34 protein-coding genes and 2 pseudogenes are annotated in these 49,595 nt (G+C 65.3%); 6 read left to right on the forward strand and 30 right to left on the reverse strand.

Going from position 1 to position 49,595, the window contains the following annotated elements:
* Nucleotides 1–117: 117 nt before the first annotated feature.
* The 4 genes and pseudogenes from ASJ79_RS29475 to ASJ79_RS29490 form a co-directional block, all read left to right on the forward strand.
* Nucleotides 118–513: pseudogene (locus ASJ79_RS29475) on the forward strand (DNA-binding protein); the annotation flags it as partial.
* Nucleotides 514–544: 31 nt separating this feature from the next.
* Nucleotides 545–2,194, forward strand: coding sequence for a DNA repair helicase XPB (locus ASJ79_RS29480; RefSeq protein ID WP_067963189.1), 1,650 nt, complete (start codon nucleotides 545–547; stop codon nucleotides 2,192–2,194).
* A 564-nt stretch (nucleotides 2,195–2,758) separates the two neighbouring features.
* Complete coding sequence (locus ASJ79_RS29485) at nucleotides 2,759–5,143, forward strand: right-handed parallel beta-helix repeat-containing protein (protein WP_156448695.1); 2,385 nt, start codon at nucleotides 2,759–2,761, stop codon at nucleotides 5,141–5,143.
* Nucleotides 5,144–5,362: 219 nt separating this feature from the next.
* Nucleotides 5,363–6,613, forward strand: a complete 1,251-nt coding sequence (locus tag ASJ79_RS29490; RefSeq protein ID WP_231751093.1) for a lipase family protein — start codon at nucleotides 5,363–5,365, stop codon at nucleotides 6,611–6,613.
* 12 nt (nucleotides 6,614–6,625) lie between these two features.
* Here the strand turns inward: ASJ79_RS29490 and ASJ79_RS29495 are convergent, their stop codons facing one another.
* From ASJ79_RS29495 to ASJ79_RS29575, 18 genes are all read right to left on the reverse strand, one after another.
* Nucleotides 6,626–7,498 (reverse strand): FkbM family methyltransferase, encoded by an 873-nt coding sequence (locus ASJ79_RS29495; RefSeq protein WP_067963198.1) that lies wholly within the window; start codon nucleotides 7,496–7,498, stop codon nucleotides 6,626–6,628.
* Nucleotides 7,499–9,109 carry a hypothetical protein gene (locus tag ASJ79_RS29500; protein ID WP_067963202.1) on the reverse strand — a complete coding sequence of 537 codons (1,611 nt, stop codon included), beginning with the start codon at nucleotides 9,107–9,109 and terminating at the stop codon, nucleotides 7,499–7,501. It lies immediately after the preceding gene.
* 67 nt (nucleotides 9,110–9,176) lie between these two features.
* Nucleotides 9,177–9,818: a hypothetical protein gene (locus ASJ79_RS29505; RefSeq protein WP_231751089.1), complete on the reverse strand. Its 642-nt coding sequence runs from the start codon at nucleotides 9,816–9,818 to the stop codon at nucleotides 9,177–9,179.
* 108 nt (nucleotides 9,819–9,926) lie between these two features.
* A complete protein-coding gene (locus ASJ79_RS29510) occupies nucleotides 9,927–10,187 on the reverse strand; it encodes an acyl carrier protein (protein WP_067963209.1) in 261 nt (86 codons plus the stop codon).
* A 27-nt stretch (nucleotides 10,188–10,214) separates the two neighbouring features.
* Nucleotides 10,215–11,315: a hypothetical protein gene (locus ASJ79_RS29515; RefSeq protein ID WP_067963212.1), complete on the reverse strand. Its 1,101-nt coding sequence runs from the start codon at nucleotides 11,313–11,315 to the stop codon at nucleotides 10,215–10,217.
* A gap of 4 nt (nucleotides 11,316–11,319) precedes the next feature.
* The gene (locus ASJ79_RS29520; protein ID WP_067963215.1) at nucleotides 11,320–12,546 is read right to left on the reverse strand and encodes a pyridoxal-dependent decarboxylase, exosortase A system-associated; all 1,227 of its coding nucleotides are present in this window, start codon (nucleotides 12,544–12,546) and stop codon (nucleotides 11,320–11,322) included.
* Nucleotides 12,543–14,108: an acyl-CoA ligase (AMP-forming), exosortase A system-associated gene (locus ASJ79_RS29525; RefSeq protein ID WP_067963219.1), complete on the reverse strand. Its 1,566-nt coding sequence runs from the start codon at nucleotides 14,106–14,108 to the stop codon at nucleotides 12,543–12,545. The genes ASJ79_RS29520 and ASJ79_RS29525 overlap by 4 nt, the downstream gene beginning before the upstream one ends.
* 43 nt (nucleotides 14,109–14,151) lie before the next feature.
* Entirely contained in the window at nucleotides 14,152–15,045 is an 894-nt protein-coding gene (locus ASJ79_RS29530; protein WP_231751090.1) for a hypothetical protein, read from the reverse strand.
* 93 nt (nucleotides 15,046–15,138) lie between these two features.
* Nucleotides 15,139–16,182, reverse strand: a complete 1,044-nt coding sequence (locus ASJ79_RS29535) for a hypothetical protein (protein WP_156448696.1) — start codon at nucleotides 16,180–16,182, stop codon at nucleotides 15,139–15,141.
* The gene (locus ASJ79_RS29540) at nucleotides 16,166–17,422 is read right to left on the reverse strand and encodes a nucleotide sugar dehydrogenase (RefSeq protein WP_067963277.1); all 1,257 of its coding nucleotides are present in this window, start codon (nucleotides 17,420–17,422) and stop codon (nucleotides 16,166–16,168) included. Before ASJ79_RS29540 ends, ASJ79_RS29535 begins: the two co-directional genes overlap by 17 nt.
* Nucleotides 17,422–18,018, reverse strand: a complete 597-nt coding sequence (locus tag ASJ79_RS29545) for a polysaccharide deacetylase family protein (protein WP_231751091.1) — start codon at nucleotides 18,016–18,018, stop codon at nucleotides 17,422–17,424. Before ASJ79_RS29545 ends, ASJ79_RS29540 begins: the two co-directional genes overlap by 1 nt.
* Nucleotides 18,019–18,200: 182 nt before the next feature.
* Complete coding sequence (locus ASJ79_RS29550) at nucleotides 18,201–19,556, reverse strand: glycosyltransferase family 4 protein (protein ID WP_231751094.1); 1,356 nt, start codon at nucleotides 19,554–19,556, stop codon at nucleotides 18,201–18,203.
* The gene (locus ASJ79_RS33550; protein WP_197420434.1) at nucleotides 19,556–20,908 is read right to left on the reverse strand and encodes a lipopolysaccharide biosynthesis protein; all 1,353 of its coding nucleotides are present in this window, start codon (nucleotides 20,906–20,908) and stop codon (nucleotides 19,556–19,558) included. Before ASJ79_RS33550 ends, ASJ79_RS29550 begins: the two co-directional genes overlap by 1 nt.
* The gene (locus ASJ79_RS29560; RefSeq protein ID WP_067963230.1) at nucleotides 20,905–22,194 is read right to left on the reverse strand and encodes a hypothetical protein; all 1,290 of its coding nucleotides are present in this window, start codon (nucleotides 22,192–22,194) and stop codon (nucleotides 20,905–20,907) included. The genes ASJ79_RS33550 and ASJ79_RS29560 overlap by 4 nt, the downstream gene beginning before the upstream one ends.
* The gene (locus ASJ79_RS29565) at nucleotides 22,191–24,188 is read right to left on the reverse strand and encodes a hypothetical protein (protein ID WP_156448698.1); all 1,998 of its coding nucleotides are present in this window, start codon (nucleotides 24,186–24,188) and stop codon (nucleotides 22,191–22,193) included. Before ASJ79_RS29565 ends, ASJ79_RS29560 begins: the two co-directional genes overlap by 4 nt.
* Nucleotides 24,185–25,333 (reverse strand): glycosyltransferase family 4 protein, encoded by a 1,149-nt coding sequence (locus ASJ79_RS29570; RefSeq protein WP_067963235.1) that lies wholly within the window; start codon nucleotides 25,331–25,333, stop codon nucleotides 24,185–24,187. Before ASJ79_RS29570 ends, ASJ79_RS29565 begins: the two co-directional genes overlap by 4 nt.
* 160 nt (nucleotides 25,334–25,493) lie before the next feature.
* A complete protein-coding gene (locus tag ASJ79_RS32940; protein ID WP_156448699.1) occupies nucleotides 25,494–25,808 on the reverse strand; it encodes a hypothetical protein in 315 nt (104 codons plus the stop codon).
* A gap of 580 nt (nucleotides 25,809–26,388) precedes the next feature.
* Nucleotides 26,389–27,381, reverse strand: a complete 993-nt coding sequence (locus ASJ79_RS29575) for an LLM class F420-dependent oxidoreductase (protein ID WP_067963237.1) — start codon at nucleotides 27,379–27,381, stop codon at nucleotides 26,389–26,391.
* Nucleotides 27,382–27,448: 67 nt separating this feature from the next.
* Here ASJ79_RS29575 and ASJ79_RS29580 point away from each other — a divergent pair, with 67 nt between their 5' ends.
* Nucleotides 27,449–27,874 (forward strand): pyridoxamine 5'-phosphate oxidase family protein, encoded by a 426-nt coding sequence (locus tag ASJ79_RS29580; protein ID WP_067963239.1) that lies wholly within the window; start codon nucleotides 27,449–27,451, stop codon nucleotides 27,872–27,874.
* Between the two features lie 3 nt (nucleotides 27,875–27,877).
* On the opposite strand, the gene ASJ79_RS29585 is transcribed toward ASJ79_RS29580, so the two are convergent.
* The 7 genes and pseudogenes from ASJ79_RS29585 to ASJ79_RS29615 all read right to left on the reverse strand — a co-directional run bounded on the left by ASJ79_RS29585 (nucleotide 27,878) and on the right by ASJ79_RS29615 (nucleotide 44,163).
* Complete coding sequence (locus ASJ79_RS29585; protein WP_231751092.1) at nucleotides 27,878–29,368, reverse strand: class I adenylate-forming enzyme family protein; 1,491 nt, start codon at nucleotides 29,366–29,368, stop codon at nucleotides 27,878–27,880.
* A 65-nt stretch (nucleotides 29,369–29,433) separates the two neighbouring features.
* Nucleotides 29,434–37,455 (reverse strand): hypothetical protein, encoded by an 8,022-nt coding sequence (locus ASJ79_RS29590; RefSeq protein WP_156448700.1) that lies wholly within the window; start codon nucleotides 37,453–37,455, stop codon nucleotides 29,434–29,436.
* Nucleotides 37,456–38,218: 763 nt separating this feature from the next.
* Nucleotides 38,219–39,190, reverse strand: coding sequence for a helix-turn-helix domain-containing protein (locus ASJ79_RS29595; protein ID WP_067963248.1), 972 nt, complete (start codon nucleotides 39,188–39,190; stop codon nucleotides 38,219–38,221).
* A 430-nt stretch (nucleotides 39,191–39,620) separates the two neighbouring features.
* Nucleotides 39,621–40,970 (reverse strand): annotated as a pseudogene (locus ASJ79_RS29600) (MFS transporter); the annotation flags it as partial.
* Nucleotides 40,971–41,040: 70 nt separating this feature from the next.
* Nucleotides 41,041–42,183 carry an acetyl-CoA acetyltransferase gene (locus ASJ79_RS29605; RefSeq protein WP_067963251.1) on the reverse strand — a complete coding sequence of 381 codons (1,143 nt, stop codon included), beginning with the start codon at nucleotides 42,181–42,183 and terminating at the stop codon, nucleotides 41,041–41,043.
* Nucleotides 42,180–42,611, reverse strand: a complete 432-nt coding sequence (locus ASJ79_RS31780; RefSeq protein WP_197420435.1) for a Zn-ribbon domain-containing OB-fold protein — start codon at nucleotides 42,609–42,611, stop codon at nucleotides 42,180–42,182. The genes ASJ79_RS29605 and ASJ79_RS31780 overlap by 4 nt, the downstream gene beginning before the upstream one ends.
* Nucleotides 42,586–44,163, reverse strand: a complete 1,578-nt coding sequence (locus ASJ79_RS29615; RefSeq protein WP_197420436.1) for an AMP-binding protein — start codon at nucleotides 44,161–44,163, stop codon at nucleotides 42,586–42,588. The genes ASJ79_RS31780 and ASJ79_RS29615 overlap by 26 nt, the downstream gene beginning before the upstream one ends.
* Nucleotides 44,164–44,459: 296 nt before the next feature.
* Here ASJ79_RS29615 and ASJ79_RS29620 point away from each other — a divergent pair, with 296 nt between their 5' ends.
* Nucleotides 44,460–45,269 (forward strand): IclR family transcriptional regulator, encoded by an 810-nt coding sequence (locus ASJ79_RS29620; protein ID WP_082754142.1) that lies wholly within the window; start codon nucleotides 44,460–44,462, stop codon nucleotides 45,267–45,269.
* A 5-nt stretch (nucleotides 45,270–45,274) separates the two neighbouring features.
* On the opposite strand, the gene ASJ79_RS29625 is transcribed toward ASJ79_RS29620, so the two are convergent.
* From ASJ79_RS29625 to ASJ79_RS29645, 5 genes are all read right to left on the reverse strand, one after another.
* Nucleotides 45,275–46,216 (reverse strand): MBL fold metallo-hydrolase, encoded by a 942-nt coding sequence (locus ASJ79_RS29625; RefSeq protein ID WP_067963264.1) that lies wholly within the window; start codon nucleotides 46,214–46,216, stop codon nucleotides 45,275–45,277.
* Nucleotides 46,209–47,216: an amidohydrolase family protein gene (locus tag ASJ79_RS29630; RefSeq protein WP_067963266.1), complete on the reverse strand. Its 1,008-nt coding sequence runs from the start codon at nucleotides 47,214–47,216 to the stop codon at nucleotides 46,209–46,211. Before ASJ79_RS29630 ends, ASJ79_RS29625 begins: the two co-directional genes overlap by 8 nt.
* On the reverse strand, nucleotides 47,213–48,052 hold the full coding sequence (locus ASJ79_RS29635) for an ABC transporter permease (protein WP_082754144.1): 840 nt from the start codon (nucleotides 48,050–48,052) through the stop codon (nucleotides 47,213–47,215). Before ASJ79_RS29635 ends, ASJ79_RS29630 begins: the two co-directional genes overlap by 4 nt.
* The gene (locus ASJ79_RS29640) at nucleotides 48,049–48,873 is read right to left on the reverse strand and encodes an ABC transporter permease (RefSeq protein ID WP_067963272.1); all 825 of its coding nucleotides are present in this window, start codon (nucleotides 48,871–48,873) and stop codon (nucleotides 48,049–48,051) included. The genes ASJ79_RS29635 and ASJ79_RS29640 overlap by 4 nt, the downstream gene beginning before the upstream one ends.
* Nucleotides 48,870–49,595: ABC transporter ATP-binding protein (locus tag ASJ79_RS29645; protein WP_067963280.1), on the reverse strand; the 726-nt coding region annotated here is incomplete at its 5' end. The genes ASJ79_RS29640 and ASJ79_RS29645, both read right to left, overlap by 4 nt.

A 49,595-nucleotide genomic window follows, 5' to 3' on the forward strand; every position in this document is an offset into this window, starting at 1 on the left:
GTTGTAAACGACACCGGCGAGTCGGTTAGGCATTAGGCGGATGGGACGGGCTGTCACGCTGGCTACGAAGCTGTCACCGTCGTAGACGTCAGCGTCAACCTTCTTGGTGGCCATTACGCCCCCGAGGACGCGACCGGCGCGATCGTCGATCTGCGCAGCCGCGGGGCACGCGTGCCGGCACCGGGACGGCGCCGCGGGTACCGGCACAACCCGGTGCCGACGGATCAGACGCTCGCCGCGATAGTCGCCGTGCTGCGCAAGGTCGCGTCGGCACCGTCGTCGGGGTTGCGGCTGGACCCCGCCGTGGCGATCTCGGAGCTGCAGCAGGCCGCCCATCATCAGGAGTCGGTGGTCATCGGGTATGTCGACCCGGCCGGCGTCGCGACCCAGCGGGTGGTGGCCCCGATCAACGTCCGCGGTGGGCAGCTGACCGCCTACGACCCGGCGTCGGGTCGGGTGCGGGAGTTCGCCATCCACCGGGTGACATCGGTGGTGTCCGCAGAATCCGGATAATGGGTGGGATGACTTACCACCGAGGTGCCGCGTGACCGACGGCCCGCTGATCGTGCAGTCCGACAAGACGGTGCTGCTCGAAGTCGACCACGAACAAGCCGGCGCGGCACGCGCCGCCATCGCGCCGTTCGCCGAGCTCGAGCGCGCGCCCGAGCATGTCCATACCTACCGCATCACCCCGCTGGCGCTGTGGAACGCCCGCGCTGCGGGTCATGACGCCGAACAGGTCGTCGACGCGCTGGTGACGTACTCGCGCTACGCCGTGCCGCAGCCGCTGCTGGTCGACATCGTCGACACCATGGGCCGCTACGGCCGCCTGCAGCTGGTCAAACACCCGGCGCACGGCCTGACCCTGGTCAGCTTCGACCGCGCCGTCCTCGAGGAGGTGCTGCGGAACAAGAAGATCGCGCCGATGCTGGGCGCCCGCATCGACGACGACACCGTCATCGTGCACAACAGCGAGCGGGGCCGGGTCAAGCAGATGCTGCTCAAGATCGGCTGGCCCGCCGAGGACCTCGCCGGTTACGTCGACGGAGAGGCCCACCCGATCGACCTGGCGCAGGACGGTTGGCACCTGCGCGACTACCAGCAGATGGCCACCGACTCGTTCTGGGAAGGCGGCTCGGGCGTAGTGGTGCTGCCCTGCGGCGCCGGGAAGACGCTGGTGGGTGCCGCCGCGATGGCCAAGGCGGGCGCGACCACCCTGATCCTCGTGACCAACACCGTCGCGGGCCGGCAGTGGAAACGTGAGCTCATCGCCCGGACGACCCTGACCGAGGACGAGATCGGTGAGTACTCCGGCGAGCGCAAGGAGATACGGCCGGTCACCATCGCCACCTATCAGGTGATCACCCGCCGCACGAAGGGTGAGTACAAGCATCTGGAGCTGTTCGACAGCCGCGACTGGGGCCTGATCATCTACGACGAGGTGCACCTGCTGCCCGCGCCGGTGTTCCGGATGACCGCCGACCTGCAGTCGCGCAGGCGCCTCGGGCTGACCGCCACCCTGATCCGGGAGGACGGACGCGAAGGTGACGTGTTCTCGCTGATCGGCCCGAAGCGTTACGACGCACCGTGGAAGGACATCGAGGCGCAGGGGTGGATCGCACCGGCGGAGTGCATCGAGGTCCGCGTCACGATGACCGACAACGAACGCATGCTCTACGCCACCGCCGAACCCGATGAGCGGTACAAGTTGTGCGCGACGGCGCACACGAAGATCGCAGTGGTGAAGTCGATCCTGGAGCGGCATCCGGACGAGCCGACCCTGGTGATCGGTGCGTATCTCGACCAGTTGGACGAGCTGGGCGCCGAGTTGGACGCGCCGGTGATCCAGGGATCGACGAAGAACGCCGAGCGTGAGGCGCTCTTCGACGCCTTCCGCCGCGGTGAGATCCGCACGCTGGTGGTGTCCAAGGTGGCGAACTTCTCCATCGATCTGCCCGAAGCCAGTGTGGCCGTGCAGGTTTCGGGGACTTTCGGCTCCCGGCAGGAAGAGGCGCAGCGGCTGGGAAGGTTGCTGCGCCCGAAGGCCGACGGGGGCGGCGCGGTCTTCTACTCGGTGGTCTCGCGGGACAGCCTCGACGCCGAGTACGCCGCACACCGCCAGCGCTTCCTCGCCGAGCAGGGGTACGGCTACGTCATCAAGGACGCCGACGACCTGCGCGGGCCCGCGATCTGATCTGGACCCACGCCGCTCGCGGCAAGCGAACCCCCGCCTTGGGGGGCGCCTCGGTGGCCGACCCTCGGCCTTGCTGAGACGTAACTCACACATCCATATGACGATCCAGATAAATTTGCCGATAACTGATCAAGCGCACCTCGGCCGGGTGGCGACAATAGTCTGAACCGTCCGGCCCTCGCGCTCGACCCACCAGCTGCTCGACAGGTTTATCCTGACAGATCCCGTATGTGGCAATGACTGACCCGTGCTTTCCGTGCACCGGTACAGCGCAATTCCACATATAAGCATGGTTATGGCAACTGAACACGCTTTTGCCAGAATTGCAAAGATGGGCAGCGAGTCCGAAATTGCTGCAGAAAATTGTTCCGATGCCCCAACATGTTCATGCCGGGCAGGCGCCCGGTCGGTTTTCAACATCGGGGGTCGTCCATGGACCGCGTCGGTCGCGATACGCACACTACGGGGGACGACCCCTCACCGCAGGAGGCGCAACGGCCGAGCCGGCGGTCGGGACGTAAGCGCCGCAGGGTCGAACCGTACGCGTGGCTGACCGCGGGCGCGGTGAGCGTGGGCATTGCTGCGGCGATCTCCGGGTCCGGAATGGCCTATGCCGACGACACGGCGAGTTCCACCGGTCCCGCCAGCAGTGCGTCGGCGGAGAGTGAGTCATCCCCGTCCGCCGAGGCCTCCGACGACACCGGTGACGACGGTGACGCTGCGGAAGCCGACAGTGACGCCGGCGACGAGTCCCCCGACGTCGACAGCGACCCCGACGCCGTCGAAGACGAGGTGGCCGAAGAGGTTTCAGACGAGGTTCCGTCCGAGGAAGAGGGCGACGACGCGGTCCCCGAGGAGGCCGCTGACCGCGATACCGACGGCGCAGGGGCCGAGGCTTCCGAGGACACCGCCCCGGTCGGCCCCGAGGAGCCGGGCGTCAAGAACCGGGGCGCCACCCGGTCGGAGACTGCCACCGCGATTGACCAGCTACCCGCCGAGGAATCCGTGTCTACCGAAGAGACGGATTTCGGGCCGGCGGACGTCGCGGTGAAGGTCAGCGAGCCCGCAAGTGACCCGCTCGACACGTCACCACCGGCATCCGCTCCCGCCCTTGCCATTTCGTCGTCGGCTGCCGTCGAGCCCGACAGCGTTACGGTGGCTGAGGCATCGAGAACCGTGGCACCGATGCAGACAGCGACGGTCTCTGCGGCGGAGAGCCCGGCAGCCCCGACGACGTTGGCGGAACTGCTGAGAGCGCTGTTCCTCAACTTCCAGCGCACGTACTTCAACAAGATGCCGACCGCCAAACCCGTGCAGAAGCCGGGCCAGTCCAGCCAGGGCGTGGTCACCGGCACCGTCGGCGCGAGCGATCCCGACGGTGATCCGCTGGAGGTGGAACTGTCCGCCGGTCCGAAGCGTGGCAGCGTGCAGGTGGGCATCGACGGCAACTACACCTACACACCGTCGGCGGAGTTGGCCGCCGGCGGCGGGACCGACACGTTCACCGTCGTGGTGCGGGAGACCAACGCCGACGAGCACACCCACGGCTTCCAGGGCATGTGGGACAAGATCTTCGGGGGCACGGGCACCGCGAGCGGCACCATCGTGAAGACGGTCACCGTGACCATCGCCAAGGTGGCCGCCGACGATCCCGCCGGTGGCACCGGCGACGCCGGGAGTGGGTCGCAGGATCAACCGGCCCAGAGTCCGGGCGGTTACGACGCCGGGTTGAAAGACCCGTTCCAGCACGCGGACCAAGCCACCGGAAAGACCTTGAACGTCCGGGATTACGGTGCGACGTCGAGCAAGTCGTCCGACAACGACGCCACGGCGATCCAGAAGGCGATCAACGCGGCCCAAGCCGGCGACGTCGTGTACATCCCCGACGGGACGTACCACGTCAAGTCGACGATCACGTTGAAGACCGGGGTGTCGCTGATCGGCCAGTCGCGGGAATCGACCGTGCTGACGAGCGCGTTCTCGACCTGGTCGTATCTGTTCTCGAATCCGCATGCGGTCATCTACGCCGCCCCCGGGGTGAACAATCTGACCGTCTCGAGCTTCACGATCACCCAGGCCTCGGGGAAGATCTACGACGCCGGCGTCCGTCTGGGTTCGGAAAGTGGACAGGTCTCGCGGATCGCGGTGAAAGATCTGTTCGTCGAGCGGCACCGGCGTTTCGGCATCTTTCTTCAGAACGCAAACAACATTCTGGTGGACGGCAACATCATCAAGAATGCGTCAGCGCTCGATGGCGGCGGCTCCGGCTACGGCGTGAACATCGACGGAAGCGGCTCCCACAACAACTGGATTCGTCACAACACCATCGGTCCGGTCATCCGGCACGGCATCCTGATCCAGGAGAGCGCCCACCACAACCTCGTCGAGCACAACACGATCACGGGTGCGGTGTCCGGCGCGATCGATCTCCACGGTGAGGACGAGTACAGCAACGAGATCCGGTACAACACGGTCGCCGATTGTGTCCGTGACGGAACGTCGATCAGCGCGAACGGCGCCGGTATCGAGATCGGCGAATACAGCGGTGTCATCGGTACCGACAAGATGCACGACAACTCCGGCCCCAACAACTGGATCCACCACAACGTCGTCTACAACTGCACCTGCGGTCTGCGGATCGTCAACAACAGCAACAACACCTGGATCGAGGACAACCTCTTCTACGACAACCTGGAAGCCGGCATCAAAGCCGACCTCGCGCCGCTCGAAGACCTCTACATCCGCCGCAACACCATCTACGGTAACGGCAGCGGCATCGTGCTCCACGACGTTGTGCGGGCGGTCCTCGAGGACAACACGGTGACGGACAACGACAAGTACGGCCTGTGGACCAACGGCGGCGTGACCGACTACCTCATTGCCGGCAACATCGTCACCGGCAACGGGACGGACATCGTGCTCGGCAGCCAGAACGGCACGGTGGTCTAGCACGCACCGGGTGATGTCGGGCCGGGGAGCGCGCCGCGGTACGCCGAACCGGCGGCTGTAGAGCGACCCCTTCGCTAGGGTCGAAGGCATGGGGCTTCCACAGCCACGCCGCACCGGGCTCTACGCGTCGGCAGTACTCTGATGCGCTGGCATCCTCCCAGGCCTGGACGCGCTTCCTATACCGCAATCCGTCAGTTCGCCACGTCGAGTTGGCGATTGGTGCTCGTCATCGTTCTGGCACTCCCCTTGCTGGCGCTGGTGAACGACGAGCCCCCGCTACCATCGGCCGCCATATCGGACCCCATCGTCATGCCGTTGCCGGAGATCGACGGGAACGCCTGGCGGACTCGCGGGCAGCTGGTGAGCCAGGAGCCGTACAAACCCCCTTTCGACGACCACGATGCCGTCCTGGGCAACGCCTGGCGGGCCGTCTACAGATCCCTCTCCGGTGTGGACGGCGCAGTCCGCGACGTGTCGGGGGCGTTTTTCCTACCACGGGGGACTCCACCGCCTGACGGTTGGCCGGTCATCTCCGCCGCCCACGGCACGACCGGCATCGGAAACGACTGCGGCCCTTCCCGGCAGCCTGATCTCCAGGGCTATGCACCGCTTGTGCAGTCGCTACTGTCCGACGGGTACGCCGTCGCCCTCACGGACTACGAGGGCCTCGGCGCGCAGGGGGCACACCCGTACCTGGAGCCGCGCACGGCGGCGTTCAACACCATCGATGCGGTCCGTGCGCTGCGGCGCCTCACACCGCTGGTGTCCACACGGTGGGTTGCGCTCGGATACTCGCAGGGCGGGCAAGCGGTATGGGCCGCCAACGAATTGGACGACTTCTACGGGCACGACCTGCAGCTGATGGGAAGCGTTGCCCTGGCGCCGTCGGCGAACGCGACACCGGCGGCGGACCTGGCGTGGAACGGTTCGCTCACAGAACAGCAGCGCGCGCTGCTTCCGCTGTTCGTCATCAGTCTGGCCCGTTACAACCCCGGGCTCGACACTCGAGCGTTCCTGCACGGCTCCGACGAGGCGCACCGCAAGCGGCTCAGCCACTGCAAGCCCGCCGACCGCGAGGCGCACCGCACTTCGCTGCCGGTGCCGGTGCCGTGGGCATCTGTTGTCGGCAGAGTCCGCGAGTCGAATGAACTGAGGCCGACGACGCAGGCTGACGTCGCCGAGTTGCGAGAGGCACTGCGCAAGATCGCGCTGCCTCAGCGGCCGCTGACAAAGCCGATGCTCGTCATCGCGGGCGGACGGGATTCCCTCGTGTTACCGGTTTGGGTGAAAACCGCGGTCTCCCAGAGTTGCGCGCTGGGTGGGCGCATCCAGTTCACGGAGATCGCAAGCGCCGACCACCAGACCATCCTCTGGAAGGCCGCGCCGAGGGTGGAACACTGGATCGCCGATCGTTTCGCCGGCATCGAGGCCAAGTCGACGTGCGCCCAACGGGCACCGTCAGACAAGTGACCGTGACAGCGTTCAGGCGACCGGCAGACCCTGCAACAGCGTGACGTCGGGAACGGCGAAGAAGTTGTGCACGTACTCTGCCGGCATACCGAACGGGTTGAACTCGTCCTCCTTCAGCAGCGACAGCTGATCCTGTTGCAGATCGAAATCACCGATAGGTCTGAGGCATCGTCGATCGAGATAGAAGAGTTGGTAACCCAGGCCCTGGATGGTGTCGAAGACCTCGCCGATGGGAAACGATATGTGCCGCTGTTCGATCTCGACCAACAGCGGCGGTCGATGTCGGTCGATCATCGACCGGGCACCGTTGAGCACGTTGAGTTCGTGGCCCTCGACGTCCACCTTCATGAAGTCCACCGCGCCGTCATCCGGAATCTCGTCGTCCAACACGACGGTCGGCACCGCCATCTTCTGAACTTCGACTCTCGCCAACCCGTCGAAGCCGTGGGTGAGACTCGATTGTGCTGTCACCAAACGGTGATGGGACTTCGGAACGAGCAGGTCGGCTTCACCGGCGACGTCGGACACCGCCGCAAGGCGGAACCGTACCGCGGGATTCACGTCGGCCAGCTTCTGAAGAACTTTCACGTTCGCCGGGTGAGGTTCGTAGCTGTACACGGTGCCGGCCGTACCCACCAGTCGCGCGAAGTGATAGGTGAACATCCCCCAGCTCGCGCCCACATCGATCGCCGTCCCGCCGGCCCGCAGAAAGCGGCTGCACAGCATCGGGATGACGTCACCCCTGCGCCGTTCGCGGCGCCAGAGGAGCGCGATGAGTGTATCCATTGCCGACGGGCCGAGATACTCGCCGATGCTGCGGGGCGTGATGTATCCGGCGAGCCAGTCGACCGCACCGGTCCGCAACACATTGTCCTTCAGGGACATCTACGCCTCCTTCGCAGTCTCGGGCAAGTCACTGGGCTCCAGCTCCTGACCGCCGATCTCGCTGAGCCAGTCCCGGACTGCCGCTTGGTAGCGCGTGGCGATGACACCGGCCGCCCAGATGAACGGCACCGGACCCAGGCGCGTATGACTGTGAATGCCGACCGGTTTGGCCGACAGCCGGGGCACAGAATGGAGGCGGCCGAACCTGTGCAGTACGCGGGACGCGAACGACAACGCCGAATGCTTCAACGCGTCACGGAGATAGCCGAGACGGGTTGCGAGAGGCAGGTGGAGATCACGCGCATATCGGCGTACGGCGTCCCGGGTGACCGATGTCCATGCCGATTCCCCGTCAGCGTGTAACAGCGCAGCTGTCGCGAGCTTCGTCTGACCGAAACTGTGCCGCGGCACCCCTTCCTCCTCCGCGATGCGGCGAGGCACCGGGCGGTCGTAATCGGTGCCGACAGACCAGTGTTTCATCTCTTCACTGTTACCGATCGTGAAGATCTCGGGTTGCCGGCGCGCACCGATGAACGGAGCTGGAATGTGGATGAAATCGACGCGCAGCCGGAACTCGTTCAACGAAGCACCGCTCATGTCCTTCCGGCACAGGTGCGAGTCCGGAGCGCTGTGGACATCCCAGACCCGGCCGCCGTAATGGCCGCTGAGAAAGACACGGTGCGCGATATCGCGCTGTAGCGCCAGCATGTTCACATCCTCACCACTCATCCCGGTGGCAAGGAACTCGGCTTCCGGAAATGGCCTGCTCTTCCGGTATTCCTCCCGGTCGAATTCTCTGACGCGGTACCCGAGGGTCTCGCCGATCACCGTGCCCGAGTCATCTACCCGAAGAGGACCTCCGTTGGGACGCGCATGGCTGAAAGTCACCGCTTCTCGACAACCCGGTGATCTGGCCAGGGCCGCAACGGCCACCGAGTCATACCCCGACGAGATGGAGGCGATCGGTGTGTATCTTCTGAGGCGGCCCGGTGATGCCGCGTTCTCGATCGTCTGACGCAGAACTCGACGCAGCGTATCGACGTAACCGGTGAACGTTTCGAACGGCGGCCCTGCGGGTTTCTCGTGGAAGGTGACACAGCCGTTCTGGTGGAAGCGGACGTTGTGGCAGTAGACCAGATGCGCCACCCCGCCGCGCACTCCGCCCGCCGGGCAGGAGAAGCGCACCGGGATCGTGGTGTCGAATGCTCTTATCCCGTGGTGAATGACATTCGTGAAGTCGTCTGCGTAGGTGCGGTGGTGGAGATCCAGCTCGGCGCCTGCGGCTACCAGCATAAAGACCAGCGAATTCGATATCAGTGTCACATCGTCACGCTGAAGGAACTGTATCCGTTCCAGCGTGTGACTCGGCGGGACGATGATCAATTCATCGCCGTCGATACGGCCACCGGAACCGAAAACGTCTGTCCTCGACACGAAGTCGAAAGCAGCGGCATCGCCGGCCCACGCCCCCTCGAAGAACCCGTCATCACGCACTTCCACGCCCACACCGCACAACAGCTCTACATCGCCGCCGCGGCGCGCGTACACGCACCACGCCAAGGGCGGCAGGCGCGCATCGCGGGTCACCCGGATCCGGTGGTGCGGCATCATGTTTGACAACTCGGTTCTCCATCGATGGGGTTCAGAACGACCTGGTGCAGCACCGCCAGCGGACGCCTCAGCTCGACTCGCCGTTCAACGGGAGGAATCGGACGCGGCGGCGAAACAGGAACCAGTCTTCTTCCCGCCTGAGATAGGGCATCCATCCACCTTTCTCGCCCATGCGAAGCGATGAAGAATTGCGGGTCAGGATGAATCCGAGCCCGTAGCGGATGCCGCGGTCGACCATCTTCTGCACCATGACGGTGCCGGCGTCGGGTGCCAGTCCGAGGCCTCGGTGTTTCGCCGAGGTGAAGAGCCCCTCCAGCATGACCTCATCGGGTTTGAGCTGGGGCAGCCAGTCTCCCCACAGTGTTTCGATGCGGGCGTTGTCCTCCGCCGTCAGTAGGTACGCCATGAAGCCCACCGCCCCGTCCTGGTCGATGGCTACCCACGGCCTCGGAAGGTCGGATTCCAGGAGCCAGCGCTGGTCGGCGCGAAGCTGCGCGACTTGCGGTGACAGGCCTGGCTCGTCGGCGATCAGCGAGAGATCGTCATCGGGCTGAAGTTGTCGTACTACGAACGGAATCTTCGCCGGTGGCGGAGTGAACGGCTCAGTCAAATCCCTTCGCAGGCAGATGGATTCATGATGCGACCGCAGCCGCTTGCGCACGTTCTGGTAGAGCCAGCGCCGCCCACGATCGGAGCGGAGCAGTTCCACACCCTCGTCAACACGCATCACACCACTCCTCCCGATAGCTCCGTGAACACGACACCGCCCCCTCGCCACAGTTCTCCGGCGGACCTCCGGTCGCCGCCGTCGGAAGTCTCATCGCCTGTTCTTCTCGACGAAGTCGGCCAGGGTGCCGATGGTGTCGAAGACCTCTCCGGTGAAGTCCTCGTCATCGATCTCGAAGTCGAATTCACGCTCCAGGTTGACCGAAAGCGTCACGACAGTCATCGAATCGAGTTCGGGCATGCTTCCGAACAATTCGGTGGACGCATCGAGCATGTCGGCGCGGTCCTGGATGTCGAGCGTTTTCACGATGACGATCTTCAATCGATCGAGGGTGTCCTGGCTGTAGTTCATTCACGTACTCCTTTGCCCGAACGGCTGTTACAGCCGCTCATCTGAAATGGATGGTTCTGAGAGCCCGTCGGAGGTCTCCACCCCCTCGGCGGCGAGCACCAACTCCGCACCAGTCGTCGGCAGTACCTCACCGTCCGGCTGCCTTTCTTCACGCGCGGCAGCCGACACCGGGGCGCGCCGTGCCATGAACTGCGTCTCGAAGCTCTCGCTCAGCATCTCTATCGCGCGTTCGACATCTGCTTTGTCGAGGTGGTTGGGGGGACCGCACGGGGTGTTGTTCACGTCCACGATGTAGATGCGGCCGTCGTCGACGTCTCGCAACACATCCAGCTCGCCGTAGTCCAGACCCAGGCGTTGGACGAATTCCTGGATCTTGCGCATCTCCTCGGCGGAGAAGGCTGAGTCGGCGGAGTCGATCTCCACGCTGGTGTTCGTATTGCTGAACCGCGACCGCAAGCTCCGGTACTTCCGGTAGACGAAAGGAACGTCCGTGCCGACGACCGGTACCCGGATGTCCACGGCTTGGTGGTCCAGCACATTGTTGATCAACCGCTGGTACACCGCTCCTCGCCTGATGGTGGCTACAGGGCAGTCGACCGTCCGGCCGTCGTGCATTGCGTTAGCGTTCGACTTCACCACGCACGGCCCCCGGTGTGCGATGGGATCGACGAAGGTGCCGTAGTCGAACACTTCCTGGAAGACGGTTTCGACTCTGACCTTGCTGATGTCGTCGCAGCGGATGTTCACGACGGGACGGTCGACGGCGAAGCCGGCCAGCAGCTCGTTGTGCGCTCGGTTGGTGACGTCCTCGTAGGCGACGACGAGGTCCGGAACCTGTGCCGGTGAGTCGGTTATCGAGTAGCCGAGCGTCTTGCAGATCTTGTACAGGACCTCGGAATGGCCGGGCTTCTCGGGGTGGAAGAGAATCGTCCGCCGCGGTGTCCCGTCGTGGTTGCGCCTCGCGTTGTATCTGCGGGTGTATTTGATCCTCGTCAGGGTTCCGAGGACATAGTCGTGGTAGATCATGCCGGCGAACCGATAAGCACGGGTCTGTTGCAGCGCTTCCTTCAACAGGGTGCTGCGTGCCGGGCCCGGTGGCCGGTAAGGGCTGCGCTCTCCGATGTCCATGGCGCTAGACCAACACTTCGATAGGTTGCGGATGGCCAAGGAACGCAGTCGGACTGGCGGTCAGACCGTAGGCGCCGGCCTGGAACAGGACAATGGAATCTCCGACGTCGGCGTCGGGCAGGGTGACGTCGTCGCCGAGGAGGTCGAGCGGGGTGCACAGACAGCCGACCACGGTCACAGCCGACTCGGCGGGTTCATGCAGGCGGTTCCCGACGGCGATCGGGTAGTTACGCCGAATCACCTGCCCGAAGTTGCCGGATGCCGACAGCTGATGGTGCATTCCGCCGTCCACCACGAGGTACGTACGTCCCCGGGACACCTTTCGGTCGACGACTCGGGTCACGTACACGCCACACTCGCCGACGATGTAGCGACCCAGCTCTACGACGACCTCCGCCTCGGGAAGATTCGGCGTGATCTCGTCACCGACCAGCTCCGCGAGGTTGGCCCCGAGCGGCGCGATATCCAGCGGCACATCTTTGTCGAAGTACGGGATACCGAACCCGCCACCGAGATTGACGTACCTCACCGGAGCCGGCGCTTTCTCGGCAAGCCCCAGAATCAGCTCGACGGTCTGCCGCTGTGCTTCGCACAGGATCTGGGCGTTGAGGTTCTGGGCACCTGCGAACACATGGAAGCCGAGAAAGTCCAGATCCGCGGTCGCAAGATCGGCGAGCAGGTCAGGCGCTTGTTCGGCATCCACTCCGAACTGCTGCGGCCCACCACCCATCCGCATCCCCGAGCCCTTCACCCGGAAATCGGGGTTGACCCGAAGCGCGACCCGGGGGCGGATACCCAGCGTGTCACCGGCGCGGATCACTCGTCGCGCCTCGGTCTCCGATTCCATCTCGACGGTGACCCCCGCCGCAACGGCCTGCACGATCTCGGCCTCGGTCTTGCCCGGACCGGCGAAGAACACGCGCGACGCCGGCATCGTGGTGTCGAGCGCCGTCTGCATCTCAAGGGCCGAGGCCACGTCGAGGGCGTCGACCAGTCCGGCGAGATGTTGGACGACCGCCGGCATCGGATTGGCCTTCACCGCATAACTGAGCTTCAGCGCCGGCGGTAGTGCCGCACGCAGCGTTTCGACCCGTTCGGTCAGGAGCCGGCGGTCATAGGCGAAATACGGGGTGGAACCGACCCGGGCGGTGAGGCGGTCCAGCGGCATTCCACCGACGGCGAGCTGGCCGTCGATGCTGCCGAACGCCGCGATCATGGGGCGTAGATTCACGTGCCAAACTCCTCGCGTATCAAGGTCCGGTCGAACTTGCCGTTGGGCGAGCGCGGCAGTGTCTCGAGGACCACCACGGAGCTCGGCACCATGAACTGGGGCAGCCGCGACCTCATCGCGGCGAGCAGGGCGTCGGTGTCGAAATCCGTGACGGCGGGCGCGACCACCAGACGGATGCGCTGACCGAGGGCCTCGTCTTCCACGCCGAACGCCACCGCGTCGCGCACCAGCGCGGTCGCATATGCGACTTCCTCGACCTCCGTGGGACTGATCCGGTAGCCGGATGTCTTGATCATCTCGTCCCGACGGCCGATGAAGTAGATGAAGCCGTCGTCGTCGGTGACAGCCCTGTCGCCGGACCACACCGCGGGTTCGATCGTCCCGCCGTCCTCGGCGCGCCCAGGGACCGGCCGGAAACGTTCCGCGGTGCGCTCGGGGTCGTTCCAGTACCCGAGCGCGATGTGCGGCCCGCCTCGATGCACCAGCTCGCCCTCCTCCCCCGGGTCACACGGTGAGCCGTCGGGGCGGACGATGAGGATCTCGGCGGTGGGAACCGCCTTGCCGATGGAATCAGGTCGGCGGTCGACCTCGCTGGGATCGAGATAAGTGGACCGGAACGCTTCTGTCATGCCGTACATCAGGAACGGTGTGGCCGCCGGGAACACCTCGCGCAGCTTCTCCAGGATCGTCTTGGGCATTCGACCCCCCGTCGTGGCGAAGTACCGCAGGGACGCCTTGGCGTCGTCGGGCCACTTCGCCTCGGCGATCTGGATCCACAGCGGCGCGACGCAGGTGATACCGGTGACACGGTGCCTGGCGCACAGCCGCGGGACGTCGCCGGGAAGCAGATAGTTCATCAGGATCGCGTGGGCCCCCACCGCGAAGGTCAGTGTCAGCTGACAGAATCCCGCATCGAAGCTCAACGGCAGCGCAACCAGGATCACGTCATCGGCGGTATTGCCGAGATACGGCTGTTGGCTGGTCGCGATCGCGTTGGCATGGCTGAGCATCACGCCCTTGGGTTTTCCGGTGCTCCCGGATGTGTAGATGATGACTGCGACATCACTGTCGGGAATATCGGGAAGCGGTGTGTGACACTCTGATTCGAGTAGCCTGACCCAAGGGTGCACCTGAGGACTGCCTGCCTCGACACCGGGGTCCGTGGACGTTCCGACGACCACGACCGCCCGGACCGACGGACAAGAGGCGAGTTCGTCGCGCATCAGGGTGAGCCGCTCGGCAGAGGTCACCAGCACGCGGACACCGCAGTCCCGCAGTACGTGACCGACCTGGTTGGGACGGAGCAGCGGGTTGAGCGGGACGACGACACCACCCGCGGCCGTGGCACCATAGATCGCCACGACGGTCTCGATTCGCTTGTCGAGGAACACTGCCACGCGCTGCCCACCGGATACGCCGATCTTTTGGAGCCCGTGTGCCGCGGACCGAACCTGTTCCCAGAGCTCGTGATAGGTCAACGTCTGGTTTTTGAACGTCAGCGCCGGCGACTGTGAGTGTGTCTCTGCGCGTTCCTCGATGAGGTGGTGGAGGTTGGTGCTCATGCCCGGATCTCCGCTTCGAGGCGAGCCGGCAGGATCGCGCCGGTCAGCCGAGACATGTCAGCTCGCTGTAGAGATAGTCGATCTGGTCCGGTTCCAGTTCCCTGCTCAAAAACATCTTCGGCCGGCCCGGCACGGTCACCGATCCCGACGGTCGGTGACCCACCACCCTCAATTCGGCCAGTGTCGCCGGTATCCCGGAACGCAGCAGCAGATACCGGGACAGATGCCGGCTCCACTGTCGGTACAGATCGTGATCGCTGACGTACAAGATCGAGGCGAACACCGGCAAGCCCTTGTGGCGATCCCGCCGGAAGATGACGTAGCAGCTCCTGCCTGCCGCTGTCAGGACGACGTGGTGAGCAGGTGTGGCGGCGTGGTCGCGATAGATCCGAAGGTTGCCGCCGGAGAGCAATGGCGCGATCTCGCCGGGCGTGTCGACGATCCGTACGCCACGACGCCACGGCGGCCACGGAAGATTGGGTGTCAACACCGTCTCGGTATCCAGGGCGGTGAAGCCGAGCCGCGTGTTGAGCTTGACCACGTGGGGGTTCGGCGTCAGGTCGGTGAATGTGTACTCCCGTTGGCGCAGCAGCTTCCTGAGCATCCGTAAACCTGCCGCGCGGTGTTGTTCTGCGACACACCACACTCCGAGGTTGCAGATGTGGCGCGGAATCCCGTCGATCATCCGCTCTGAGTACAACGCGAGATATGCCCCGATGACCCGCCCGTTCTGGCGCATCAAATAGCCATGGTTGGGTTGTTCGACATTCCAGGGCGGCGACATCGCCCGGTACCATTCCGCAGCAGCCCTCGCCCTGCGCAAGCCGAGCTGGACGAACTCCGTGTGAAGGAACTCCGCGACCGCCCACACGTCGGCGTCGGTGATCGGCTTGACCTCGATGGCACCGCCGGCCGCGGCGGCCACCTGCCCGGTCACTTTCGAGGCACCGGACGAGGATCCAGAACTAGACATCGTCTATCGTGCCTTCCGTCCGTGGCTCCGTGCAGGTGTTCGTGAGGGAGTCGATACTCATGCCACCCACCATCGACGAATCACTTCTTCTGCTGCCTTGTCTTTCGGCGAGAAATCGAGCGGTTCCGGTTCGGTGAACGGCGGGGTTATCCACACCCACCAGTAGATTCCGGCCCACCACGGCTGGTCGGAGAATGTGGCGAGCACAGCCTCATAGGCCGCGGCCTGTTCGGCCTGGCTCGGCACATCGCTGATACGCCAGCTGGAGGGGTCGGTGGCCGTTCCCTGCTGGCTTGTGAAGCCGGCCTCGGTGAACAAGATCTTGCGGTCATGCGTCGCCGCCATCGCGGCCAACCGGTCCAGATAGGTCTCGGCCGCGCGCCGCAGGGCCGCCACGTCAGCGGTGGGTGTCGGGCTCAGCGGTGCGTAGGCGTCGATTCCTATGAGGTCCAGCGCATCCCAGAACGGAACGCGTTCCCAGTCGGGGCCCGCCGCATAGGTCAGCGGGCCGTCGTACCGGTCCCGCACGGCTTGGATCACCCGCAACCAGCCCTCCCGGTTGTGGGTGATCGACGACAGTTCGGTGGCGATCGCGAACTGCTCGACGCCGAGCCGCTGCGCCATCGCGGCGTAATGGGTGATGAATTCCGTATAGGCGCCGAACCAGGTTTCGTGGTCGGCAGGGGCGATGTGGTTACTGCCGACACCTTCCAGATTGAGCGCGGGCTTCAGAAGCACCTTCAACCCCATCTGGTGGGCCAGCTGGATAGCTCGTTCCTGGCCCGCGTCGCTCACCGACTTCGACGTCCGGAGAATCCGACTCGAGGTCCTGCCGTCCTGATACCACGCGGGGTTGAATTGAACCCAGTTCGCGCCCAGCGCCTTGATCTCCCGCAGGGACTGCTCGACGTCCGGTCCGTCGTATCCGGTCACCAGAAACGTCGGCAACGCGAACCCCCGTTGCTGTCCGATGTCCTGCGCATCGGCGGTCCCGGGCCAGCGGCCGGGCAAGACGGTGAGCGCGACGGCCGTCGCCAGGCACACCGCCACCGCCATCACACATTTCATGGCCCGCTTGCCACCGTCAGACGTACTCGACATGAGGACCCTCGACGCGGTGGCGGCAGTCCAGAACGAACTTCGCGTTCGGGACGATATGGTCGAAATCGAATGCATCGTGGTCGGTCAGCAGGACGACGGCGTCAGCGGACGCGACCACCTCCGAGGTCGGCTCGACGCGGCGCACCAACCCGTCGATGGCTGTCGACTCGACCACGTGAGGATCGGCACCGAGAACCTCGGCCCCCATCGCGGCCAGGAGTTGCGCCACCCGTACCGACGGTGATTCCCGGGCATCGCCGGTGTTCTTCTTGTACGACAGCCCCAGCAGCAGGATGCGGGAACCGTTGACCGAGCGCCGTTGCGCGTTGAGCCCCAGCGTTATTCGCCTGACCACATGGTCGGGCATGTGTTCGTTGATGTCGTTGGCCAACTCGACGAACCGGAAGTTGTGGCCGAGGGTGCGCTCGACGCACCATGACAGGTAGGACGGATCGATGGGCAGGCAGTGACCACCGACCCCCGGCCCCGGTGTGAAGCGCATGAATCCGAACGGCTTGGTCGACGCGGCATCGATCGCATCCCACACGTCGATGCCGAGTTCGTGTGCGAAGATGGCGATCTCGTTGACGAGCGCGATGTTCACGTGCCGGAAGGTGTTCTCCAACAACTTCGCCAGCTCGGCTTCACGCGGTGACGCCACCGGTATCGTCGTGTCGACGATGGTGTCGTAGAAGGCCTTGACGGACGCCAGCGATGCCTCGTCGAGGCCCGAAACGATCTTCGGAGTGTTGATCAGGGTCCAGGTGGTGTTACCGGGATCGATCCGTTCAGGGCTGTACCCGAGGTGAAAGTCGGTGCCGGCGAGCAGCCCTGAATTGTTCTCCAGGATCGGTGCCACCAGTTCCTGGGTCGTTCCAGGATAGGTCGTCGACTCCACGATGACGGTCGCCCCCGGCCGGAGGTAGCGGGCCAGGGTCTCCGCGGACTTCTCGATATAGCGCAGATCCGGTACGCCCTCGCGCAGCGGCGTGGGTACCGCGATGATCGCGACGTCGAACGCGGCGCACGTCCGCGCCTCCGATGACGGGTGGAAGGTGCCCGCCTCCAGGATCGCGGTCAGCTCCTCGTCGGTGATGTCCTCGATGTAGGACTCACCGACGAGCAGTCGCTTGATCCGGGACTCGTCGATGTCGTACGCGACGACGTGGTGTCCGACCTGGGCGGCGCGGACGGACAACGGCAAGCCCACGTAGCCCTGGCCGACCACCACCACCCGCATCATCGGCCTCCTCGATATCGCCGTACTCCGAACCGGTTGCCGACGGTGAGGACTGAGACCGTCCGTTTGGCGTCGAGCCGCCACAACGTGTCACGGTCGTGCACGTAGGTCCGCGGAATGGCGTATCGGCCGATACACGGGGTCGGTCCGACGGCGCAGGCATAGTCGTAGCCCGCGGCGCGCGTGGCCTGAACGATACGCGGGTCGAGGTATCCGTACGGATAGCAGAAACCGCGAACCTGCTTGCCGAGAAGGTCTTCCAAGATCGCCCGGCTTCGTGTGGTCTCGTCGGCCAGCTCCGGATCCGCCGCCTGCACCAGCGAGATGTGCTTGAGACCGTGAGAGCCGATCTCCATGCCGTCCCGATCCAGGTCGCGCACCTGGTCGGCCGTCAGCAACGGCTTGTTCGGGCCCGGGCGGCTCCATTCGTTCTGGCCGCCGAGTCTGCCGGCGAGCACGAACAGCGTCGCAGTGAAATGGTGTCGCCGGAGTATCGGCAACGCGTACGGAACGAAATCCCCATATCCGTCGTCGAACGTCAACCCGACGAGACCGCGCGCCTTCCCCTGCGCGACCGCGCCCAGTAACTCCGTCATGGAGACACCTCGGAGCCCCCGGTGTCGTAGCCAACGCATCTGTTTCTCGAAGCGCTGTGGCGTCATGGTGACCTCGTACGGATCCTCCTCGTACGGTGTCACGGAGTGATACATCAGAATCAGCGGAAATCTCGCGAATTCCGAACTCGTAGCGGAGCTTTCAGCTGTGGGTGCGGTGGTGCTCACATCCTCCCCTTTCCAGGCTCGGTTTGCGCGCTGTCGCGGTTGCGCGACAACGTTCGGTGCCTTCGCGGTCCGGCCGCAGCCTCATTCATGGCCTGCAGGTACACCTCATCGAGCCGCGGAGCGACTCGAGACAAGGTGAAGCCCGCCGCCTTCGCCGGCCCGGCGGCGCCCATCCGTGACCGCAAGGCCTCGTCGTCGAGCAGGCGACGTATCGCGCGGGCCAGGTCCGCGGGATCGCCCGGTCGCACGTGCAGACCCTCGACGCCGTCGGTGACGATGTCGAGCAAACCCCCCAGGGCGGAGACCACGCACGGAGTGCCGCCGGCCAGACATTCCACGGCCACCCGGCCGAATCCTTCGGGCACCACGCTGGGCACCACGCCGACGGTGGCGTGTCGCCACGCGGCCACCACCGCCCGCTGGGGCACGTTGGTCGCGACGACCACACCAGGCCGGTTCCGCACGGCGAAGTCGGCGCGAGGCAGACCTGCCAGGACCAGTGGCGTGTCGATTCCCGATGCGCGCAGACGGGTGTACGCGTCGAGCAGGATGTCGACACCCTTGTGCGTCCCGAGCGCCCCGGCATAGAAGAGATACGGGCCGTCGGCGGGCACGAAGTCCGGGCGGTGCGCCGTCCGTCCGTCGCCGGCGAGGCTGAGCAGGTCGTCGTCGATGAACGTGGGGATCACCGTCATGGCAACGCTGTCGGCCGGACGGGGGGCCGATCCGCGAGCCGCCAACGCGGACGATGTCGCCGTCCAGAGGGTGACCTCGCGATGCCGTCTCGATCCCAACTGGTGCAGCCCGGCTGCCAACGGAATCCCCTTGAGCCCGTACTGCGAGTGGGCGCAGCTGATGCACTTGCCGAGGCCGGGTGCCGAGCACAGGCTCTGCCCGCGGTACCGCATCACTTTGGTCGCGCAGACCTGGCTGTGGTCGTGGGCGCTCGCGACGACGGGGACACCGGCGCGCCGGGCGGCACCCAACACGCTGTAGAGGATCCATCCGCGGACGTGAATGACGTCCGGGCGGAAGCTACGCACCAGACCGGCGAACGCCCGCGCGAACAACGGATCCGGCACCGGCGGGAAGAAGCGGTGCGTCGGCGAGGCGTACGCACCCGGCACGTGCGCCATCGCCATCGGTAGACGGTGCACCTCGACGCCGTCCATCTCCTCGCGATCCGGTGCGTTCGGGTGATGCGCCGTGGCCATGGCGACCACCCGGCCGCGGCGCACCTGAGCGCGAACCAGCGCGGCGATCGAAAGTTCCAGGCCTCCGACGTTGGGCAGGAAGCTGTCCATCGCGTGCAGGATGCGTAATCCGTCCATCCGGGAGTCCGCACAGCGCATCACCGACGCACCCCCTCTGCCGTGTCCCGACGGGCCTCCCCGCCGATTCCGGCCGGGACACGGGCCCCACCGCCTGTGCGGCCACGCACGCCGATCCGGGGCCGGTAGGGACCTACCGCCGCGAAAGCCAGCGCCACGGTCAGCTGCGCGGTGAGCACCGCCACGCCGGCACCGAAGATCCCGAAATGCGGCATCAGCAGCCACGAACCGCCGATGCTCATCGTGGCGCCGGCCACGGCCAGGAAGGCGACGAGCCGAAGGCGGTGCTGTATGCGCATCACCGTCATCGCCACGTTGATGACGGCATCGGGAAATGTGGCCAACAGCAACAGGATCAGCAACAGTCTGTAGTCGGCATAGCCCGGCCCGAAGATGCTGAGGATCTCCGTGGCGAACAGGCACGTGATCACCACGGGGACCAGAAGAAGCGCAGCGATCAGTCGTGATGCGCGGCGCGCTTGCGCGCCGAGCTTGGCCGGGTCGTCGGCGCATTCAGCCAGTAGCGCGTTCGACACCGCGGCGGCCACGGAGAAGAAGACGGTGGCGACCATGGCCGTCACGGCCATGTATCCGACTTGTTCGGGAGGAAACAGCGTGGCCGCGAGGATCGGTAGGACGAACGCGGGGGCCCGCACCGCAAGTGTCGCGACGTGATCCCATCCGACCGAGTTCCGTACTCGCAGGAATGCGGCAGCGTGGACCCGGAACCGCAGTTCAGGTGCCGCACGCGAAAGCGAGCGCAACGCGATCGCCAGCGAAAGCGCCACGGACGCGATCCAGATAACGAGGATGGTGTGGGTGGCGGAGGCGTCCACGCCGACAGCCACGGCCCCCACGGTGAGCATCACCGCGATCGCGGCGAGTCGGGACACGCTGCCCACAGCGGTGGCCAGCAAGGACAGTTCGGCTCGGCGGATGCCCAACAATGACGCGTTGACGACGAACATCGAGGATGTGCCCACGGCACCGAGGGCCACCATCGCGATAAGCCAACCGGTGCCGATGGTGGTGCGCAGGTGGTCCGGCAGGAGTAGCGACGCCACAGTTCCGGCAGAGCCTGAGACGAGCGCGGTGACGAGGAAAGCAGCGCTGCAGAGGCCGCTCTGTTCTTCTGGTGTTGCGCCCGGCAGCATCCGGGTGAGCAGGGGGATGAAGCCGGCAGCGGCCAGGATCGCGACGAGCGTCATCGCCGCGATCACCGTGTTCGCCATGCCGATCGCGCCCGGTGACACGCTCCGTGCGCAGAGCACCCAGAAGACGTAGCCGAGCAACGACGACATGTAGGTCAGCGCAAGCAGCGACATGCTGTTGCCCAGCAGGCCACGGACTTTGAGCGGACGGGTTGTCGTCATCGGCTGCACCACCCGTCGGGAAAGACGGCCTGGGCGCGGACCCGCGAGGTCAGATCCCGAATCGTGAGCTTGGCGGGTCCGCCGGTACGGGCCGTGTCATCGGACGGCCGAGCACATACCGCCGACCGGTCCCGGTCTTGAAGCGTGATGAGCAACGACACTCGGCCGTCCGGCCCCCCGCCGTCGAGCCGAGCGTCGACAGGCACCTCCCGTCCCGCCATGTCGAAACCCGCGAAAGTCGCCCGCTGGATGAGCTGACCGCCGTCCCCTCCCATCGGGGTCAGCGCGAACGCCGCATCGACGCCGGGCGGTGCGGGGATCTGTTCGATGCCGTAAGCAGACGGCATCCGTTGCGCAGGTGACCAGCGCGCGGCGGTGGCCAGCAGTCCCGTCACCGTCCCCACCAAGACCAGCAGGACGACCACGAGCGTGGGCAGGTTCTGCTTGGTCAGCAGTCCGGGAAGCTTGGGACGGCTGAGCGTTCCGAGCATCACCAGGACAGCGCACACGAGCACGATCGCCCAGCCGAGACGCCGAATGTGCGAGTAGTTCATGCCGGCCGACCACAGGGACATCCACGTCCACATCGCCAGTTGCGCACAGCCGCCCCCGATCAGCGCGGCCAGTAGCACACGCTGCCAGAACCGGCTGGGCCGAGACGACAGGCCCAGTACCAGGCCGGCGCACACCGCAGCCGTGGCCGCCACAGTGGCAATCAGAACGCCGGCGGGTGTGACCCGCGCGCCTTCACCCATGAAATGAATGGTCGGACCGACGAGCACGTACCACGCGAGCGTCGTGGCGATTCGGGAACCGAGCCACCCAGCCGGCCCCGCCCCGGTGCGCATCAACAGCGCCGACAACCAGAGGCCGGGGACCAACCAGACCCCGACGACCCCGCACACCAACACGAGCCACTCGACCGCGCGGGTGGGCGGGGCGAACAGCGAGCCCGAGTCCGGCTGAAGCCGGTGCGCTGCCACCAGGCAGCCGACGCCGAGCAATGATCCCGCCAGCACCTGAACGCGCGCCCAGCGCGTCCGCGGCGTCACCGGCACCGCCCGGGCCGCGACGTTCCTCAGCTGCCCGTACCAGGGCTGACGGTGAAGTCCACGTCGGGTGGCGCTTGAATACCCACGCCCCGAATCCCCGCCGCATCGAACTGCACTCCAAACGTCGGGGCTCGGTGACGCGTTGTGCGACAACGTGTCAGAGTCGACCGGACGATCGCCGACCTCGTGTTCGGCGGTGTCGGACGTGGCCTGGTCGCCCTTGATCACCGTCATCCCACCCACCCCTCACAGCTACCCGCCGCGGTACGGCGCAACGTGTAGCGGTCGACTCTGTAGACCGTCAGCGGTCCTGCCGCGTACACACCGCTCAACCACGGCAAGCAGTCGAATCGGTCGAGAGCGGCCTGCGGCACCAGTTCGGTCCCGCCGCGCCCAGGCTCCTCCCTGGTGAACCATGTGCCCAGGCGCGGCCGGGTGAGCGCCATTCGGGAGTCCACCACGAAATAGGCGACCTTCGAATCCCAAATCTGTTTGAGCACTTCCGGACGCACCGGTTCTGCATTCAGATAGATCTCCCAGATAGGAAACTTCATGCTGGGCCGCAGCGCAGACATCCGGCCCAGTGACCCGAGCTGGGACGACACGTAACGATCCGCCAATACCGGTGTGTCGACCGGCGCATGCGCCTCAAGCCACTCGGCCACGCTCCGGCCCTCATACGACATCGACCTTGCGTCGTCACCGACGTTCGCACTGCCGGGGAAGCGGTGAGAAACGTTGACACCCAACGCTGCGCTGCCAAAGGCCATGACGGTGAACACGAGACACCCCACAGCGGTCCTGACCGGTGGTTTACGCAGCACACTGGAGACCGACGGCCACTTCGCGGCGACAAGACCAGGCGTGCGCGGGCCCAGCGACCAGGCCATCCCGCAGATGACCGCCAGGCCGACGAAGCTGTAGCCCCATGACCGGTGCGCCCCTTCGGCGCCACCGCTGGTCAGCACCAGCGGCATGCTGGCGAAGAACATCGCGCCGAGCGCCGCGAACCCCCAGAGCGCGGAGCCCACACGACGACGGTTGCGCCAGAGCACGGTGACCGCCCAGAGGAAGAGAGCGAGCGCAACGAACGGAAACAGGTAGCCGCACACGATTTCGAAGATGGGGTTCGCCGAATTCTTGAACAGTGAACGTTGTCCCGAAGTCGAGCCGATACCGTCGAGTATTCGCGACAGCTGGGAGAATCCCTCGCTCAGCGCGGGCCCGAGATAATTGATGAGCCAGCCGTACTTCTCCGACCACCAGAGATGGATGGAGGACAGCAAACAGAACCAGATCAGCGCGAGGGGCCAGACCCGCTCTTGATGGTTGTGCAGATCGCCGGATGCGGCCCGGGGGAACCAGGGCACGAGACGAGCGGTGATGAGCAACGCCAGAATCAGACAAAGCATGACCGTGCTCAGATGATGGACCGTCGGCAGCGCAACCAAGCAGAACATCGCCATGGCGATCGCCCGCACCGCAGGGTTCGTCGTGGCGCGCCCGGCGGCGACCGCCGCCGTTAAACACCACAGCACCAACGGAAGTCCGAGGCTTTCGTACGACACTGCGACGTTGAAGTACATCCAGGACGGGTTGAGCGTGTAGACCACCGCGCCCACGGCCGCCCCGGGCGCGGGGACGCCGACGTTGCGGACCAGCTGGTAGACCGCAAGTACCGACAGCACGTGAGCAAGTGAGATCACGACCAGTCCGGAGGTCCAGAGCGGCAGCCCCGACAGATGAGCGACAGCGCTGATCACCTGGTGTAGGCCGAAGAATTCCTTCGTGATCGGCAGCAGGTTCAGATCGTGACCGACATCCCCGGCGAGATACGTCTCCATCGCCTGCCGCAGATGCACGAACTCGTCGGAACCAGAGGGCGTCGGGTGCAACAGCCGCGGAACCATGCCGAAGAGACCGATCCCGGCCACTGCGAACGCTCGTGTCACGCCGCCGACCGAGCGCGCACAGGCAAGGCCGACGAGGGGCAGCATCCCGCTCAGGAAGCCGGCCCAGTACACCGCGAACTGCATGTTGTCGGGCTCTGGAAGGCCGGCCGCATGGTGATGCGACAGCACGATCAGTCCGGCACCGATCGGCGGCATGGTCAGAGCGAGAATCAGCCGACGGTGGCGTCCGCCTGTGAGGGGTTCCGACCGGTCGGAACTCCTCGCGCGCGACGCCGCATCTGTGGGCGAATCACCGGTGTCGAGAACGGAAGTCACACTCGACTCCCAACCCTGCGCGCAGCAGACAACGTCTCCAGAAGTTGCCCGACCACCTGACCGGCGCTCGGCAGCTTGCACTGTGGCCCGCGATCACGGCTCGATGCGGCCATGAAAAGCAATGCGTCGATCGCATCGGCGTAACGACGAGCCGTCGCCGTGTCCGTGCTGTCAGTCGTACACAGTCGGGCCGCCACCCCGGGCCCGGCACGCTCGACGACCTCCCGGTGAGCAGCGATGTCACTGACCACCACCGGCAGTCCCGCCACGAGTGCTTCGGCCAGCCCGATCCCGTAGGCCTCCTGCCGGCTGGCGGTGGCGTAGAGCGCTGCTGTGGCCCACCACCGTCCGAGTGCGTCGTCATCCACCGCGCCGGTGAACGTCACCGCATCTTCCGCGTCGAGTTCGACGGTCAGCCGGCGCAGAGCAGGCAGGGCGGAACCGTCCCCCACGACAACCAGCCGCGCCGGCCTTCCTCGGTGGTGCAGCTCCGCGACCGCCCGGACCAGCAGGTCTGTGCGCTTGTACGGTTCCTGACGCGCCACGGTCAACACCACGTTGCCGACATGCGGGTACGGGTCGTGTCCGCGAGATGGATCAGCCACCGCGGGCGGTATCACCGAAACCGTCTCGCGCTGCACCTGGCTCGGGAAGTCGCGCAGCACCAACGAGGCCTCCGCCTCGGTGTCGACCACGATCCGTCGACTCACCGCCATGAGGCGCCGGCCGGCCGGTCGCCATGCGCGGTGCAACGCATGCCGCAGCGGGGTATGGCCCACCCCGTGGTAGTGCGGCGTGAAAACTACTGGGGCGGTGGCATGTTCGGCGGCCAACCAGGCCAACGGCATGTGATAGTTGTGCACCCACTCCACGTCGAAGCGGCCCGTCTCGCCCGCGGCCCGAGCCGCTGCCGGCGCCGGCAGGTCGAAGATGTCGCCAACCGGCAGGTGGTGGCGCTCGACGGTATATCCGTCTCGCACCTCCTGTCGGGGCAGCGCGGCCGCCCGCGGCGCCTGCGTGATGACGGTGACCTCCGCGCCTTCTGCTGCCAGCGCGGCGGCGGCGGATGCCACATAGGTCTCCATCCCACCGCGGAAGGGTGCGAAGCGCGGGACCACGATGCCGATGCGCAGGACCGTCGTCATCGCGCCGTGCTCCGTCGCTCAGCACCTTCCCGCGAGGGCGAGGACGCGCAGAGGCCTAGGTATTCCTCGCGGTCCGCACCAAAGCATGCACGGCACAAGATCCGACCCCCCGGTTCAACTCTCAGAGTGACGGGCCCGCCTCCCCCAGCGTGCCCGTCATTCACGCAATGACCTCGACGCGTTCGCCCGAGTGGACCTGACTGCCTGCCGTCAGGACGTCGCCCTTACCGACGCTTTCCCGGGGCACCACCTCGATGTCCGGGAGGCGACGACGGGCCGCGTTCGAGGTCGTGTCCGCTGAGTTGCCGCCGACCGGGACCACCTGGCTGACAGTCAGCGCAGGCGCAGGATGTACGCGGCGACAAACCCGTGGATCAAGAGAACGGGCCGTCTCGAGGCCATGCAGATTTCGGTTTGTCAAGGCCGTCGCCGCTGTCGCCCCATAGCGGCCGTTACTCGAATGCAGCCCCTTCATGCTCGCCCCCCTGCACATTGGCCCGGCATTTCAGTGAAGGCCAATCAATTAGCTGTTTCGGAAAGTATTCGTCCGATTGCCTTGTAACGGACCTGACGCTAGCACCATGGTATGTGGCCTGCAACACTGCTTACAGCGCTTTTTAGCCGACAGGCCCGGGACTGGTTGCGAAGGCAATAAACGCGACGGTGAATATTAGCTGTGAGTTTGCTAGCGATCTTTGTCGGAAACCCATTCGGTCTCGATCCACCGACGTCCGTAACCCAGTCGTGACCTGCACCTTCGCCGGCGCTTGGCATGATTTGGATCACAGTGGGTGGTCGCGCACCCGTTGCCTGCCGAGGCCGGACAGCTCCACTTCGCCGCTCACGAATTCGCGAATTGTGCTGCGGTATCGCTCGGCGAACGACATTGCTCTGGCGGTCCGGCCGTGCTGCGATCACGGACGGCTTGGGCGTACTCGTCGTCCCGCGCGGCGAGACGCTTGCCATCGTCGGGACCCTGCCTTCGCGTGCGTGGGTGTCCGGCGTTCGTCCCGGCCTCAGAGCTGCACGCTCGTCAGCGAGCTATCCGATGGTTCTCAGGTCAGCGCCGGAATGACCTCGCGCTCGAACAGCTCGATCCCGGAGCGGTCGTAGGCGGCCTCGGGGAAATAGCAGATCACGTACTCGCACCCCAGGTTCCTGAGGTGTCGGAGCGCGTCGACGAGCTGCTCAGGGGTTCCGCTGCCCGCTTGCGGGGTGTTCATCGACTTCAGCATGGCATCGGCGGCCGGCTCCCCCGTCAGCCCGCCGATACGCGAGCGCACCCTGCCCAGCCGTTCCTTGACGTCGGCCTCGGATTCACCGACGACGACGTTGATGTTCGACGATCGGACGATCTGGTCGAAATGGGTTCCGAGGTCGCGGCAGTGCTCGGCGAGCACCTGCGACTTGTGGGCGAAGCCTTCGGGCTCAGAGGTGAAGTTGGTGTACTGCGCGTATTTCGCCGCGATGCGCAACGTGACCTTTTCGCCACCGCCGGCGATCCACAACGGAATCCCGTCCTGTTGCAGCGGCCGGGGGGCGACGATCGCGCCGTCTGTCTGGTAGTGCTTCCCCTCGAAGGACACGACTCCGTCGCGCCAGGCGTCTCGCATGATCTGGACGCCCTCGTCGAGGCGTGCCAATCGCACACCGGCGGACGGGAAGCCGTACCCGTATGCGCGCCACTCGTGTTCATACCAGCCGCCTCCGATTCCCATTTGGACCCGTCCGCCCGAGATGATGTCGGTGGTGGCGGCGACCTTGGCGAGGTAGGCGGGGTTGCGGTAACTCATCGCGGTGCACATCTGCCCGAGCTTGATCCGCGACGTGGTGGCGGCGTACGCGGACATGAGCGTCCACGCTTCGTGGGTGGCCTCGGAGGTGGGCACCGGGACCGTGTGGAAGTGGTCGTAGACCCACAGCGAGTCCCAGGCTTCGCCCGCGTCGACGTACGCGGCGAGGTCGCGCATCACCTGCCACTGATCGCGCGGTTCGATTCCGACCAAGTCGAGTCGCCAGCCCTGGGGGACGAAGATTCCGAAGCGCATGAACCCGACTCTATGCCGATTCGCGGACGCCACCCGGTTGTCACCGCCGATCAGTAGCGTGCGATTTATGGCACTCTCCAAGAACGAACGCGAACAGTTCCTCGCCGAGCCGCACGTCGCGGCGCTTTCGGTTTCGGCCGGCGACGGGCGGGGGCCGCTGACCGTACCGATCTGGTACCAGTACACGCCGGGCGGCGAGCTCTGGTTCACCACCGGTGCGGGCTCGCGCAAGCACCGGTTGATCCAGTCGAGCGGCCATCTCTCCCTGATGGTGGACCGCGTGGAGCCCACCGTGCGCTACGTCGCCGTCGACGGCCCGGTCCTTCGCATCGAGCCCGGTACCGACGCACAACTGGTCGAGATGACCAAGCGCTACCTCGCACCCGAGAAGGTGGACGGCTACCTCGAATTCGCGCGGCGGGAACACGGGGAGAGCGTGGCCGTGTTCGTCGAGCCGAGGCATTGGCTTTCCGCCGACCTCGGCAGCGTCTGACCGTCAGCGGCGCGCGTCCCCGGTATAGAGCGCGGCGACGGCGGGCAGGCTCACCTTCAGTGCCGGATTGCGCGGCAGCTCGTCGACCATGGCGAAGGCGACAGGCACGTTGTAGACGGGAAGCGCCTGCCGCACCAGCGCTTTGAGTTCGTCCTCGGCCGGAGCAGCGGCGCCGGCAGTGACCTCGATGGCCGCGAAAGGCACCTGCCCGAGACGGGCGTCGGGAACGCCCACCACGCAGGCGTCGCGCACCCCGGGATGGGTGATCAGGACGCGCCTGACCGCTTCGGGCAGCACCTTGAAACCGCCTCGATTGATGGCACCATCGGCCCTACCGTGCAGGAAGACGAAGCCGTCCTCGTCGATGCTGGCGATGTCGGTCGTCCTGATCCAGTCCGGGCCAATCGGGCCGACCTTGGCCTCCAGGAGACCATGCTGTCCGGCGGCCAGTTCGGTTCCGCTCTCCGGGTCGACGACGCGCAGGTCGGTGTCGGGCAGCGCCCGCCCCACACTGTTGCGCTTCTTGTCGCCGTACTTCTCCAACGCATCAGGGGTCCACGCACACAGCGAGCCTGCGAATTCGGTTGCGCCATAGGCCAGACGGATCGGGATCGCGTATTTCTGTTCGAACTCGTCGCGGGTTTCGGGATCCAGCGGCCCGGAAGCACTGATCAGGAACTCCAGCGACGCGAGATCTTCTCTGGGCACGTCAGCGTCGAGAAGCATGCGGATGACGGCGGGCTGCACCCCGGAGCGGGCCACCCGATGCCTCCGTACGGCGTCCACCCAGCCGTCGACGGTGAACCGTTCCAGCATCGCGATGCGACGGCCGTTGTACAGGCCGGCGATCAACTGACACACCCCGATTCCGCCGAACTGCCAGTATGCGAACTCCGGCGGTGCATCCGCAGACGATTTCTCACCGGCGGTGACGCTGAAGACGGTGCGCTCCAGCACGTTGAACCTGAGCGCCTGACGCTTGGGCGGCCCGGTGGTACCGCTGGTCAGGATCTGCAAGGCCACACCGGGCTCGGCCGGCGCGTGCGGGCGTGAGGTATCGCAACGTTCGAGGCCGGCCACGCAGCCCACCGTCGGTGCGTCAAGTGAGATCGCCAGCCCCGCGGCCCCGGTTCGTGCGGCGGCCGCCACCACCGGTTCCGTCCAGTCCTCCGGGTCGGCCACCACCGCCGAAACGTTCAGCTTCTCGACATCGCCAGCGATCGCGTCCGGAGACTGGAAGGAGTAGATCATCGCCACGGTGCGCCCGGCAGCCAGGAACCCCGCGATCGCCGCGGCGTGCTGCAACCGGTTGCGGACGATCAACCCGACCGGAGCATCGTCGGCGACACCGGCTTCACCCAGAGTGGCCGCGATCCGCGCACCGTAGGCCGCGACCTCATCGCCGGTGAACCACCTCCCGTCGAACTCGATGCACGGTCTGTCGCCGTAGCCGTGCAGCGCCGCCGCGAAGCTTTCGGTAAAGCTGTCGGTCACGGCATCATTGTGGGTCACCGACGCCCGGAGTCAACAGATCCCGCGCCTTCGACGGCGAAGCAGTGCTATGCGAGCAGGAACAACGCCGTGCTCTCTTCGGTGTTGCTCCACAGCCCGTGCACGTCCTGCACCTGCATTCTGATCGTGCGGGAGGTGGGAAGCAGCGAGAACTCCTTGCTGATCCTGATCGAGCGAATCACCGCTTGGTACTCAGCGACGGTGGCCTGGCCCACAAGGGTCAGCGTGTCTCCCGAGAAGGAAGCCTGGATATGGGCTGGCGCATCCCAGACAAGCGTGTCCCCGGCCCGCTTGTCGACAATCTTCACGTATGCCTGCTGCAGGTATTCCGAGTCGTCGCTGATGACGGCCAGTGGGCTGAGCAGGGGAAGACCGAGTAACACCAGACCCCCACCCAAGGGAGCGGTGAGCACCGGATTGTTGTTCTCGCGCACCGTCACCAGGGCTGTCGCCGGCAGGCTCGTGCCGCCTTGGGTGTCGGTGACCGTGAAGGTGATCGTCTTGACGGCGGTCGGGGCCGACGCGTTTGTCGAGAACGTCACGGACTGCAACACCTGCTGGTACTGCAGCGTGCTCGCCGTCCCCGACAGCGTCAGAATGCCGGTGGCGCTGTCGTAGCTGCCGCTGATGTTGCCCACCGGGGTGAACCCGAGAACGTCTCCCGCGGAGAAGTTGCCGGTGACCTGCACGACCGCGCCCGACATCGTCGACGAGTCCAGGTCAATCACCGTCAACAGCGGGTTGACCTTCGCCGCACTGTTTCCCGCGGTGTAGATCGGGCCCAGGAGCGTCGTCACCAGTGGCGACAGGTTGAAGGGTGCGGTCAGCACCGTCACCACGACATTGCCGGGAAGCAGACTCGCGGTTCCTTCGGCGTCGGTGACGTGGAAGGACACCGTCTTCAGCGACGCGAGCGCGCCGGCGCCTGTCGCCAGTTGCACCGACCGCAACGCCTCTTCGTACATGCCGATGCTCGCCGTGCCGGTCAGTGTCAGTGTTCCAGTCGAGCTGTCGTACACACCGGTGATGCCCTCAGGCGCCGTGAAAGTCAGGACGTCTCCGGATGCGAACCCGCCGGCGATCTTGACTGTCGCACCCTGCAGGGCCGTCGAGTCGAGGTCGAGAACACTGACGAACGGATCCACCGTGACGGCACCGGCCCCTGCCGTGTAGGACACGTTGGCCAGCGACGTGGTCACCAGTGGCGCAATCCTCAACGGCGACTTGACGATCGTCACCGCGACCAAGCCGGGGGTGCTGACATTGCCCTGGCCGTCGGTGACGACGAAGGAGATGCTCTTGATCGACGCCAGCGCTTCGCTGGTCGTCGAGAACGTGACGGACCGCAGCAATTGCTGATATGCGGCCACGGTTGCGGAACCCTCGAATGTCAGGACGCCGTCGGTGTAGGTGCCGCTGATGCCGTCCTGCGGCGTCCAGCCGAGGCTCTCCCCCGCAGTTGCGCCGCCGACGATCGACACCACCGCACCCGTCATGGTCGCCGAATCCGCATCCAGCAGAAGCAGACCCGAGTCGACCTGAACGCTCGAGTTCCCCGCTGTGTAGGCGACGTTCGCCAGCGAGGTCACGACCACCGGCTTGGCCAGGATCGGCACCGACAGCACGGTGACGGCTACCGTTCCCGGAATGCTCGAGCGTCCCTGGTCATCAGTGATCTGCAGCGAGATCATCCTGATGGTGGCCAGTGCGGACGACTCGCTCGCGAACTTCACCGACCGTAGGAGCTGTTGATAGGCGCTCACCGAGGCCGTGCCATCGAAGGACAGCACGCCGCTGCCGTAGGTCGCGGTGACACCTTCGGGCAGATCCCCGAACGTCAGGAGGTCGCCCGACGCGGGATTGACGATCGTCACCGTGGCACCCGTCATCATCTCCGAATCGGCGTCGAGCACGATCAGGCCGGCATCAACCGACACACCGGAGGATCCGGCGGTGTAGGCCACACTGACGACCGACGTCAGCACCACCGGGGTGGCCGCGGTCGGCAGGCCCAATACGGTAACCGCCGTCCCTGCGACAAGGCTTGTCTCGTGCTGGTCGTCGGTCACCGTGAACGCCACCGTCTTGATGCCCGGTGCCGTCGAGGTCAGCGTCACCGACTGCAGCAGCTGCTGGTACACCGCAACCGACGCGGTCCCGGTGAAGGTCAACACGCCGTCGGTGTACTCGGCGGAGATCCCTTCGGGCACAGTGCCCCAACCCAGGACGTCGCCGGATTCCGGATCGTTCACGGTCACGGTGGCCGAATCCAGTTCATCTGAATCCAGATCGGTGATCACCACGATCGGGCTCACCACGATCGCAGAACCCGTTGTGCCGGTCGCGATTGGGGAAACCACCACCAGAGGCGGCAGTGCGGTCGGCAGACCCAGCACCGTGACCACCGTGGCCGCCGGCACCGTGGCGGCATTGCCTTCGGCGTCGACGATCGAGAACGACACCGACTTCAACCCCGCACCGGCCGAGGTCAACGTCACCGACTGCAGCAGCTGCCGGTACGCATCCACCGACGCGGTGCCGGTGAACGTCAACACCCCATCGGTGTAGTGGGCGTCCACACCCTCAGGCAGGTCACCCCAACCCAACACATCACCAGTGGCGGGATCGTTCACCGTCACTGTCGCCGAACCCAACTCATCTGAATCCAGATCGGCGATCGCCACAATCGGACTGATCACAATCGCCGAACCCGCCGTCCCAGCAGCCACCGGCGTCGCAACAAGCACCGGCGCGATCGACGACCCCGGCACACCCAACACCGTCACCACCGTGCCCGCCGGCACCACACTGGCATTCCCATCGGCATCGACGATCGCGAACGACACCGACTTCAAACCCGCACCGGTCGAGGTCAACGTCACCGACTGCAACAACTCCCGGTAGTCCTCAACAGAGGCATTACCGGTGAACGTCAACACGCCCTCGGCGTACTCAGCGGAGATCCCTTCGGGCACAGTGCCCCACCCCAACACGTCACCAGCGGTGGGATCGCCCACAGTCACTGTCGCCGAACCCAGCTCATCGGAATCCAGATCGGCGATCACCACAATCGGACTGATCACAATCGGCGAACCCGCCGTCCCAGCAGCCACCGGCGTCGCGACAAGCACCGGCGCGATCGACGACCCAGGCACACCCAACACCGTCACCACCGTGCCCGCCGGCACCGTATTCGTATTGCCCTCAATATCAGTCACCGCAAAACCGACCGACTTGATGCCACCACCGGTCGAGGTCAACGTCACCGACTGCAACAACTCCCGATAGACCTCAACAGAGGCATTACCGGTGAACGTCAACACACCGTTCGAGTAACTGGCCTCCACACCGCCCGGTACATCTCCCCACTCCAACACATCACCAGACGAAGGATTAGAAACTGTGACTGTCGCCGAACCCAGCTCATCGGAATCCAGATCGGCGATCACCACAATCGGACTGATCACAATCGGCGAACCCGCCGTCCCAGCGGCCACCGGCGTCGCGACAAGCACCGGCGCGATCGATGACCCCGGCACACCCAACACCGTCACCACCGTGCCCGCCGGCACCGAGTTCGTATTGCCCTCAATATCAGTCACCGCAAAACTGACCGATTTGATGCCACCACCGGTCGAGGTCAACGTCACCGACTGCAACAACTCCCGGTACGCATCCACCGACGCCGCCCCGGTGAACGTCAACACACCGCCGGCGTAGCTGGCCTCCACACCCTCAGGCAGGTCACCCCAACCCAACACGTCACCAGCAGCGGGATCGCCCACAGTCACTGTGGCCGAGCCCAGTTCATCGGAGTCAAGATCTGCGATCACCACAATCGGACTGATCACGATCGCCGAACCCGCCGTCCCGGCAGCCACCGGGGTCGCGACAAGCACCGGCGCAATCGACGACCCCGGCACACCCAACACCGTCACCACCGTGCCCGCCGGCACCGTATTCGTATTGCCCTCAATATCAGTGACCGCAAAACTCACCGACTTGATGCCACCACCGGTCGAGGTCAACGTCACCGACTGCAACAACTCCCGGTACGCATCCACCGACGCCGCCCCGGTGAACGTCAACACGCCCTCGGCGTACTCAGCGGAGATCCCTTCGGGCACAGTGCCCCAACCCAACACATCACCAGCGGCCGGATCCGCCACAGTCACGATGGCCGAACCCAACTCATCCGAATCCAGATCCGCGATCACCACAATCGGACTGATCACAATCGGCGAACCCGCCGTCCCAGCAGCCACCGGCGTCGCGACAAGCACCGGCGCAATCGACGACCCCGGCACACCCAACACCGTCACCACCGTGCCCGCCGGCACCGTATTCGTATTGCCCTCAATATCAGTGACCGCAAAACTCACCGACTTGATGCCACCACCGGTCGAGGTCAACGTCACCGACTGCAACAACTCCCGGTACGCCTCCACCGACGCCGCCCCGGTGAACGTCAACACGCCATCCGCATAGCTGGCCTCCACATCCTCCGGCAGGTCACCCCAACCCAACACGTCACCAGCAGCGGGATCGCCCACAGTCACAGTGGCCGAAGCCAACTCATCGGAATCCAGATCGGCGATCACCACAATCGGGCTCACCACGATCGGCGAACCCGCCGTCCCAGCGGCCACCGGCGTCGCGACAAGCACCGGCGCAATCGACGACCCCGGCACACCCAACACCGTCACCACCGTGCCCGCCGGCACCGAGTTCGTATTGCCCTCAGCATCGACAACGCCGAAGGTCACAGACTTGAGCCCAGCCATGTTCGACGTCAACGTCACCGAGGCGAGCAGTTGCTGGTAGGCAGCCACCGATGCAGTCCCGGAGAATGTCAGAACGCCGTTGGCATAACTGGCTTCGACACCCGCAGGCAACGACCCGTAACCGAGTACGTCGCCGTCGGCCGGGTCTTGCAGAACGACCGTGGCGGAGTCCAACTGGTCGGAATCCAGATCCGTGAGCACCACGATCGGGCTGATCGTGATCGGCGAACCCGCTGTCCCGGCAGCTACCGGAGACACCACCACCACCGGCGGGACCGAGATCCCGGGCACACCCAGCACCGTCACCACCGTGCCCGCCGGCACCACACTGGTGTTGCCGTCGACATCGGTGACCGCAAAACTCACCGACTTCAACCCGGCCGTCGTCGAGGTCAACGTCACCGACTGCAGCAGCTGCCGGTAAACCTCCACCGAGGCGCGACCGGTGAGGGTCAACACACCGTCGATGTAGCTACCCTCCAGACCAGCGGGCAGAGAACCGAACTCGAGACTGTCCCCAGCAGCTGGGTTGTTGAGTGTGACCGTGGCGGAATCCAACTGGTCGGAATCCAAATCCGTGAGCACCACGATCGGGCTGATCGTGATCGGCGAACCCGCTGTCCCGGCAGCTACCGGAGACACCACCACCACCGGCGGGACCGAGATCCCGGGCACACCCAGCACCGTCACCACCGTGCCCGCAGGCACCACACTGGTGTTGCCGTCGACATCGGTGACCGCAAAACTCACCGACTTCAACCCCGCACCAGCCGAAGTCAAGGTCACGGACGCCAACAACTGACGGTAATCCTCAACAGAGGCGCGACCGGTGAAGGTCAACACCCCGTCGACGTAACTCGCCTCCACTCCCACGGGCAACGACCCGTAATCCAACGCATCACCGTCAGCAGGGTCGTTCAGAACCACTTTGGCCGAATCCAACTCGTCGGAATCCAGATCCGTGAGCACCACGATCGGGCTGATCGTGATCGCGGACCCGACAGTTCCGGCCGCCACCGGAGACACCACCACCAACGGAGGCACCTCGACCGGCAGACCCAGCACGGTCACCACCGTGCCGGCGGCGAAAGCACTGGCATTGCCTTGGTCGTCTGTCACCGAGAAGGTGACGGACTTGATGCCGGCGCCCGTCGAGGTGAGCGTCACCGACGCCAAAAGTTGCTGATAGGTCGCTACCGACGCGGCGCCGGTGAATGTCAGCACACCATCGGCGTAGGCAGCAGACACTCCGCTGGGCAGGTCACCCCACCGCAACTCATCCCCGCTGGCCGGGTTCTCCACAACCACAGCTGCCGAAGCCAATTCGTCGGAGTCGAGGTCCGTGATGATCACGATCGGGCTGATCGTGATCGCGGACCCGACAGTTCCGGCAGCCACCGGAGACACCACCACCAGCGGAGGCACCTCGACCGGCAGACCCAGCACGGTCACGACGGTGGCTGCCGGCACCACACTGGTGTTACCGTCAGCGTCGACGACGGAGAAGCTCACGGACTTCAGTCCCGCACTGGTCGACGTCAAGGTCACCGAAGCCAGGAGCTGCTGATACGCGGCTACCGACGCCGCACCGGTGAACGTCACGGAGCCGTCCCCGGTCGTGACGGCCACTCCCGGCGGCAACGTGCCCCATTCCAGGGTGTCCCCGTCCGCGGGATCAGCGATTTCCACTGTCGCCGAAGACAACTCCGCCGAGTCCACGTCTGTGATCAGTACGATCGGAGTGATCGTGACCGGTGAGCCGACAGTCCCGGCGGCAACTGGAGTGACGACCACCAGCGGCGGCACCTCGACGGGCAATCCCAGCACCGTGACCACGGTGCCGGCAGGAACCGGATTTGCGTTCCCCTGGTCGTCGATCACCGAGAACGAGATGGTCTTGATCCCGATCTCCGAGGAGGTCAGTGTCACCGACTGCAGCAGCTGTTGATACGCCGCGACCGACGCCGCGCCCGTGAACGTCACAGAACCGTTCCCGGTGGTCGCCGTTACCCCCGGCGGAAGGGAGCCCCAGCCCAGAACATCCCCGGCCGCCGCGTCGTTGAGCTTCACGGTCGCCGAAGCCAGCCTGTCGGAGTCCAGATCAGTGATCACCACAATCGGGCTCACTGTGATCGCATCGCCGGTAGTGCCGCCCGCAATCGGGGATACCACCAGCACGGGCGGCACCTCGACGATGGGGTTGGCGACGACGGGGATCAGCAGAGTCACCTCATCGGGTTCGGCGATCCCGATCGCGCGGGCCAGGAAATGGAACACCCCTTGGATGAGGCCCGCCACACCCTCGAGATGTTCCGAGGAGTCACTGATGACGACCTTGAAGCTGTCCTCCAGCGGAGTGCCCGTCACCAGGGTGTTGGGCGTGTACACGAACTTGCCGGTGATCGGGTCTCTGAACACCGACCCGTGTTCAGGCTGAACGATGGTGTAGGTCAACGGATCACCGTTGGGGTCACGGGCGGCCAGGTCGATGATGACCTGGCCGGTCACGGTCTGCTGGCTCGTGACCGGACCCCACTCCGGGGAGTCGTTGAAGAACGTGTGGTTGATCTGTCGCCGCACCCACGCCAACAAACCGTCGAACCACGGAACGCGCGCGGGCGTGGCCGGGTCGACCAGCGGCGACACCAGGCCGGCGACCAGGGCGGTGATCACGTCGACCGATTCCGCCGCCTCTTCGCCGGAAGGGGCCGACGAAGCGACAGGCGGCGCGCTCTCCGGTGCGGTCACGACATCGGTGGTCGCATCGTTGCCGGAGGTGACGACGGTGTCGGCCGGCGGTTCCCGGCCCTCATCGAGATCGGTGGCTGGCTCTTCGGGTTCTACCGCGGACTCGTCATCGGGCGGGGCCTCGTCGGAATCTCGTGAGGGCGCAGGTGTCTGCGTGACCGGATGGTCGTCGGCGTCTGGGGGCGACGACGAGGGCTCTTCCTCTGGTAGTTCCTCGAGTGGCGGCTCGTCGTCTGCGCCGGAAACGGGCGGTCCGGGATTCTCGGCCTCGGGATCTGACACGTCGGGTTCGTCGCCGCCGGGGACGTCTTCGTCACCCGGTTCCTCGTCTTCCGGATCCGACGGAACATCGACGTCTTCGGTGTCGGATTCCTCCTCCGGGTCCGCCTCGGCCCCGGGGTCCGGCGATGTCGGCTCGGCGTCGTTCGACCCCGACGAGACTGAGGAATCCGTGTCGGTGTCCGTGTCCGCGTACGCGACACCTGCGGAGTTGGCCACCGCCAACCCGATTCCGAGTGAGACTGCGAGCGCTCCCACCCGACCGATCGGCAGTGCGAACTTCGACGTCTCTGTCCGCGCATGCTTGGCAGGGCCACCGGCGTTGTCCACCAGAGCCCGAGCCGCCCAGAAGTCGGGCTGTGGGGTGCTTCGGTCCCTACGCGGGACGCGGTGCCGGGCCGGAGTCGCAGACATACTGATCCTTCGTTTGCTGCGGCGGCAGTCCCACGGGCCTGATCAGGCACCCCCGGACGCTTGAGTTGCGGTCACTCCAGCGACGGCGATGGGACGCCTCCCCTGCGTCATACATCGTCGTTCCGCGCCGTATTTTGTTCTGGTCTGTTTGCTGAACCTATGCGGATCCACCGCCGTCAGCTCGGCACGGACGAGCATAAGCCATAAACGTCACCGCAGTTGCGCAATGCGGAAATTCTTGCTCACACAAACGATCGAGCAATGTCGACAGCCATCGGACCGACCCATCTGGTATGGACTGACCAGCCATTCCAGCGAATTACCCAAGTGCAACGAGAGCCCGTCTCACCCCGCGAATGAACGCGTCAAACTGTACGCGAACCGCTGCGCGACCAGGTCACGTGCAGCACTTCTCCGATCATGGCAACTGATGGTAAACAACTTCGCGCACTCCTTGCCTTGGCACAGACCGTGGCGCCAGCAACACATCGACCCGGGTGGCATGATCCCACCCGAGGGCACCGGAGCAGGGTCGCGGGACGGCCCTGTGAACGGAACGGAGTGACGATTACGTCAGTATTTGCGGCTGGCGGCACGCCGCCTCACCTCACACCGCTTGCCCGGTGAATGCGCTGCGGTAGTCGCTCGGGGTGGTCTGCATCTGCCGGACGAAGTGGTGCCGGAAGGTCGACGGCGACTCGAATCCCACCCGCACCGCTATCTGTTCGATCGACAACGACGTCGCTTCGAGCAGCGCGAGACTGGCCTGGATCCGTTGCGTGATCAACCACTTGATCGGTGTCGTACCGGTGGCCTTGGCGAACTGACGGAGATAGCTCCGCCGCGACATCATCGACTGCTCAGCCATTTCGTCGAGAGTGATGGGCCTGTCGAGATTCGCCATCGCCCACGTCATCCCGGCCGCGATCCGGCCGTCGTCCATCGGCTCAGGGACCGGCACCTCGATGTACTGAGCCTGCCCGCCCGCCCGGTGCGGCGAGATGACCAACCGCCGCGCCACGTCGTTGGCCACCCGACCGCCGTGATCGGAGCGCACGATGTGCAGACAGAGATCCAGACCGGCCGCGCACCCGGCACTGGTCAGCACCCGCCCGTTGTCGACGTACAGCGGAGCCGGATCGATGTCGATGCCGGGATACCGCTCTTGGAGCAGTTCTGTGTAGATCCAATGCGTTGTCGCCTTACGCCCGTCGAGTATTCCGGCCGCGGCAAGTGCGAACGCCCCTGAACAGATCGACACCAATCGCGCATCCCGCGCGTCGGCCGTCTTGATCGCCTCGACCAGCTCCGGCGAGGTGGGTGCGGTCACGTCGCGAACGCTGGGGATCACCACCGTGTCTGCCGCGGCCAGATCGTCGAGCCCGTAGGAAGTGCGCACGACGGCACCACCGACCAGCCGGATTTCCTGCTGTTCGGAGCACAACTTGACCTTGTACCAGGGCCGAACCAAGCCGGCAGAGAACTGCTCCGACAATTCGGTCATGCCGAAGATCTCTGCGGCCAGGCCTGACTCGAAGCCCGACATTCCGTCGTAGGCGAGAATCGCGACCGTATGCATGTCACTATCTTAACGAACAACGGCACTAGGGCCACTTTTCGTGTAGCGCCCCCGGCGGAAGCATGGCTGACATGTTCTACCGACCACTGAGCCGCCGGCACCGACTACGACAGAAGCTGCTCGGTATCCACATGATCCGATCAGTGCAGCGCTTCACCGCCGGGATACACGCCGCCCACGGCCTCGCACACGGCATCGAACCGGCCCGGTCCTCGGCGGCGAGAACGACCGGGGTACAACCCGAGACAGGGTCGCCTGCGCGGACCTGGAGGGCTTGTCAAGACTCTGTGTAAGTCGTTGTAGCCGTTGACGTTTGATTGGGGACGTCAGAGTGGGAGTCGCGGGGGTTACTGGACGGCGATGGCGTTGAGGGCTTCGGTCCTGCGGAACGTTCCTGAGCCTGGTGTGGTTCCTCGTTTCTCGTTGATGTCGCGGATACCTCAAGTTCCGGCGGCGTCGCAGGCATCGCGACGACCGCCACCGCGCTGACCACCGCAACCACCACGACACCCGCGAACACCAACGCCGTGCCCGCCTGCACGGTCGCCGAGCCCTGGATTTCTCGGCCCTGAAAGACGGAATTCGCCATCGCCCCGAATACGGCGACCCCGACGGCGCTGCCCAACGACCGTGCGAACATGTGCGCACCGGTGACCACGCCGCGGTCCTCCGCATCCACACTCGACTGGGCGGCGATCAGACACGGCAGTGCCAGCAGCCCCATTCCACAGCCGGTGACAAAGCACAGGCAAGCCACCAGCAGCACGCTGGGATGATCGACCATGGCGAGCAGCCCGACGGCCCCGGCCACCACCACCGTCGCGCCCACCATTGCGGTCCGTTTGAATCCCACCCGCAGGTAGATGCGCCCGGCCAGACCCGCCGTCAGGGGCCAGCCGATGGTGAGTGCGGTCATCGCCAGGCCCGCGTAGACCGGCTCCGCACCGACCGTTCCCTCGAGGTAGGTGGGCACGAACGACGTGAGACCGATCAGTATCGCTCCGACACCCAGTCCGACGATCGTCGTCGTCAGCAGGAGCCGGCGGGTGAGAACAAAGCCGGGCAGGATCGGTTCTGCAGCCCGCCGGGACACCACCCCGAATAGGACGAGCAACACGCCGCCCGCGACCAGCGACCCGATACTGGGTGCCGACGTCCACGACCAGGCCTGTCCCCCGGCAAGAATCGCGAGCACCAGCAGCGACAGCCCCGACGTCAGCAGGACAGCTCCGTAGTAGTCGACGCGCGCCTCGCGACGGTCGAAGGCATCCTGGTAGCGGCGCAGCAGCATCCATGCGGCGACCAGGCACAGCGGCACGTTGAACACGAAGACCCCACGCCATATCCCCCACTGTGCGAAGAGTCCACCGAAGGTGGGTCCCACCACCGACGCAGCCGCCCACACGCTGGCGAAATACCCTTGCACTCTGGCGCGTTCGGTGAGCGTGTATATGTCACCGACGATGGTGACCGACATCGGTTGCACCGCACCGGCTCCCAGTCCCTGCACCACCCTGGCGGCGATCAGCGCAGGCATCGACCATGCGCACGCACACAGGATCGAACCGGCCGTGAACAGCGCGATTCCGACAAGAATGACCGGCTTGCGCCCGAGCATGTCGGAAAGCTTGGCAAACACCGGTGTGGTCACGGCTTGAGCAAGCAGGTAGCCGGAGAACAGCCACGGGAACAACGCGGAGCCGCCCAGCTCGGCGACGATGGTAGGGACCGCGGTCGCCACCACCGTCGAGTCGAGCGCAACGAGGCTCAGCGCCAGCATGAGCGACGACAGGATTGGCCCACGCTCAGACCGGAAGCCGACCCTGGCCGCACTCGACCCCGGCAGGCCCCTACTCCGCGCTCGTCGACAGGACCGCCGTGCTGTGCGCGGCGAGCGTGAGACCCATACCGTGCACCAGTGACGTCTGCGCACCGGCGACCTGACGAGCACCTGCGTCGCCGCGCAGCTGGGTCACCGCTTCGGTGAGCAGGAACAGCCCGAGCATGCCCGGGTGCGTGAACGACAGGCCGGCACCGTTGGTGTTCAGTGCCACCGCGCCATCTGGCGCTATGTTGCCGTCCGCCACGAACGGTCCACCCTCACCCTTGGCACAGAATCCGATGTCCTCCAGCAGGATCAGCAGGCTGGCGGTGAATGCGTCGTAGACGTGTGAGGTGTCGATGTCGGCCAGTGAGCGGCCCGCCATGTCCAGCGCCGTCCTCGACGTCTTCGATGCCACCGTGCTCGTCAGATCCGGCATGGCCGAGACGGCGCGATGATTGCTCGACTCGGAGAAACCCAGCAGATAGACCGGCGGGTGCGGCAGCGACGCGGCACGTTCGGCGGACGTCACGACCACGGCGGCACCTCCGTCGGTCACGAGGCAGCAGTCTCTGGCGTGCAGAGGCGTCGAAACCATCTTCGATTCGACGACATCCTCGATCGTCAGCGGCTTCGGGTAGGGCGGATTCGGGTGCAGCAGCGACCATTGCCGCGCCGACACCGCGATCGACGCAAGTTGCTCGCGGGTGGTGCCGAACTGGGCCATGTGTCGCTGCGCCATCAGCGCAATGGACGAGATCGGATGGATCAGGCCGTAGGGCTCCTCATAGGCCGACCACTCGGCGCGGCTCACCAGCTTGCCCATGTCGGATCGCTGGGTGCTGCCGTAGGCGATGACCGCGACGTCACACAGACCTGCCGCGATCGCGGCGGCGGCGTGCCCGACGTGGCTCACGAACGACGCACCGCCGATGTTGGAGGAATCCGTGTACCGGGGATGCATGCCGAGCTTCTCGGCGAGGTTCATCGTCGGGAACGAGTAATGCGAACTGGCGCTGAACAACCCGTCCACATCACCCAGTGTCAGGCCGGCGTCGGCGACGGCGCGCCTGGTGGCCTCTGCCATCAGACCCACCGGTGACCGTCCCTGTGTCTGCCAGGTGTCGACCTCTGCGGCGCCGACGATGGCTGCCGTGCCCCGGATACTCATGACACCGCCACGAAATGCGGGAGAGTCATCTCTTCTGTCACATCCTCGAATTCGACCCGTACTCGCTGACCGATGCGGGGTTCACCGTCCGGTGTGGTCAGATCGGCAAGGGTCCGGAAGCCCTCGTCGAAGTCGACGAGCGCGATCGTGTACGGAACGGCGTCGGCGAAGTACGGATGCCCGGCACGCTGTTGCACCGTGAAGGAATACACCGTTCCCTGACCGGACGACCACTGCCGCTGGACGCCTTGGCCACACGCCGGGCAGAACTCCTGAGGGCGAGCGTGCACAGCGTCGCATGCGGAGCACGGGTAATACGGCAGGCGGTGTTCTCTGAGGTCGGCGTAGTACTGCTTCTCCTCGCCGCGCAGTTGCGGGATCGGCCGTTCGACGGCCGGCGCGTCACCGGGACGACGTTGCGAAGTCACGATCGTATCCTTTCTCCTCGGCGGCGGAGCGAAGCTGGTGCTTGGCGATCTTCTGCGTCGAGGTCTTCGGCAACGCATCGATTTGCTTGTAGTACCGCGGAACCTTGAAGCGCGCCAATCGTTCTGCGGCCCAGTCACCGATCTCGTCGAAGTCGAGCTCGGCACCGTTGCGAGCGACGATGAACACCAGAAGGTCCTCATCGGTGAGATCGGACGGGACACCGATGACCGCACACTCCAACACGGAGGGGTGGTCGTTGATGACGTTCTCGACCTCCAACGACGACACGTTCTCACCGCGGCGACGCACGATGTCCTTCTTGCGGTCGACGAAGTAATACTGGCCGTCGCTGTCCCGACGGGCCATGTCCCCGGTGTACAGCCATCCGTCGCGCAGCGCTTCGGAGGTCTTCTCCGGATCTTTGAAATAGCCGAGCATATGCGCCGGGCCGCGCAGGATCAGTTCGCCGACCTCGTTGTCGCCCAGGTGATTCCCGTTCTCGTCGACAACGGCTGCCTCCGTGCGGGGGACGGCGGGATCGGGATGTTGGCGAGGGAAGCCCATCGCGCCGGACCGGCGTCGATCGTCGAACGGCTCGAGCAGTCCGAATGTCGTCTCACTCATCCCGAAGCCCGATATCACCGTCATCCCGTATCGCTTCTCCAGCGTCTCCCGCAGCTCACCCGGTAGAGCCGGCACGCCGTAGGCGACCTTGACGCTGTTGTCGAGATCGTCGGCGGCCGGCTCCTTCTTGCTGAGGATGAGGGTCATCGCGCCGATGAAGTTGAAGACGGCCACCTTGTGCCTGCGGATGTCGTCCCAGAACTTGTTGGCCGAAAACCGGCGCGCCAGAACGATCGCCCCCCTGGCACCGATGGCCCCCATCATGGAGTACGCCTGGGAATTGATGTGGAACAACGGCAGGCACGCGTAGATACGGTCGCCCTTCTCCATCCGCATCCAATGCGGATAAGCCTGGCCCGTCAAGACGAAGTTTCGTTGAGACTGCATGACAGCCTTGGGATTACCGGTCGTTCCTGACGTGTAGATGAAGCTCACGACGTCGTCGGGCGACACGTCGCCGGCTTCGGGCGCCGACGTTCCCGCTTTGTCCATCAACTCACCGAAATGGGGGAACTGGGATCCCGGCTGCATCGCGTATACCGCTTCGAGGCTGGGCAGCGTGTCGACGCTGGGCGCGATGACGTCGGCGTAGGCGTCGTCGACCAGGACGAACTTCGCCTGCGAGTGCTCCAGGATGTAGTGCGTCTCGCGCTCTTTGAATCCGGTGTTGACCGCGACCAGCGTGGCGCCGAGCTTGGCCAGCCCGAACCACGCGTAGAGGAATTCGGGTTTGTTGTCGACCATGAAGGCGACGTGATCGCCGCGGCGCACCCCGAGGTCGCGCCAGACGTTCGCGGCACGGTTGGCGTTCTCGTTGAACTCCCGGTAAGAGATCTGCCGCTCGTCCCAGATGAGCAGCGGGTCGTGGGGCACTTCTTCGACAGCCTGTTCCAGAAAGCGCCCGACGGTGAGTCCTGCCAGTTCCACGTGTTCCTCCATCGAGACGTTTGACGGCAACGCGGCGTGTGCGCCGTGTATGAGTATACGAGACACTGTCCTATTTTTTCGAATTACCGGGAAGTCGCACTACCGCCCATGCACGGATGCGCATCCAGCGATGTCATGGCCCTGATCTCAACCGAATTGGGCCGACATCGTCCCCATGATTTGGCACGTGCGCGGCGGAGTCTGCTACACATAAACCGGGACGTCGTCTTATCGGCGGTACCCGCCTGTGGTCGGTTCGCCGACTACTCTCGTACCGAGCATCTGAGGGGGTGCGCATGACAAGTAACGAGATGGACGACGCCACGCCGACGTTCTCCGCCGAGGCCGAACATCGCGGTGTCGCGACCAAGTTGTTCACACTGCTCGAAGCGGTCGCGGCCGCACCCGACGGGATCAGCGTCCGCGAGGTCTCGCGCGCAACCGGTATCGACAAGAGCTCGGTGAGCCGGATCTTCAACCAGCTTGCTGCGCTCGACGTGGTCGAGCAGTCGCAGTTGACGGGGAGATTCGAGGTCGGACGCCGGTTGTCCTCGCTGGGAGAGGTTCTGCACACCCACAACTCGTTGTGGGGGTTGGCCGAGCCCATCGTCCGCGACCTGGTGGCTCGTTTCGATGAAACCTGCTATTTCATTGTGCGCGAAGGCAATCAAGCGAGGTTCCAGGAACGCATCGACTGTAGGCAGGCGATCCGATACGTCATCGAGCCCGGCGTGGTGTCCCCTCTGTACGCCGGCGCCGCGGGTCGCGCCATTCTGGCAGGGATGCCGGAAGACGAGGCGAGCGCCTATTTGGACAGCGTGACCGTCATGCCGATGACCAGCGAGACCGTCACCGACCGGAAACTGCTGCGGAAGTTCGTCGAACAGGACCGGAAGCGCGGCTACAGCGTCAGCCTCGGTGAACGGGTCGCTGGGGGCCGCGGAATCGGCGCCCCGGTGCGACGTGCCGACGGCTACTGCGTCGCCGCGATTCTGTGGACCTGTCCCTCGACCCGCTTTGACGTCACGCGGGTCGAAGAATTCGGTACCGCGGTCCGGGACGCCGGCCGCCAACTCTCCCATCTTCTCGGGTATTCGGCCGTGTAACGGCATCAGGCCGCGAAGCGTACGACGGTGCCCACCGTCATGAGCTTGAACGCATCGGGCATCCGCTCGGCTACCGCCCGCTGGGTGCGGAACCCGCTGCAATGCATGGGGGAAACCCAAGCCGGCTTGCGCTTGACAAGTTCGTCGACGGTGCGATCGACCTTGGCCTGAGTGATGCCGGCATGCCCGAGGTGGAAACCGCCGAGCACGCCGTGCAGTGGCGCACCCTCGGAGAGCTTCAGCGCGTGGTCGACCGCCGACACGACGCCCGCGTGTCCACACGGGTCGAGCACGATCAGGCCGAGGCCTTTGACGTTGATGCTCAATGTCAAGTAGTCCTCGATCGGGTCGGCGCACACGTGTCCGTCACGCACCGACATCCGACCGACCGGGACCTCCTCCTCGAAATCGAGCGTGGTCGGTACCTCCCCGCTGGTCATCACACCTGGCGCGATTTCCAGCGGATCCTTCAACGGGACCACGGCACCGCCGGCAGCGGTCAACTCCGACTCGGTGAGCGCCTTGTTGAAGTACTGAAGTGTGGCGTCAGGGCGCTGGATCAGCCGCGGGGTGAATGCCGACGGGTGCACCAGCACGGGGACGCGGTAGCCGATCTGCTCGAGCGCAGCGTAGATCCCGCCGAAGTGGTCGGGGTGCCCATGCGACAGCACCACCTGATCGACCTCGGTGAGGTCGATCCCGAGCAGCCGGGCGTTGTGCACCAACGGGATCGGGCTCATCCCGGCGTCGAACAGGATTGTGGTGGTGCGCCCGGCCGTCGTCGCCCTCAGCAGGAAGGAGATGCCGTTCTCCGCGAGCGGCGTCCCGCGGCGCGCACCGAAATGCTCCGGCATTCCCTGACGGGTGATGCCCGGCGAGTTCGACATCAGCATGTCGATGTAGTTGTCGACGAGAACGGTGAGGACCAGCTCGTCGCACTCACGCATGGCTGACGGCAACCGTTCTGGTCAGCAGTTGCTGCGGCGTGTGCACGAGCACCTTCTCCAGCGCGACCGGATCGGTGATCGCCGCACTCACGCTGCCGACGGGATCGGGATCGGCCATGTCGAACGGATAGTCGGTGCCGAGCGCAAGACGGTCGGCACCGACCCGCTGCAACAGGAACTCCAGTGAAGCGCGGTCATGGGTGAGCGTGTCGAACCAGAACCGGTCCAGGTACTGTGACGGCGGCCGGTCGATCCGCGACTTCGGCTCGGGCCGCACCTTCCAGCCGTGGTCGAACCTGCCGATCTGATACGGCAGGAATCCGCCGCCATGCAGCAGTGCGATGCGAAGTGACGCATTGCGTTCGAGCACACCACTGAAGATCAGCGATCCGGCGGCCAGCGTCGAGTCGGTCGGGTTGCCGACGAAATTGTGCAGGTAGTAGTCGTGCATGCGGTCGTGGCCCGCCACATCGGAGGGATGGAGCACGACCGGAAGGCCGGCGTCGGCGATCGCGGTCCACAGGTCGGCGAAGCTGTCGTCGCCGAGATTGGTTCCGGTGACGTTGGTGGCCACCTCCAGGCCGACCACCTCCGGAACCGAGACCAGACGTTCGACTTCGGCGATCGCCGCCTGCGGGTCCTGCATCGGAAGGTGGCCCAGCACGACGAAACGGTCGGGTTGGGCACGGACGACCTCGACCAGCGAGTCGTTGAACAACTGCGCGTGCGCCACCGCGGCCGCGGCCTCCAGCTTGTACTGGAACTGCGGAGGCGGCACCGACAACGCGTGCACAGTCACCCCGTCGCGGTCCATATCGGCCAGCCGGGCGCCGACGTCGAACATGCCCGCGGGGAACGGCCCACTCACGCGCCCGTTCGGATAGCTGAAATACCATCCATCGCTGCGGTTCTCGATCTTCGGTGCCGCAGCTGGGATCTCGGACGCCAGCTCGTTGATGAACGACTCAGGGACGATGTGGGCGTGGATGTCAGTGGTCACTTCTTCTCCAGGTCGGGTCGTGCGACAGCGGCGGAACGCCAGAACACGATCTTGCGTTCGGCGAACCAGAGGGACAGATAGGAGATGAGTCCGAAGAGCAGGAAGATACCGATGATGACCCACACCGCAGGGGTGTCGAAGCCGGACCGGTAGCGCTGCAAGAGATATCCGAGCCCTGCATCGGATCCCACGAACTCCGACACGATCGCACCGATGATGGCGGTGGTCGCACCGAGTTGCAACCCGCCGAAGATCACCGGCAATGCGGCGGGAATCTTCAGCATCCGCATGATCTGCCACCTGGACGCGCACAGCGAGCGCATGAGCTGGACCGAATTCGGCTCGGCCAGGCCGAGTCCGCTCAGGGTCGTGATGAACACCGCGTAGAAGCACGCGATCGCCGCCTGGAAAATCTTGCCCTCGATGCCGAAGCCGAACCAGGTGATGATGACCGGAGCCAGGATCACCGTGGGGATGGCCTCCAGGGCTGACAGGAAGGGCAGGTACGCCGTGCGCAGGCGGATCGACGAGCCCAGCAGGAGTCCGAGGGCGAAACCGACGACCGCGCCGAGCGCGAAGCCGCCGAGAATCTCCGTGACGGTGCGCAGCACGTGGCTGGAGAATCCGTTCGCACCGATCACCCGCGGTATCGCCTCGAAGACGGACTGGGGTGTGGGTAGCAGGATCGACGGCACCAAGCCGTTGTTGGTGATGTGGTACCACACGCCGAGGATCAGCGGTGCGATCAACGCGGTGACCACATACGGCGACATCGTCCACCGTCTGGTCGGAGCCTCGGCGCGTAATTCGGTGACACGCTCTTGAAGGGTCGTCATGACTTGCGTGACCTCGATTCCTCAGACCAGAAGACGACCCGGCGCTCGATCACGTCCATGAGCGATACCAGCGTGATCGCGATGATGACGACGACGATGACCACCGCGAATGTCAGTGGCATGTTCAGCTGTGACGAAAACTCCTTGGTGAGCGTCCCCAGCCCGCCGGCCGAGGAGGAGAGGATCTCGGCGACCAGCACCCCGGTGAACGCGAGCAGCATCGCGTGTTTTACACCGACCATGATCATCGGGACCGCCGATGGCAGCTGCAACTTCCAGAAGATCTGTGGGCGTGTGGCATTCAGCGACTGCATCAGCTTGAACTCGTTGGCCTTCGGAAGTGCGAGACCGACCATGGTGTCGATCCAGACTGGGAAGAAGCAGATCACCACCGCGATCGCGATCTTGCTGGGCGGCCCGAAGCCGAGCCACCCGATGAACAAGGGCGCGAGCACGATCTTGGGCAGCGCCTGTACGGCGATGGCATACGGTGTGATCGCTGTCCTGACGAAGGGCACTGTGCCCAAGGCTATTCCAGCAGCCAGGCCGACGCTGCAGCCGATCAACCAGGCGATGACGACCGAGAACAGCGTGCCGCCCAGGTCCTCCCACCAGTAACCGGCCGAGACCAGCCTCGCCAGCCCCGCCAGGGTGTCCGACAGCGTCGGGAACAGCGTTCGGTCTTCGAGGAACCGCGGCACCACCTCCCACGCGAGCGCGAACAGCAGGACCGTACCGAGGCTGAGCCACCAGCTGTTACCCTCGGCTCCGGGCCTGGCAACGCCCGCTTTCGAGGGCCGGACCCGCAATGCCGAGGTCATGACAACCCGAGCAGTGTTCGCGCCCGCAAGGCGAGCGCGGCGAACTCGGGCGTCAGCGCCAGTTCGGGGCTGCGCGGCCGCTCGAAGGGCACGTCTATGACCTCGACCAGCCGGCCCGGTCGTGCACTCATCACCGCGATCCGGTCCGACATGAAGACGGCTTCGTTGATGTTGTGCGTCACAAGGATTGCCGTCGCCTTGCTATGCGCCTGCAGTCGAAGCAGCTCAGAGTTCATCGACTCGCGAGTGAACTCGTCGAGGGCGCCGAACGGTTCGTCGAGCAGGAGCAGCTTCGGGCTGTGGATCAGCACCCGGCACAGCGCCGCCCGCTGCTGCATGCCACCCGACAGCTGCCACGGGTAGGACTTCGCGAACTCCGCGATCCCCACCATGGACAGCAGTTCCTCGGCTCTTTCGCGGTACTTCTTCTTCGACTGCCCGAACACTTCGACGGGAAGCAGCACATTGTCGATGGTGGTGCGCCACGGGAACATCACCGCCTGCTGGAACATCATCCCCACATCGCGGCTGGGCCCGGCCATCTGCTTGCCGTCGAAGGTGACGGTGCCCGCACTGGGTGCCAGCAGTCCGCCCATGATGTTGAGCGCCGTCGACTTGCCGCATCCGCTGGGCCCCAACAGGGAGAGGAACTCCCCGTCCATGACATCGAGGTCCATCCCGCTCAGCGCGATCATCTCGTTGCCACCGCTGTGATACGTCTT

This window comes from Mycobacterium sp. NAZ190054, assembly GCF_001545925.1.
Classification (GTDB): Bacteria; Actinomycetota; Actinomycetes; order Mycobacteriales; family Mycobacteriaceae; genus Mycobacterium.

Bases quoted from the DNA above. Each gene is read 5' to 3' on its own strand.
- ASJ79_RS29625 (WP_067963264.1), bottom strand. From the start codon at position 46,216: ATGCGTGAGTGCGACGAGCTGGTCCTCACCGTTCTCGTCGACAACTAC.
- ASJ79_RS29545 (WP_231751091.1), bottom strand. From the start codon at position 18,018: ATGACGGAGTTACTGGGCGCGGTCGCGCAGGGGAAGGCGCGCGGTCTC.
- ASJ79_RS29500 (WP_067963202.1), bottom strand. From the start codon at position 9,109: ATGATGCCGCACCACCGGATCCGGGTGACCCGCGATGCGCGCCTGCCG.
- ASJ79_RS29535 (WP_156448696.1), bottom strand. From the start codon at position 16,182: ATGTCGAGTACGTCTGACGGTGGCAAGCGGGCCATGAAATGTGTGATG.
- ASJ79_RS29620 (WP_082754142.1), top strand. From the start codon at position 44,460: ATGACAAGTAACGAGATGGACGACGCCACGCCGACGTTCTCCGCCGAG.
- ASJ79_RS29635 (WP_082754144.1), bottom strand. From the start codon at position 48,052: ATGACGACCCTTCAAGAGCGTGTCACCGAATTACGCGCCGAGGCTCCG.
- ASJ79_RS29570 (WP_067963235.1), bottom strand. From the start codon at position 25,333: ATGACGACGGTCCTGCGCATCGGCATCGTGGTCCCGCGCTTCGCACCC.
- ASJ79_RS29550 (WP_231751094.1), bottom strand. From the start codon at position 19,556: ATGCGCTGTGCGGACTCCCGGATGGACGGATTACGCATCCTGCACGCG.
- ASJ79_RS29595 (WP_067963248.1), bottom strand. From the start codon at position 39,190: ATGCATACGGTCGCGATTCTCGCCTACGACGGAATGTCGGGCTTCGAG.
- ASJ79_RS29510 (WP_067963209.1), bottom strand. From the start codon at position 10,187: ATGAACTACAGCCAGGACACCCTCGATCGATTGAAGATCGTCATCGTG.
- ASJ79_RS29525 (WP_067963219.1), bottom strand. From the start codon at position 14,108: ATGAGCACCAACCTCCACCACCTCATCGAGGAACGCGCAGAGACACAC.
- ASJ79_RS29575 (WP_067963237.1), bottom strand. From the start codon at position 27,381: ATGCGCTTCGGAATCTTCGTCCCCCAGGGCTGGCGACTCGACTTGGTC.
- ASJ79_RS29495 (WP_067963198.1), bottom strand. From the start codon at position 7,498: ATGTCCCTGAAGGACAATGTGTTGCGGACCGGTGCGGTCGACTGGCTC.
- ASJ79_RS32940 (WP_156448699.1), bottom strand. From the start codon at position 25,808: ATGAAGGGGCTGCATTCGAGTAACGGCCGCTATGGGGCGACAGCGGCG.
- ASJ79_RS29580 (WP_067963239.1), top strand. From the start codon at position 27,449: ATGGCACTCTCCAAGAACGAACGCGAACAGTTCCTCGCCGAGCCGCAC.
- ASJ79_RS33550 (WP_197420434.1), bottom strand. From the start codon at position 20,908: ATGACGACAACCCGTCCGCTCAAAGTCCGTGGCCTGCTGGGCAACAGC.
- ASJ79_RS29640 (WP_067963272.1), bottom strand. From the start codon at position 48,873: ATGACCTCGGCATTGCGGGTCCGGCCCTCGAAAGCGGGCGTTGCCAGG.
- ASJ79_RS29515 (WP_067963212.1), bottom strand. From the start codon at position 11,315: ATGGACATCGGAGAGCGCAGCCCTTACCGGCCACCGGGCCCGGCACGC.
- ASJ79_RS29540 (WP_067963277.1), bottom strand. From the start codon at position 17,422: ATGCGGGTGGTGGTGGTCGGCCAGGGCTACGTGGGCTTGCCGTTGTCC.
- ASJ79_RS29560 (WP_067963230.1), bottom strand. From the start codon at position 22,194: ATGACGGTGATCAAGGGCGACCAGGCCACGTCCGACACCGCCGAACAC.
- ASJ79_RS29605 (WP_067963251.1), bottom strand. From the start codon at position 42,183: ATGAGTATCCGGGGCACGGCAGCCATCGTCGGCGCCGCAGAGGTCGAC.